Raw genomic sequence first — 55,624 nt, forward strand, 5'->3', positions numbered from 1 at the left:
CCTCGTGGGTGGAGAACGAGGGGCAGCCCAACGAGCAGGTGCGCTACATGGAGTACCCGGTGCTGACCGGGCTCTTCCAGTGGGTCAACGCCAAGCTCACCGCGGGCTGGACGGCGTTGGCGGACAACGGTTGGCTGCCGAAGACGATGCCCGTGGTCGTCTACTTCAACTTCACCGCGCTGTGGCTCGCACTGGCCTGGCTGGTCACGATCTGGGCGACCGTGCTGCTCGCGGGCAGGAGACCGTGGGACGCCGCGATCGCCGCGCTGTCGCTGCTCGTCGTGGTGCACGCGTTCACCAACTTCGACACGCTCGCGACGGCGTTCGCCGCTGTCGGCATGCTCGCGTGGGCGCGCAAGAAACCTGTGCTGGCGGGTGCGCTGATCGGGCTCGGCGCGGCGGCGAAGCTCTACCCGCTGTTCATACTCGGGCCGTTGCTCGTGCTGTGCTTGCGCAGCGGGAAGATGGGCGCGTGGCTGCGCATGACCGGCGCGACCGTGGCCGCGTGGAGCGCGGTGAACGTGCCGATCATGTTGCTGTACCCCAAGGGCTGGTGGGAGTTCTTCCGGCTCAACTCCGAGCGCGGTGTCGACCCCGACACGATCTACAACGCGTTGCAGTACTTCACCGGCTGGCTCGGCTTCGACGGTCCGCTGCTGCACGGCGAGGCGCCGGTCATCCTGAACACCTTCACCGGAGTGGTGTTCGCGGTGTGCTGCCTGGGGATCGGGTGGATGGCGCTGTCCGCCCCGGCCCGGCCGCGCGTGGCGCAGTTGATGTTCCTCGTGGTCGCGGCGTTCCTGCTGACCAACAAGGTGTGGAGCCCGCAGTACTCGCTGTGGCTCGTGCCGCTCGCCGTGCTCGCGCTGCCCAGGTGGCGGCTGCTGCTCGCGTGGATGGCCGTGGACGCGCTGGTCTGGGTGCCGCGCATGTACTTCTACCTCGGCGTGTCCAACAAGGGCCTGCCAGCGGACTGGTTCCTCGGCACCGTGCTCGTGCGCGACGCCCTGGTGGTGCTGCTGTGCGTGCTGGTGGTCCGGGACATCTACCGGCCGGAGCGCGACAAGGTCCGCTACGCGGGGCAGGACGATCCGACCGGCGGGGTGCTCGACCACGCCGAAGACCGATTCGTGTTGCGGCGCAAGCGAAAGCCCGCTCCGGTCGAGGAGGGCCTTCTCGTCGGGACACCTGCTGGAACCCCTGTCGATCCCGGTGCTGCCCCGACAGACAGGGGCCCCGCGCGCGAACAGGATTGACGCACTGTCCACCCCCAACAGGGAGCTGTGCGTGCGGAAGAAGTCCGCGCCGACCTGGGTGCTGACCGCGGCGCACTGCGTCGAGTCGTTCGGCGAGCGCCTACCGCTCGACCGCGCGACCGCTCGGGTCGGCTCCGCCCGCAACGACGGCGGCGAGGTCGTCGGCCTGAAGCGAGTGCTCCAGCACCCGGACTACGGCCGTCCCGGCCCGAACGAGCGCACCGGCATCGCACTGGTCGAGCGGGCTGAACCCGTTGCCGTGCAGCCGATTCCGATCGCATCGAGCACTCCGCCGATCGGCGCGCCCGCCCGCTCCATCGGATGGGGCAGGACGTGCGCGAAGGACACCGAGGTGAACTGCGTCAACCCGTCGAGGGAGTTGAAGCAGCTCGACACCTCGGTGGCTTCGCCGAAGGAGTGCGCGCGCATCACCGCCGACCCGCACGAGCTGCGCATCCGGTCGCAGGAGCCCGGCGGGACGACGTGCTTCGGCGACTCCGGCAGCCCGCAGATCGCGAAGATCGACGGCCGCTGGAGGCTGCTCGGCCCGCTCAGCCGCTCCGGTTCGGTCTCCGGCAGCACCGACTGCGAGGACCCGGGCGCGAGCTACGCCGACCTCAGCGCACACCGCGCCTGGATCTCCCAGCACACGGGTTAGAGCAGGGCGAGGTCGACGGCGGCGGCCATGGCCTTGAAGCCCGCGTCGCCGGGGTGCAGGCGGTCGCCGGAGTCGTACTCCGCGCGGATCTTCTGCGGGTCCTGCGGATCGCGGACGGCCTTGTCGAAGTCGATGACACCGTCGAAGACCGTGCCGGAGCGGATGAGTTCGTTGACCTTGGCGCGGGTCGCCTCCAGCGTCTCGGTGTAGCTCCGCCAGCCCTTGAACGGCGTGAGCGTGCCGCCGAGCACCCGGATGCCGCGCGCGTGCGCCTGCTGCACGACCTGGCGCATCCCGGCGACGATCTGGGCGGCGTCGGTCTGGTTCGGGGTCTGCTGGATGTCGTTGATCCCCTCCAACATGATCACCGTGCGCACCCCGGTGCTGGTGAGGACGTCGCGGTCCAGGCGGGCCAGCGCGTTCACCCCGGCACTGGGGTTGCCGCCGTCGAGCAGGACGCGGTTCGCGCTGATACCGGAGTTCAGCACGCCGAGCTGCAACGGCTTCGGCCTGGCGAGCAGGCGGTCGGCGAGGAAGTCCGGCCAGCGGCTGTTCGTGCTCGCGGTCCCGCCGACCCCGTCGGTGATCGAGTCGCCCAGCGCCACGACCGCTCCGCGCACCTGCGGGGCGAGCACGTCGACCCCGGCGACGTAGTGCCACACCGAGGTCTTCTCGGTGAACGAAGCGCCTGACTCCTCGGCGGCCTTGTCGCCCGCGCGCGTGAAGAACGACGTCTGGAGCGCGGCCGGGTGGTAGGTCACCGGCCCCGACGGGCTCGGCGTGAACGTGGTGATCAGCAGGTCTCCGTCCGCGGGCACCGCCAGCCGCACGGGATCGCTGACGACCTCCGCGCCCGGCGGGACGGTGATCGTCTTCGAGCCGCCGAAGGTCAGCTCGCGCATCGTGCCCGCGACCGCCTTCGGGCCCTTCCCGCTCTCCGCCACCGCCACCGTCGCGGTCAGCGGTAACGGCGCCTTGCCGAAGGCGTTGGACAGCCGCACCCGCGCCGCGTCACCGCCGACGCTGGTGTGCACGACGTTGCGGATCGAGTGGTTCGGATAGCCGTTCGGCGTGTTGTCCACGCCCGCCGCCGGAGCCGTCTGCCACGTGCCCACCCATCCGCCGAGCGCGCTCTTCACCGGCACGGCGGCGTCGACGGGCGCTTCCCCCGCCGTGGAGGACACCGTCGTGCACAGCACCAGCGCGGCGACCGCGGCGGCGGCCACCCCCACCCGTTGACCCTTGATCGACATGCGGACCGTCCTTTGCGCTCGTGCGGCGGAGGAAACCCACCTTCGCCGATCAGGGGTACTCGCACCAGGTCATGTCCGATTTGCTGTCCCCCCGGCTTGCGCCAGTGGCAAACGCCAGCCGCGTGTTTGGTGTTGTGCTTGTCTGGGGCGGTAAAATCGGGAGAACGTTCGAGCGCGATGCGGACAATGAGCAGAGGGAGGTCGGCTTGCGTCCCGACGAGATCTCTGTGGAACTTGCAGGCCCGCACGGTCGTATCGATCCTCGTGCTGTTGGCGAGGCCATCCTCGCGCTCGACAAGATGGTTCGCGGCGTGACCGGAGACCAGCCGGCGTCGACCGCGATCAGCCACCTGGCGATCGGGAGCGCTGTCGCCAGCATCCAGACGGACCAGCGACGCGTCGACGCTCTGCGTGAAGGGCTCGCCACCATTGCCACTGCCGCCGAGATTCCGTCGGGCTGGTCCGTCGACTCGGTCGCGGCCCTCCTCGATCTCCACCGGACCGGCAAGCGCGGTGGGGTCGAAGCCGTTGGACTGCGCATTGCCGGTGCGCTGTCCGACATCGACGACATCGTTGCGGCAAACGCCAAGCGGAGCATCGGCTCCACCCGCACTTCGCTGGGATCTGTTCGAGGTGAGCTGTACCGCTACAACGGCCGCCAGCGCACTGCGGCGCTGAGCCAGGCAGGGACTTTGAAGATTGTTGCCGTCTATTTCTCTATAGGTCTCGCGAGCAAGGTGAGAAGCGCGCTCGATGGTGAAGTTGAAATCTGGGGCGAAGTAACTCGAAATGTTTATGACGAGATCGAGTCGATTGTGCTCGAGGGTCTTGAGGTGACCGCGACGCCGAAGGCACAGGTCGCGCTGGATGACGTGGTGGGTTTGTTCGGGGCGGAGTGGACCGATGGTCTGGACTCCGTTGAATGGGTGAGGCGGCAGCGTGATTGCTAGGTCGCAGCTCCCCCTCGCGGTGGTCGACAGCTGCGTGATCGTAGAGATGCTCGTGTCGCTCGACCAGCATCGTCGAGAGTCCTCGGTTCACACCCTTCGCGCGCATGACAAGCGGTACCGCGTGGTGCTGCCCGCTCTCGTGCTCGCAGAGGTGACCGGTTCTGGCGCCGTGCGTGGTGACGATGGCGGACAGCTAGCGAGAAGTGAGCGCATCGCGCTGGCGCATGAATGGGTGCGCAGCAGTGATTTCCTCATCGCGGACATCACCGAACGGGTCGCGAAGCGGGCTGCTGGACTGGCGACCCAGTTCAACCTCAAAGGCGCCGACGCGTGCGTGCTGGCGGTCGCGGCAATGTGGAAGTGCTCAACGCTCTTCACCTGGGATCACGGTCTTCTCAAGGTCGGCGGGAGCTTGGACGGGCTGACAGTCCGCGAGCCCTACGTCCAAGGCCAGGTGTCGCTCTTCGGTGATTCCGGGGTCGGCTGAGGGGCTCGGGTAACCCCGATGGGTGCCGATGCGGATCTCCGCAGGTGAACGGCGCCGATCCGGGTTAGCTTCCGCAGGTCCCCCACCCGCTGGACCTGGACCTCGGATGCGCATTCGCCCCTTGTTGCTCGCGGTGCTCCTCGCCGCGGCCTCGGCGTGCCCGACGGCGCTCGCGGCGCCGGTGCCGAGCTACAACGGCACGCACTCCGGCCCGGCGACGCTGTTCGACCAGCGGACCCAACCCCCGCACTTCGGCTACGACCCGGGCCTGGCGGTGAGCCCGGCGGAGCTGGCGCAGAGCGCTCCGGACGCGGCGGCGACCTTCACGACGACGGTGGCGGCGGACCGGGGGGCGACCTTCTACGACGGAGCGCCGGAGTCGACGGCGGTGGGGTTCCTGCGGGTCCTCGAAGGCGAGGCGGTGGACCACCGCACCCCGCTCGCGACGCCGGACCACGACGGGGACCCGGTGGTGTTCACCCGCTACGTCAACGGCGCGAGCAGCGAGTTCTGCGCGAACAACCAGTTCAACCGCAACGGCAGGTTCGTCTTCGAGGAGGGGGCGCACTGCGCGGACCCGCTGGACGGGCCGGGCCAGGAGGAGCCTGCGGAGGACATCGCGACGCTGCGCTTCACGGTGCAGATCAGGCAGGACAACACGTACTCGGCGCGGGTGGACGCGGTGGACGGCGCGGGGCAGGTGGTCGAGGACTACGAGCCGCAGGGCCAGCTGCCGTACACCTTCACCGGAGTCCTACCGGGCGAGCCCACGACGAAGTACGTGCCGTTCGTCCGGCTGAGGCCGGGAGCGCTCACCGGCGGGCCGTGGAAGTACCAGGTCACGGGCTCGGACCTGAGCACGACGAGGCCGATGCCGACCGCGCGGATCGGGCAGGTGAACTGCGCGGACGGGCCGACGACGAGCGTGGAGATCGGCAACGCGACGGGCACGGCGACGGCGCGCTACCGGGTGCTGGTGGACGGCCAGGTGGTGCGCGCGGGGCTGCTGGGGCCGGGCGGAGCGGAGCGCGTGCCGGTGCCGTTGACGGACGGCACGATGGGCCTGGTGCAGGTCAAGCACGGCAACGACCGCACGGTGGCCGAAACGCGGCTGCGCGTGCACTGCGAGGTGGAGTTCGCGCCGACGACGGCCCTGAGCACCACCACGACGCCCCCACCGGCGGTGCACGCGGTGGCGAAGCCGCCGGACACGCGCGCGGAGCTACCGGGCCAGGCGCCGTGGGTCTCGGTGGCGATGCTGGCCTTCCTGGCCGTGATCGCGCTGGTGGTGCTGCACCTGTGGCACCGCACCAGGAGATCGGTCAGCTCGGCAGCGGCGCGTTCTCACCGATGTTGAGCAGCGTCTTCGTCAACGGTTTCGCCGACTCCAGGTAGCAGACCGCGGTGGTGTGGCCGAGCGGCCAGTCCTTGACCTCGGGCAGCCGCCACGTCAGCGTGAGGTCCTTCCGCCCGTTCGGCGCGGCGAGGTACTGGTTCGCCATGGCCTTGCAGTGCGGCTCCGACGCGGCGTTCATCTGCTCCGGGCTCGGCGCGGGGTCGGTCGCCTTGCCCAGCGACAGCACCCACGGCACGGCCTCGCCGAGGTGGGCCTGGTCGCAGGGCGCGAGCTTGAGCTGGTTGTCGCGCGAGGGCGAACCGGCGGTGCACACCTGGAACTTGTAGAAGTTCGCGCCAGCCATGGCCGCGCGCACGGAGCCGGTGCGGCTGACGGGCTTGTCGTCGGGGCCGAGCTCGACGGCGGCGCAGGTCAGCCAGCGCTCGCCCTTGGCCCAGCCGTCCTTGGTCGGCCACACCGGCCACGACTGGAGCCTGCTGGCGTCGAGCTGGTCGCCGACGTAGGCCAGCGCGTGCGCGCGGCACTTCGGCATCGCGACGGCCAGCAGCGCGGCCTCGTCCGGGTACTCCTTGGGCATGGTCGCCGGGAACCGCTCCGGCTGGGTGACCTCCAGCTCGTGCTGCTGAGCGCAGTCGACCACCACGAACCGCTTGCCGTCGATGCACTGCGAGGCCAGCGCCGTGCCCGTTCCCGCGGCGCTGGTCGTGGCCTGCGGGCGCGCCTCGCCTGGCTGGCTGGGCTGCTGCGTCACGGGCAGCGGTTCCGGGCTCACGGCCGCCGTGCAGCCGGTGAGCAGGGCGAACGCGGAGAGCGCGAGGACCGCGGTCCCGCTGCGCCGGTGCCTGAGCATGACCCTCCCCAAGGTGTTCTCCCTGCCAGAACGGTACCGGGGGCCGCACGGCGGTGTCCCGTGGTGTGAGCGGAGGTCACGCTTGGGGCCAGAAGAGTGACGTGACGAACCGTCGCGTCCTAACATCCGCCGATATCGCCACACCGCCGTGACCTGTAGGAGACCCGATGGCGTCAGGACGACCGTCCGGCGCGGACAGGACGAGGCCGACGGGACTGCGCTGGAACGCGTGGAACCTGCTGCTGCTCGTCCCGCTCGCCATGCTGTTCACCCCCATGCTCAACCTCGATGAGCCCCGCGTGCTCGGGTTGCCGTTCTTCTACTGGTCGCAGTTCGCCTTCGTGCCGATCGGCGTGGTCTGCGTCGGCCTGGTCTACGTCATGACCAAGGACGAGCCGGTCGCCACCGACAAGCCCGACCACCTCTCGGTCGACGACCTCGACGAGGGGGGCAAGGCATGAGCCTGGACAACGTGCAGTGGACCGAGCTGATCGTCTTCACCGTGCTGTTCCTGGTGGTCAGCGTGATGGGCTTCGTGGCGTCCCGGTGGAAGGCCGGTGACACGCTTGAGCACCTGGACGAGTGGGGTCTCGGCGGTCGCAAGTTCGGCTCGTGGATCACCTGGTTCCTGGTCGGCGGCGACCTCTACACCGCCTACACCTTCGTCGCCGTGCCGGCGCTGATCTTCGGCGCCGGGGCGATGGGCTTCTTCGCGCTGCCCTACACGGTGATCCTCTACCCGATCGTCTTCCTGCCGCTGCTGCGCATGTGGTCGGTCTCCCGGGTGCACGGCTACGTCACGCCGGCGGACTTCGTGAAGGGCCGCTACGGCTCCCGCCCGCTCGCGCTGATCATCGCGATCACCGGGATCGTCGCGACCATGCCCTACATCGCGTTGCAGTTGGTCGGCCTGGAAGCCGTGCTGCGGACGATGGGCCTCAACGGCAGCGGCTTCATGGGACACCTGCCGCTGTTCGTCGGCTTCCTGATCCTGGCGGTCTACACCTACCAGGCGGGCCTGCGCGCGCCCGCGCTGATCGCCTTCGTCAAGGACACGCTGATCTACATCGTCATCCTGGTCGCGGTGATCTACCTGCCCGCCAAGCTCGGCGGCTGGTCCACGATCTTCGACAAGTCGGCCGAGCTGCTGTCGGCGCCCGGCGCCAACGGCGCGCCCAAGGGCTCGACGCTGCTGACGCCGAACAACCAGCTCCAGTACGCGACGCTGGCGCTGGGCTCCGCGCTGGCGCTGTTCCTCTACCCGCACTCGCTGACCGGCATCCTGGCGTCCAAGGGCCGCAACGTGATCAAGCGGAACATGGTCGCGCTGCCCGCGTACTCGCTGCTGCTCGGCCTGCTCGCGCTGCTGGGCTACGTCGCGCTCGTCTCCGGCGCGAAGCCGATCACCAACGCGGCCACCGGGCGCCCGGACACCAACACGATCGTCCCGGTGCTCTTCGACCAGCAGTTCTCCGGCTGGTTCGCGGGAATCGCCTTCGCCGCCATCGGCATCGGCGCGCTGGTGCCCGCCGCGATCATGTCGATCGCCGCGGCGAACCTGTGGACCCGCAACATCTACAAGGAGTACGTGCGCAAGGACGCCACCCCGAAGCAGGAGGCCAAGCAGGCCAAGCTCGCCTCGCTCGTGGTGAAGTTCGGCGCGGTGCTGTTCATCGTGTTCGTCGACCCGCAGTTCTCGATCGACCTCCAGCTCATCGGCGGCGTGATCATCCTGCAGACGCTGCCGACCGTGGCGATCGCGCTCTACACCCGCTGGTTCCACATCTGGGGCCTGGTCACCGGCTGGATCGCCGGTATGGGCTACGGGTTCTGGTTGCTCTACCAGATCCCCAACCCGGCGGCGGGCAAGGCGCACTTCGGCGGTTCCGCGCTGACGCTGGACAAGCTCACGCTCTTCGGCTGGTCGCCGTTCGAGGGCTCCAAGGTGCAGATCTACGTCGGCTTCGTCGCGCTGGTGGTGAACCTGGTGGTTGCCGTGCTGGTCACGTTCCTGGCCAGGCAGCTGCGCAAGCCCAACGGCGTCGACGAGACCTCCCCGGCGGACTACCACGCCGACGAGGGCGACCCGAGCCTCAAGGCGGTCGCGTCGCACTAGAGAAGCACTTCCGCAGAAGGGGCGTCCTCGCAGGAGGGCGCCCCTTCTTCATGCCCGCAACCCACCTTCGGCCAGCGACCTCTCGACCTTCGACAGGCGCGCCCCGCTCACGCTGATCCGTAGAAATGCGCAGGTCAGAACATTGGATCGCGGGGAGGGAAACACAGGTGCGAAGCATGGCCATCCTGCTCGGCGCGGTGATCGTCGCCGGGAGCGCGTTACCAGCGCAGGCGGCGCCGGAGCCGTTGCGCGAGTTCCACCAGCAGCAGCCGGAGTGGAAGCCGTGCGCGTTCCACGCGGCGGCGGAGTGCGCGGACATCGCGGTGCCGATGGACTACGCCCGGCCCGGCGCGGAGCGGATCTCGATCGCGCTCAGCCGGATCAGGGCGAGCGACCCGGCGCGGCGGCGCGGCGTGCTGCTGAGCAATCCGGGCGGACCGGGAGGCGAGGGCCTGGAACTGCCGAAGGCGTTCGCGGGGACGCCGCTCGCCAAGGCCTACGACCTGATCGGCTTCGACCCGCGCGGCGTCGGCCGGTCGACGGAGCTGTCCTGCGAGGACACCGTGCCCGACCCGAAGGTGCGCTCGCGTCCCACCGATGCCGAGATGACCGTGCTCGTCGACCATGCGAGGGCCGTGGAAGCCGCGTGCGCCAAGGCAGGTGGCGAGCTGCGCAAGCACGTCAACACCGCGAACACCGCGCGGGACATGGACGTGATCCGTGCCGTGCTGGGCGAGAAGAAGATCAACTATCTAGGGTTCTCCTACGGCACCTACCTCGGCGCGGTCTACGGCTCGCTGTTCCCGGCAGCGGTGGACCGCAGCGTGCTGGACTCCGCCGTGCACCCGGACTGGGTCTGGCGCGACCAGTTCAAGCAGCAGGCGATCGCCACCAAGCAAAGCGTGCAGGCATGGGCTGAGTGGGTCGGCGAGCGGAACGAGTCCTTCGGGCTCGGTCGCTCCGCCGCCGAGGTGATCGCGGTTGTGGAGCGGATCTCGGCGCGGCTGGCGGTGAAGCCGATCGACGGCATGACCCAGACCTTCTTCGACCGCATCCTCGCCGCGCTGAGGTTCCGAGGGGGCTGGCAGGAGTTCGCGGAGATCATTAAGGGGATCTCGGAAGCCGTTGAGCAGCCCGCGCGCTCAGCGGACGCCGTCCGCGCACTGCGACTGCTGCACGCGGCCGGGATCACGCCGACCCGGCAGGGGGTCTTCGACGCCGTCCTGTGCGAGGCCGACTGGCCCACCGACGTCAGCACCTACCTCGACGACATGCGCACCTTCCGCGAGAAGTACCCGTACGGCGGCGGGATCGTTGCGGCGGCGCCGTTTCCGTGCACGTTCCGCTCCTTCACGCCGAAGGAACAGCCGGTTCGCTTGCAGCGCAAGGGATATCAGGCCGGACTGGTGGTGCAGGCCGAGGCCGACGCGCAGACCCACTACGACGGCGGCCCCGCGCTCGCCGAGCGGCTGTCGCACCACCTCGTCTCCGTCGCCGACGAGGGCGAGCACGGGCTCTACCTGTTCAACCCCTGCGTCACCCGGCACGTCGACCGCTACCTGCTCGACGGGGTCCTGCCGCCGTCGCGGTCGGTCTGCGCCGGTCAGCCGAGGCCTGAGGTCCCGGAGGACGGCGCGGGCGTCAACACCCGGTTCGCGCCGACGAAGTCACTGGAAGCCGCGGCGCGCAAGCTGATCGCTGAGGGCAAGGTCGGCCACAAGCCGTTCTAGCGGCCTCAGCGCGCGACGGCGGTGTGGAGGTGGACCACACCGCCGTCCAAGCCGTTGAAGGCCACTTCGCTCCACCCGGAGGTGCCGATCCACCCGGCGAGCGCGGGCGGGGACGGCCACGCCTGGATCGACTCGGCGAGGTAGACGTAGGCCTCCGGGTTGGAGCTGATCCGCTTGCCCATCAACGGAACCGCGTGCCGGAGGTAGGTGCGCCACAGCGCGCGGGGCAAGGCGGCGGGCGGCATGCTGAACTCGCACACGACGAGCCGACCGCCCGGCTTGGTCACCCGGCGCATCTCGCGCAGCGCGACGCGCGGGTCGGCGATGTTGCGCAACCCGAAGGAGATCGTCACCGCGTCGAAGGAGCCGTCGGCGAAGGGCAGCGCCATCGCGTCGGCCGCGACCCGGCTGAGGTCGGGGTGCCTGCGCCCGGCGACGTCGAGCATGCCGAGGGAGAAGTCCGAGGCGATCACGGTCCCACCGGCGCGGGCGAGGATCGCGCTGGAGGTCGCGGTGCCCGCGGCCACGTCCAGGATCGTGGTGCCGGGCTTCGCGTGTGCCGCCGCGGCCATCCGGCGGCCCCACGCGTCCATCCGCCCCCACCACAGGCGGTTCCGGGTGCGGTCGTAGCCCGCGGCCACCTCGTCGAACATCGCGGAGACCTGAGCCGTCTCCTTGTTCAGGTCAGCTCTCACCATGCCGGGATCGTATTCACCGCGCGGGCAGGACGACCAGCGCGATGTCACCGCCGTGCGGCGACTTGCAGTTGACCAGCACCTGCTGCTCGGTCGCGCTGGCGAAGCGGGGCGCGCAGCTGAGCGGGGCGTCGGCCCCACGCGGTGCGAGAGTGCGAACATCCAGTGCTCGCAACGATTTCTGCCCGTCCAGGTAGACGACACCCGGAGCGCCACCGAGGACGTTCCCGGCAATCCGGACGTCCTCCCGCGTCATCGTCCCGCTGCGGAAGTCGAGCACGGCGGTATCGGGAACGGCCACCCTGGAACGGCTGCCATCCCTGTCCTGCAAGGGAGTCAGGTTGGTGAAGGGAGCGAAGGAGGCCCGATCTCCGACGGTGCCGTCCCGGCGGAGCCAGATCAGCCCGTGATTCTGCTCGCCCTTGGCCGCCGTTTCCCCGGAGTCCGAAGTGTGCAGCAGCAGGCCGCCGTCCAGTGCGACGACGTCGAGCAGTGCGCACGTGGTCTTGCAGCGGCGATCGTCCTGCCGCACGGGGAACTTGGCCATCGCCGTTTCCCGGAGCCCGTCGAGGCGGATCACGTGGACGGTCGCGTCGGTGCAGTTGTTGCGCACGAAGTAGTTCTCCGCGCCGCCGACGCCGCTGACCCAGTGGTCGCCGCAGTTCGGGTTGGCCCCGCGCAGCACCTCCCGCCAGGCGCGCGTGCGGATGTCCAGCACGAACACCACGTCGTCGCGCATCCCCGGACGGCTGGCGTTGAGCAGCGCGACCTGGCCGATCCGGATCGGCGGCCGGGAGTCACCCGCGTCCCGCACGAGGTGGAACGTGCTGTCCGGCTGGAGCTCCGCCAGGTCCATGCGGTGCCGCAGCTCGCCGGTCATCAGGTCGAAGAACAGGCCGGCGCGGCGAATCCTGGCGAACAGCACGCCCTCGCCGGGATCGACCACGACCTGGGTGAGGTGGTACTTCTCGCTCAGGGCGAACTGCCACAGCACCTTGCCGCTCGCCGCCTCGGCGACGAACAGACCCTGGTCGGGCTGAGTGCTCTGGGCGCTGTCGCGCAACTCCACGACGACGCCGCGCCCCGGCACCAGGACCCCGTTGCCGTAGAGGCCGGGGCGCATCGTGCGAATCCACTCCGCCGTCTGCCCGGTGGCCGGTTTCGCGGCCGTGGTCGTGTGGTTGATCCGGCTCTCGTCCGTGCCGCGCATCAGCAACGCCGACCAGCCCCAGCCCAGCAGCAGTGCGGCGGCCAGCGCCGCGAAGGGCACGACCACCGGAACCGGGCGCGCCCGCACGAGCAGGACGATCGGCGCGATCAGCAGCAGCCAGCCCGCGAGCTGCAACGGCTCCTGCCTGCCGGTGCCCAGCAGCAGCGCGGTGAGGTCCGAGGGCACGTGCGGGACCAGAACGGTGTAGCCGGAGATCAGCAGCGCGGTCCCGAAGACCCCGGCGGCTGCCTTCGGGAACACCCACACGAGCCCCGTCGCCAGCAGCGCCAAACCGATCGTCAGCCAGCGAACGACCTCGTTGCCCGTCCAACTCGCGCTGAACAGCACGACGGCGCTGACCCCGGTCGCGCTGATCCCGACGGCGCTGACGAGTGCCCGTGTCCTGGTGTCCCCCACAACCCCGGGAGACTAGCCAAAGCGGAGCACCGGCACCCGCCATCCGGCCCAGCGTTTCCGGTTTCTGCTTGCATCTCAAGCAAACCCGGCTCAGCCTGCGGCTTCGTCGTGACGTGACAGGATGCGAAGGTGGACCACGACACCCTGAAGACGACCGTCCAGACCCTGTGGGACGGCCCCATCCTGTCCAGCCTCTCCGAGCTGGTGTCCATCCCCGCCGTCTCGCCGTCCTTCGACGCGGACTGGCAGCGCAACGGGCACTTGGACGCCGCCATCGAGCACGTCCGAGCGTGGGCTGAGGAGCGCGAGCTGCCCGGTGCGCGGGTCGACGTGGTCCAGCTCGACGGCCGCACCCCGGTCCTGCTCATCGACGTCCCGGCCACCCCGGGCGCCGAGGAGGTCGGCACCGCCCTGCTCTACGGGCACCTGGACAAGCAGCCGCCGGTGGGTGGTTGGTCGGAGGGCCTCGGCCCGTGGACCCCGGTCGTGCGCGACGGCAAGCTCTACGGCCGCGGCTCGGCCGACGACTGCTACTCCGCCTACGCGGCGCTCGGCGCGGTGCTCTCGGTTCGCGAAGCCGGTGGCGCGCACGGCCGGTGCGTCGTGCTGCTGGAGACCGGTGAGGAGTCCGGCAGCCCCGACCTGCCCGCCTACCTCGAACACCTGCGGCCCCGCCTCGGCGAGGTCTCCCTGGTGGTGTGCCTGGACTCCGGCGGCGCCGACTACGAGCGGCTGTGGCTGACCACCTCGCTGCGCGGCATGGTCGCCGTGGAGGTGCGCGTGCAGGTGCTGGACAGCGGTCAGCACTCCGGCATCGCCAGCGGTGTGGTGCCCAGCTCCTTCCGCGTGCTGCGCGCGCTGCTCGACCGCGTCGAGGACCCCGAGACCGGCCGGGTGCGGCTGCCCGAGCTGCACGTGGACATCCCCGAGGTGCGGGTGAAGGAGGCCACCGCCGCCGTTGCCGGGCTCCCCGGCATGGTCGTCGGCAGCTTCCCGTTCACGCCGGGCGTGCGCGCGGTCTCCGGTGACGAGCTGGAGCTGGAGCTCAACCGCACCTGGCGGCCGACGCTGTCGGTCATCGGCGCGGACGGCCTGCCCACCCCGGCCGACGCGGGCAACGTGCTGCGCCCGTCGACCTCGCTGATGCTGAGCTTCCGGCTGCCGCCGACCGCGGACTCCGAGGCCGCGCTCGCCGCGGTGCGCCGCGTGCTGACCACCGAGGTGCCCTACGACGCGCAGGTCGAGCTCAGCCGTGTCGAGCACGCCGACGGCTGGAACGCGCCGGACCTGGCGCCGTGGCTGAGCGAGGCACTGGACCGCGCGGGCTCCGAGGTGTTCGGCCAGCCGTGGGGCGCGCTGGGCATGGGCGGCTCCATCCCGTTCATGGGCCTGCTCCAGGAGGCCTACCCGCACGCCCAGTTCGTGATCACCGGCGCGCTCGGTCCGGACAGCAACGCGCACGTCCCGGACGAGTCGCTGCGACTGGATTTCGCGGCCAAGGTGACCATGGCGATCGGCCATTTGCTGGATGGTCACGGAAAGCGCTGAATCAAACACGGACCGTAGTTCGAATGCTCGTATAGTCATGCAGCCGTAATAAGCGAAACGGTGCGCCTGCCCCGGACGGATGGCAGGATTCCCAGATCTCGATCGATCTCCATCACGAGGAGTTACACCGTGGCCAGACGAACAGGGCTCAAGGCCCTCGCGCTGCTTCCGGCACTGGCGGTCGTTGTTGCCGGGTGCGGGTCCGGGCCGCAGCCGGGCGAGGCCAAGGGTGTCCCGCTCGTCGAGGCGGGCAAGCTCAAGACCTGCACGCACCTGCCGTACGAGCCGTTCCAGTTCACCAGGGAAGGCCAGATCGTCGGCTTCGACGTCGACCTGGTGAACCTGGTCGCCGAGGACCTCGGGGTCAAGCAGGACATCATCGACGGTCCGTTCGAGACGATCGAGTCCGGCGAGGACCTCAACGCCAAGAAGTGCGACCTCGCCGCAGCGGGAATGACCATCAAGGAATCCCGCAAGCAGAACTTCGACTTCTCCGCCCCGTACTTCAAGGCGACCCAGGCGCTGCTGGTCAAGAAGACCTCCGGCCTGAACAGCCTTGAGCAGCTCAAGGGCAAGAAGCTCGGCGCGCAGTCGGCGACCACGGGTCTTGACTACGCCAACAAGAACGCCAAGCCGGCCGGCGCCGAGGTCGTCGTCTACGAGGACCTGGGTCTGCTGCTGGAGGCCGTGAAGAGCGGCCAGGTGGACGCGGGCATCAACGACAACGGCGTGCTGCTGGACTACGCCAAGAAGAACTCCGACCTCGACGTCACCAAGGAGTTCGACACCAACGAGGACTACGGGATCGGCGTCCGCAAGGGCAACGACAAGCTCCGCGCCAAGATCGACGAGATCATCGCGAGCTCCAAGACCAACGGGAAGTACGACGCGCTCTACGAGAAGTGGTTCGGCAAGAAGCCTGCCAACAAGTAAGCGTCCCCTCGGGGCCGGTGCCGGGAGGTGGCACCGGCCCCGACGACTTTTCCCAACAGGAGTTACGCATGGCAGGCAAGGCCGGCCTGAGCAAGCGCCAGCGCGCCAAGATCTTCCGCATCTCGCAGTACGTCCTGTTGCTCGCCGTCGTCGTGTTCATCGCGGTGACCGCGGACTGGGCGCAGATCAAGCGGGCGTTCTTCGACTTCGACGTCGCGGCGGACCAGTTCCCCGAAGTCATCACCATCGCGCTCAAGAACACCCTCGTCTACACGGTCCTCGGGTTCGCCTTCGGCCTGACGCTCGGCCTGGTCCTCGCGCTGATGCGGCTGTCGTCGGTCGCGCCGTACCGATGGCTGTCCACCATCTACATCGAGTTCTTCCGCGGTCTGCCCGCGCTGCTGGTGTTCATCGCCATCGGCACCGGCATCCCGCTGGCCTTCCCCGGCACGTTCCTCAGCCGCGAGGTCGCGATCATGCTGGCGCTCGGCCTCGTCGGCGCCGCCTACATGGCCGAGACGATCCGCGCGGGCATCCAGGCGGTGCCCAAGGGGCAGGTCGAGGCGGCCCGCTCGCTGGGCATGTCCCAGGGCCGCGCGATGATCACCATCGTGATCCCGCAGGCGTTCCGGATCATCCTGCCGCCGCTGACCAACGAGCTGATCCTGCTCACCAAGGACTCCTCGCTGGCCTACCTGCTCGGCAGCACGCTCGCGCAGCAGGAGTTGGCCCAGTTCGGCCGTCAGGCGCTGACCTCGTTCAAGAGCCTCACACCGGTCCTGGTGGTCGGTCTCTGCTACCTGATCATCACGATCCCGCTGTCGCTGCTCTCCCGCAGGCTGGAGAACAAGTACGGCGACGGCGGTATGACGACCCGAGGGGTGGGCTGACATGACCGAGCCGATCATCGAGATCACCGGCCTGCGCAAGGCGTTCGGCCCGCTCGAAGTGCTTAAGGGCATCGACCTCAGCGTCAAGCGCGGCGAGGTCGTCTGCATCATCGGGCCGTCCGGCTCCGGCAAGTCCACGATGCTGCGCTGCGTGAACCTGCTGGAGGAGCCCACCGGCGGCAAGGTCGTCGTCGACGGCGTCGAGCTGACCGACGAGGACTGCGACATCGACAAGGCGCGCACCCGCGTCGGCATGGTGTTCCAGGGCTTCAACCTGTTCGCGCACCTGAGCGTGCTGGACAACCTGACCATCGCCCAGCGCAAGGTCCTCGGCCGCCCCAAGGGCGACGCGGAGATGGTGGCGCGGGAGAACCTGGCCAAGGTGGGCCTGAGCGAGAAGGCCGACTCCATGCCCGGCCAGCTCTCCGGCGGTCAGCAGCAGCGGGTGGCCATCGCCCGCGCGCTGTCGATGAACCCGGAGGTGATGCTCTTCGACGAGCCCACCTCCGCGCTGGACCCCGAGCTGGTCGGCGACGTGCTCGGCGTGATGCGCCAACTGGCTGACGAAGGCATGACAATGCTTGTCGTCACCCACGAGATGCAGTTCGCCCGCGAGGTCGCTGATCGCGTGCTGTTCATGGACGGCGGCTACGTGGTGGAGGAGGGCAAGGCCGAGCAGGTCATCGGCGCGCCCCGCGAGGAGCGCACCCGCTCCTTCCTCGCCCGCGTGCTCGACCCGGTGCACAGCGCGGGGGCCTGAGTTGGGCGTCGAGCTGGAGCTGCACTCGGCCCGGCCCGCGAGCAGCAACTGGAAGAAGTCCAGGACAACCCTGGTCATGGGCTCCTACGAACACGGGGAGCGGCTGGCCGAGGTGTTGTCCTGGCTTCCCTGGGACGGCACGGTGCGGCTGGGCCTTGTCGACGCCTCCGGCAACACGGTGTTCAACGAGCAGGAGGCCGAGGTCGCGCTGAAGGAGGTCCCCGACCTGCTCCAGCGCTGCTCGGCCCCTGAGCAGATCGCGGCCGTGCAGGACCTGGAACAGCTGCTGCGGGCGTGTTCCCGCACGCCGGGAAGCTACCTCTGGTTCATGGGGGACTAGGTCGGTTCGCGCTACTCTGCGGCCGCATCAGGAACTCACCCCGGAGCACGTTGACTTTCCCGGGGCCATGGACTCTCATCGGTGTGATCCACGTCTCAAGATCGTTCGAGGGCTGGAGGGCGCTTGTCCGTGCACAGGGCCGTTGCCGCTCTCGCCGTCTCGGCGCTGCTGCTGCCGCTCGCGGCGTGCGGTGGCGCTGACGAGGAACACACGCTCAAGGTCGTCTACCAGCGCTACGGCGAGGACGTCCGGGTCGAGGCGCACATGAAGCGCACCAAGGAGGCCTTGGAGCGCACGCACCCCGACATCGAGGTCGAGCTGATCCCGGTGGTGGCGCCGGAGAACGAGTACCTGACCAAGGTGCAGCTGATGCAGCGCTCCCCCGCCACCGCGCCGGACGTGCTCTACGAGGACAGCTTCAACATCAACGCCGACGTGGACGCGGGCTACCTGGCCCCGCTGGACGAGTTCCTGGCGGGCTGGCCGGACTGGCAGGAGTTCATCCAGGTGGCCCGGGAGAGCACGCGCGCCGTCGACGGCAAGACCTACGGCGTTCCGATGGCCACCGACACCAGGGGGCTGTGGTTCAACCGGCAGGTCTTCGCCCGCGCCGGGCTGCCGGAGAACTGGCAGCCGAGGACCTGGGCGGACATCCTCGACGCCGCGCGCGCGATCAAGGAGAAGGTGCCCGGCGTCATCCCGTTCTCCCTGCCCGCCGGGCGCGCCCAGGGCGAGGCCGCGGCCATGCAGAGCCTCAGCATGCTGCTCTACGGCACCAGGACCGCCACCCTCTACGACGAGGCCCAGCAGAAGTGGGTCGCGCCGAGCAAGGGCATGGCCGAGGCGCTCGGCTTCGTCAAGGAGGTCTTCTCCGGCGGCCTCGGCCCGAGCCCGGCCCAGGTCGCCGACCCGCGCTTCGGTGACGGCGGCATCGAGGAGCTGACCAAGCAGGGCAAGGTCGGCATCCGGCTCGACGGCAGCTGGCTGCCCGCGCACTGGAGCCCCGGCGGCAAGGCCGAGTGGGCGGAGTGGGCGCGCACCATGGTCCCCGCCGCCATGCCGACGCAGGCGGGCCAGGCACCCGGGCGGGTCAGCCTCTCCGGCGGCTGGACCCTCGCCGTCGGCGCCCGCAGCAAGAAGAAGGACGCCGCGTTCCGGTTCATCACCACCGCGCTCGACCGCGACGGCGCGTTCGCCTTCGCCGCCGGAGCCGGGCAGCTCCCCGTGCGCAGGGACATCGCCAGGGAGGACCCCCGCCTCGCCGAGCGCAACCCCTCGGTGGCCTTCTGGACGGGCTTGATCGACATCACCCACTACCGGCCGACGCTGACGATCTACCCGAGGGTGTCGCAGGAGCTCCAGATCGCCATGGACCAGGTGGTCAACGGCGCCGACCCCGACGACACCGCCACCGCGTGGTCCGCCAAGGTCACCCGAATCGTCGGCCCCGCCAACACCCGCGCAGGCTGAGTCCTCGTGGCTGCCGGGTTTGCTGGTCTTCAAGTGCCACAAACCCCGGGCGCCACCCGGGCGGGCTAATCGGCGCAATTCCCCGATAACCGCCCATACCTCTGGCGGTGTCCCCGTCCCGCCGCCTACTTGACCATGGAAGAGGTGGCGGGTGATCGGGGTGTGGGGCGGGTTGTGCCGTTGGTGCCCGCGGTGGCGCTGCTGGGGGTCTTCCTCATCGGCCCGGTGCTGTGGACGGTCTACCTCTCCTTCACCAACACCGCGCTCAGCGGCTCGGCCGCGCGGGCGCCGAGCTTCACGGGGCTGGACAACTTCGCCCGCCTCATCGAGGACCCGGCGCTGCTGAACGCGGTGTGGCTGACGGTGGTCTTCACGATCGGCTCGGCGGTGATCGGCCAGAACTGCCTCGGCATGCTGCTGGCGGTCCTGCTCGCGGGCCGGTCGAAGCTGCTGCGCTCGGCGGTCGGCGGCGTGGTGGTGCTGGCGTGGGTGCTGCCGGAGCTGGTGGCGGCCTTCGCGGTCTACGCCTTCCTCAACGCGGACGGAACGCTCAACGCGCTGCTGGCCTGGCTGGGCCTGCCGGGGCAGAACTGGCTCTACACGGCGCCGATGGCGGCGGTGGTGCTGGCGAACGTGTGGCGGGGCACGGCGTTCTCGATGCTGAGCTACCAGGCGGCCATGTCGGACGTGCCGAGCGATCTCCTGGAAGCCGCGCAGATGGACGGAGCCGGGCCGCTGCGCCGGTTCTGGCACGTCACACTGCCGACGATCAGGCGCACGGTGGTGACCACGCTGCTGTTGATCACGTTGCAGACGATCGGTGTGTTCGCGTTGATCTACGTGCTCACGGCGGGCGGCCCCGGCGAGGCGAGCCAGACGTTGCCGCTGCTCATGTACGAGCAGGCGTTCGTGTTCCGCGAGATCGGCTACGGCACGGCGACCGCGTTGGTGTTGCTGCTGGTGGGCGGCCTGTTCGCGGCGGTGTACGCGAGGACGCTGAGGGAGGAGCTGCGGTGATCTCCACTCCGCGCCGACGCGTGGCGACCGGCTTCGTGCACCTGGTGCTCGGCGCGATCGCGCTGGTGTTCGCGGCGCCGTTGCTGTGGCTGCTGACGGCGGCGGTCGACGAGAAGGCCGGACTGCGCACGGAGCTGCCGGAGCAGCCCGGACCCGCCAACCTCCTCGCGGTGCTGGACTGGGAGGTCGGCCTGCTGCCGATGCTCAACGGCCTGGCGCTCGCGGGCGGAGCGGCGTTGATCTCCGTGGTGTTCGCGGCGCTCGCCGCCTACCCGCTCTCGCGCTACCAGCTGCGGTTCAAGCGGCCGTTCCTCTACCTCGTGCTGTTCGCGACGGGCCTGCCGATGACGGCGGTGATGGTGCCGGTCTACAGCATGTTCGTGCAGCTGGAGCTGATCGACAGCACCTTCGGCACGATGCTCTTCCTCGCCGCCACCTCGCTGCCCTACGCGATCTGGATGACGAAGGGCTTCATGGACAACGTCCCGCTCACCCTCGAAGAGGCGGCGTGGATGGACGGGGCCTCTGGCATGCAGTCGCTGCGCCACGTGGTGCTGCCGCTGATGCTGCCGGGCCTGTCGGTGGTCGGCGTGTTCACGTTCATCTCCGCGTGGGGCAACTTCTTCGTCCCGTTCACGCTGCTGCTCGACCCGGAGAAGCAGCCTGCGGCGGTCGGCGTCTTCGCGTTCTTCGGCCGCGCGGGCCTGGAGTCCTACGGCCCGCTCGCCGCGTACTCGCTGCTGTACACCGCGCCCGTGCTGGGGTTGTACTTGATCGTCTCGCGCAGGCTGGGCGGGGCGTTCACCCTTGCCGGAGCGGTGAAGTGAAAGGGGTCCGATCGTGCCGAAGGTGCTCTCCGCCGAGTCGACCGAGCTGTTCACCGGACCGGCCGACGCGCCGCTCCAGGTCGTCCGGGTAACCCTTGACGGACCAGCGACCGTGCGCGTCACCGGCGCGGGCCTCGACACCCCTGAGCCGGTCAGCGGCGACGGCGTCGTCGAGGTCTCAGTGTCCACTTCGGACAGTCCGGGGACGGTCGTGCCCGCGCGGGTGATCACCGACCACGGCGCCGAGTTCGCCTTCGACCTCACCGTCGCCGAACCGGGCTGGACCATGCACATGGTCAGCCACTTCCACTACGACCCGGTGTGGTGGAACACCCAGGCCGCCTACACGACGGCGTGGGACGCGCTGGACTTCCCGGGATCGCCGCGATCGGCCTACCAGCTCGCGGGTTTCGACCTGGTGCGCGCGCACCTGGCACTGGCGCTGCGCGAACCGGAGTACAAGTTCGTGCTCGCCGAGGTCGACTACCTCAAGCCGTACTGGGACGCCTTCCCCGCCGACCGCGACGTGCTGCGCAGGCTGATCGCCGAGGGCCGCGTCGAGGTCATGGGCGGCACCTACAACGAGCCCAACACCAACCTGTGCAGCCCGGAGTCGGCGATCCGCAACTTCGTGCACGGCATCGGTTTCCAGCGCGACGTGCTCGGCGCGGACCCGCAAACCGCCTGGCAGCTCGACGTCTTCGGGCACGACCCCGCGTTTCCCGGCATGGCGGCCGACGCGGGGCTCTCCTCCAGCTCGTGGGCGCGCGGACCCTTCCACCAGTGGGGGCCCATGGAGGTGCGCGACGGCGTCCAGGGCGATCCGACCCGCATGCAGTTCCCCAGCGAGTTCGAGTGGATCTCCCCATCCGGTCGCGGTCTGCTGACCAGCTACATGGCCGACCACTACAGCTCCGGGTGGCGGATGGACGCCGCGCCCACGCTGGAGGAGGCGGCGAAGTCCGCGCTGACGTTGTTCCAGGGCCTGAAGAAGGTCGCCACCACGCGCAACGTGCTGCTGCCTGTCGGCACCGACTACACGCCGCCGAACAAGTGGGTCACGCGCATCCACCGCGACTGGAACTCCCGCTACACCTGGCCGAAGTTCGTGTGCGCGCTGCCGAAGGAGTTCTTCGCGGCGGTCCGCGCCGAGCTGGCCGAACGGGGTGAGGAGCCGACGCCGCAGAGCCGGGACATGAACCCGATCTACACCGGCAAGGACGTCTCCTACATCGACACCAAGCAGGCGCAGCGCGAGGCGGAGGACCTGCTGCTCGAAGCCGAGCGCTACGCGGTGTTCGCCTCGCTGCTGACCGGTGCGCGCTACCCGGACGCGGCCTTCGCGAAGGCGTGGGTGCAGCTGGCATACGGTGCTCATCACGACGGGATCACCGGCTCGGAGTCCGACCAGGTCTACCTCGACCTGCTGTGGGGCTGGCGCGAAGCGCGGGAACTGGCGCTCTCCGCGCGGAACTCCGCGTTGCGCGTGCTGACCGACCGCGTGGACTTTTCTCAGGCTGTGGGTCGCGGCGTGGTGGTGTGGAACTCGATTGCCGCGCCACGAACGGATCTCGTCACCGTGCACCTCGAAGACCCTGTGCACAACCGCGTCTCCGTTGTGGATGATGACGGAACCGAGCTGCCCGCGCTTGTGGATCATGAAGGCCACTCGGTCACCTTCCTCGCCCGCGACGTGCCCTCTTTTGGCTGGCGGGCATACACAATCCGACTGTCCACTGTGGATAAGTCCACTGTGGATGAACCTGTGGATTCTGTGGACAGCTCGACGTGGCTGCCTGTGGACGGGTACGAGATCGCCAACGCGCACCACCGGATCGCGGTCGACCCGGGTCGCGGCGGCGGAGTGGTCAGCCTCGTCGAGCTGCCGCACGGACGGGAGCTGATCGCGACCGGACGCGTCGGCAACGAGCTCGCGCTCTACGAGGAGTACGACCGGCATCCGCGCTTCGGCGAAGGCCCGTGGCACCTGCTGCCCAAGGGACCTGTGCGCGTCTCCGGCGACAACAACGCGGCGGTGCAGGCGTTCCAGTCGCCGCTCGGCCAGCGCCTGGTCGTGCGCGGCCAGCTCGGCACCGTCGGCTACACGCAGACGATCACCTTGTGGCGCGGCGTTTCCCGCGTCGACTGCTCCACCAAGGTCGAGGAGTTCACCGGCTCCGACCAGCTGCTGAGGCTGCGCTGGCCGTGCCCGGTGCCCGGCGCGCTCCCGGTGAGCGAGGTCGGGGATGCCGTGGTGGGCAGGGGTTTCGGCCTCCCGGACGTCGACTCCGCCGAGCACCCGTGGACGCTGGACAACCCCGCCTACACCTGGTTCGGGCTCTCCGCGACGGCTCGCGTGTCGGTCGGCGACAGCGTGCGCGCGATCGGGGTCGCCGAGCTGATCGCGCCCTCGCGCGCGGAGGCGGCTCCGCTGGCGCGCGAACTCACGGTCGCCCTGGCCCAGGCCGGAGTCACCGCGACGTGCAGCACCGCGGACGGCCCGCGCTACGGACACCTCGAGGTCGACTCGAACCTGCCGGACGTGCGGTTCGCGCTCGGCGGCCCCGACCGCAACTCCTTCACCGCCAAGGTCCTCGCCGAAGCCGACCCGTCCTACCGCGAGGAGGTGGAGCGCCAGCTGGGCGCGGCCGGCAGGGCCATGGTGTGGGTCCCGGCGGAGCGACCGCTTGCCGAGGTCTGGGTGCCGAGCGCCGATCTCCGCGCTGCGCGGGCACTTCCGGTCCTGATCATCGCGGGTGCTGATCTTGACGCCGCGATCGAGTCCATTGTGGACGATCTAGTTGATCACGAGATCGAGGTTCGGCAGGACGCGCCATCCGGGATCGGCGAGTTCGAGTCGCGCACGGTCGCGCTGCTCAACCGGGGCGTTCCCGGCTTCGCGGTGGACTCGGCGGGAACGCTGCACGCGTCGCTGCTGCGCTCGTGCACCGGCTGGCCCTCGGGCGTCTGGATCGACCCGCCGCGCCGCGCCACTCCGGACGGCAGCGGTTTCCAGCTCCAGCACTGGACGCACGTCTTCGACTACGCCGTGGTCAGCTCGGAGGGCGACTGGCGCAAGGGAATCCCGCAGCGCAGCGCGGAGTTCTCGCGCCCGCTCGTCGCCGTGCTCTCCCCGGAGGACGGCGTCGGCGGACTGCCCGGTTCCGGCTCGCTGCTGAAGGTCGAGCCCGCTGGCGGGGTCAGCCTGGCCGCGCTGAAGGCGCTGGGCAACCCGCTCGCCAGGGGCTCGGCGCACCCGGCCGATCCGGCGGAGGGCATCGCGGTGCGGCTGGTGGAGACCTCGGGACTGATGACCGAGGCGCGGGTGTCCTCCACGCTGCTGAGCTTCCTCGACCCGGCGACGGCGGACCTGCTGGAGCAGCGCGGGGACTCGCTCGCGGACACCTCGCTCACCCTGGCGCCGTTCGAGATCGCCACGCTCGTCGCCCGCCCCGAGCTGACCCGTTGGTCCACAATGGACGGTGCGCCGCTCGGGCCGGAGCGCGAGGTCGCGCAGCCGCTCTACACGCGCTACTGGATGCACAACCGGGGCCCGGCGCCGATGGGCGGACTGCCGGTCGCCGTGCACCTCGACCCGGTCACCGGGCTGGTCCAGCCGGGCGGCGACATCACGCTCACGCTGACCGTGGCCAGCGACTGCACCGACGCGCAACTGCACGGCGTCGTCCGGTTCGTGGTGCCGGACGGGTGGACCTGCGTGCCGCCGCAGCTGCCGTTCGGCCTCGCCCCCGGCGGGCACTGGCAGACGGAGGTGCAGGTCAAGGCGCCGAAGGGGGCGGTGGAGCTGCCGCACCCGATCCGCGCGCAGCTGGAGCTCACCGGCGAGGCGCTCCCACCGAGTTGGCTCCAGGTGGTCGAGGATGTGGCGATGCTGTCGACCGTGTCGGAGCCCGCGCAACCACTGCGGCTGGCCGGAGCGCCCAGTGCGGTCCGGGTGGCGCGAGGCGGGCGGGAGCGGCTCAGCGTCGACGTGGTCGGTGCGACCTCAGCCCCGGTCTCCGTCGAGGCGCAGCTGCTCACCCCGTGGGGCACCTGGGACGCGACGCCGGACTGGTGGCAGGTCCGCGAGGTCGTCGGCCGCGCCGAGTTCGGCTTCGACATCGCGCCGCCGCCCTGGGCAGAGCCCGGCGACTACTGGGCGCTGGTGAAGATCGCCGGTGCCGGGCGCATCCTCTACTCCGAGGCCGTCGCGCTGGTGGTGACCGCATGACCCCCATCGCCTGGGTCGGCGACCAGCCGGTCCTGCTCTCCGAGGTCGACAGCGCCGAGGCCGAGCTGCGCTCCGGTCGCGCGGCGACGACGCTGCCCGCGCAGGGCAGCAGCGAGGCCCGGCAGCTGCGCCGGTGGCTCGTGCAGCGCCTCACCGCGGAACGCATCGTCGGTCTGGTGCGCCCGCGCGAGGAAGCGACCCCGCCGGAGCTGGCGAAGATCGCCGCAGACCGTGCCGCCATGCTCGAACTCGGCAGCGTCGCCGCGTCCCTGCTGACCCGCAGTCCGCAGGCGCGCGCGGTGTTCAACGAGGTCACCGAGGAGATCACGGTGACCGAGTGCGAGGCGAGGCGCTACTTCGAGGCCAACTTCGAGCTGTTCTCCGCACCGGAGCGCCGCGTCGTCCGGCACCGCGTGCTGACCAGCCCGGAGCTGGCCGACCTCTCCGACAGTCCACTGAGGACGGTCGTGCGCGGTCAGCTCGCCGGGCCGGTCGAGCAGGCGCTGTTCGCCGCGCCGGAGCGCTCGGTGGTCGGCCCGGTCCGCGACCCCCTCGGCTGGCACACGCTGTTCGTCGAGCGCGCCTACCCGGAGAGCCGGGGCACCTTCGCCGAGGCGCGCGAGCAGATCACCGCCCGCCTGCTCGCCGCCGCCCGCCGCAGGGCCTTCGGCGACTGGCTGGACGCGCGCCGCGCCGAACTCGTCCGCCTGGAACCCGGCTACGAGCACCCCGGCGACCCCCGCCAACCCGACAACACCCACCGGCACTGACACCCGCTTCCCGTAGCGTTTCCCGGGTGACGGACGTGGTGCTCGCGCTGGACGTCGGTGGCACGAAGGTCGCCGCCGCGCTCGTCGACGGCCGGGGCGCCGTGCTCCGCGAGGCCAGGCGGCCCACCGCGGCCGGTGGCTGGGCGGCGGCGCGCGAGGCGATCGAGGACGTGCTGCACGGCGCTGACGTGCGCGGAGTCGGCATCGCCTGCGCCGGGCCGATCGACACCGTCGCCGGAACCGTCAGCCCGATCAACATCGCGGACTGGCAGGACTTCCCGCTCGTCCGCGAGGTCGCCGAGCTCGTGCCCGGCGTCCCCGTGCGGCTGGCCGGGGACGGCGTCTGCATGGCGCTCGGCGAACACCGCTTCGGCGCTGGCCGAAGCAGCGATCACCTGCTCGGCATCGTGGTGTCCACCGGTGTCGGCGGCGGGCTGGTGTTCGACGGCAGCCCCTTCGGCGGGCGCACGGGCAACGCGGGCCACATCGGCCACGTCGTCATCGAGCCCGGCGGAGCGCCCTGCACCTGCGGCGGTCGCGGCTGCGCCGAAACCGTTGCTGCTGGGCCACATCTCGTGCGCTGGGCGCGGGAGCGCGGCTGGACCGGCTCCGACGCGGGCGAGCTCGCGGAGTCCGCGCGCGCCGGGGACGAGGTCGCCAGCGCGGCCTTCGAGCGCGGCGGGCACGCGGTCGGACTCGCCATCGCCGCGACGGCGGCCGTGTGCGACCTGGACCTGGTGGTCATCGGCGGCGGCGTCGCCGAGGCGGGTGAGCTGCTGCTCGACCCCGTGCGCCGCACGCTTTCCACTCACGCCGGACTGTCCTTTTTGGACAAACTACGCGTCGAACGGGCCGAGCTCGGTGCCCGGGCGGGCCTCGTCGGAGCCGCAGCGCTCGTCGGCTAGGCAGTCCTGTCCGGGTGCCAGGCCCTGCCGAGCACCAGGTTGCCGAAGCCCATCCAGGACAGGTTCATCAGCCGTCGCGCCATGGCCTTCGGGCTCTCCTCGGGATGCTCCAGCCACCACTCGGCCAGCGCCTCCCCCGCCCCGGTGAGCGCGGCGGCCAGCGGCTCGGTCTGCCCCTCGGCGAAGGCCCCGACGCCCTCCTTGCCCGCGGCGCGGTCCAGCAGCGCGGAGATCATCGCGATGGCCCTGCGCCTGCCCTCGGCCAGCTCGGCGGCGAACGGGGCGCCCTGCGTGCCCGCCTGGCGGTGCAGCACCTGCCAGGAGTCGCGGTTCTCCCCGACGAAGGTGAAGAACGCCAGCACCCCGCGCCAGAGCTGCTCCTCGGGGTCGAGGTGCACGTCGACGACGCCGCCGATGGCCTCCATCATCCTGGTCGCCTCGCGCTGGATGCACGCGGCGAACAGCTCCTCCTTGGAGCCGAGGTAGGCGTAGATCATCGGCTTGGAGATGCCCGCGACGTCGGAGACCTCGTCCATCGACGCGGCGTGGTAGCCGCGCTCGGAGAAGACCCGTACGGCGGCGTCGAGGATCTGCCGCTCGCGCACGGCGCGCGGCAGCCGCTTGGCGCGCGGCGGAGGGGTCTCCCCCGCCACGTCCTTCTTGGTCATGCACCCACCTCAACGGGGTCTCGGGACGCTCTTGCGACTGAACCTACTCAAAAGTAGTCTTACTCATCAGTAGGTAAGCCTGGAGGTGCGCTGTGCCGAACACCGACCCGATCGCCGCCCTCGCCGAGGTCGACCCCAAGAAGATCAGCGACGACGAGTTCGTCGCACTGCTCTCCGCGGCATCCGACCTCGCGGACAGCGGAGCCGAGGTCGATCTCAGCGCGCTGGAGCCGCAGAAGTTCGCTCGCCTGGTCTCCCGCGCCTCCAAGGGTCAGATCGAAGCCGTCATGGTTCGTCCGGAACTGCGGGTCAAGGTACTGGATGAGGTCTTCCGGAGGATGGGAGCGCACTTCAGGGCCGACCGCGCCGGCTCGGCGTCGGCCGTCGTGCACTGGCGGATCACCCGTCCGGAACCGGACACCTACGACCGCTACGAGATGGTGGTCGACTCCGGCGAGTGCACCGTTAACAAGGACAACACCGGCGAGCCCCGGGTCTCGGTGACCGTGACGCCGCTGGACTTCCTCAAGCTGGTGACCGGGAACGGCTCCGCCCCGGTGCTGTTCATGACCGGCAAGCTCAAGATCAAGGGCGACCTCGGGTTCGCCGCCGGGCTGATGAACCTCTTCGACGTCCCCAAAGCCTGATCCCCGAAAAATAGGGAGAGCACACGTGACCTTCTCGCTCGAACTGTCCGAGGAGCAGACCGAGCTCAGGGACTGGGTGCACGGCTTCGCCAAGGACGTCGTGCGCCCCGCCGCCTCGGAGTGGGACGAACGCGAGGAAACGCCGTGGCCGGTCATCCAGGAGGCAGCCAAGATCGGCCTCTACGGCTTCGAGTCGCTGGCGACCTGCTACGCCGACCCCACCGGGCTGTCGCTGCCGATCGTCAACGAGGAGCTGTTCTGGGGCGATGGCGGCATCGCCATGGCGATCATGGGGACCGGCCTCGCGGTCGCGGGCATCTTCGCCTCCGGCAGCCCCGAGCAGCTCGCCGAGTGGGTGCCGCAGTGCTACGGCGACGCGGACGACCCCAAGGTCGCGGCGTTCTGCTCCTCCGAGCCCGAGGCCGGCTCCGACGTCTCGGCCATGCGCACCCGCGCGGTCTACGACGAGGCCAAGGACGAGTGGGTGCTCAACGGGCAGAAGGCGTGGGCCACCAATGGCGGCATCGCGGGCGTGCACGTGGTCACCGCGGTGGTCGACCCCGAGCTGAAGGCGCGCGGCCAGGCCGGGTTCATCGTCCCGCCGGGCACACCGGGCCTCGTCGGCGGCAAGAAGATCAAGAAGCACGGCCTGCGCGCATCGCACACCGCCGACGTCTACCTGGACGACGTGCGCGTGCCGGGCTCGTGCCTGTTGGGCGGCAAGGAAAAGCTCGACGCGCGGCTGGCCCGCGCCCGCGAGGGCAGGAAGGCGGAGGGCCAGGCCGCCATGGCCACCTTCGAGGTCACCCGCCCCACCGTCGGCGCCATGGCCGTCGGCATCGCGCGCGCCGCCTACGAGTACTCGCTGGAGTACGCCAAGCAGCGCGTCACCTTCGGCAGGCCGATCATCGAGAACCAGTCCATCGCCTTCACCCTCGCCGACATGAAGATGGAGATCGACGCGGCGCGGCTGCTGGTGTGGCGGGCGTCGTGGATGGGCCGGACCGGCCAGAAGTTCACCAGCGCCGAGGGATCGATGTCCAAGCTCAAGGCGGGCGAGGTCGCGGTCTGGGCCACCGAGCGGGCCATCCAGATCCTCGGCGGCAACGGCTACACGCGCGAGCACCCGGTCGAGCGGATGCACCGCGATTCCAAGATCTACACCATCTTCGAGGGCACCTCGGAGATCCAGCGCCTGGTCATGGCGCGGGCGATCTCCGGGATGCACATCCGGTGATGGTGCCTGCCGGCCGCCAAACCGCGCTGGCGGCCAGCAGAGCGGGTGGTGGACCCCGGGTCCCCCAGGTCGGGGGTCCACCACCCGTTCGCTCCGACTAGCGCAGCTTCGCGGCGACGAGCCCGCCGAGCGCGCCCTGGCCGTCCTTGTTCAGGTGCAGCACGGCTTCCTGGCCCTCCTGGCCCGGGGCGAGCGCGTCGAAGCCGCGGTAGTAGGTCGCGGCCGAGTCGCACTGCGAGTGCCCGGCGAACTCCTTGGTCGGGCGGACCGAGTCGGCGAGCGGGCTGACGAAGGTGGAGCCGGTCAGCTTGGCGGCGGCGCGCAGCGTCAGGTCGATACCGGTGACGAGCTTGCTGCCCTCGGCGCGCTCCTCCTTGGCGAAGATGGAGGCGTCGCAGATCGGGTCGGCTGCGGCGGCGCCGTTCTCGCCGTTGGTGAGCTGGCGGCCGTAGCCGACCACGACGACCTTGGCCTTGGGGCTCTTGGCCTTGATCTCACCGATGAGCTTGACCAGGTTCTTGCCCATCGCGGGCAGCTTCTCCAGCACCGGGCCCGCGGCGTTGGAGCAGTCGCCCTGCATGCACAGGCCGCCGAACTCGACGTAGCCGATGTCGTTGGCGCCCACGGTGAGCAGCACGACGTTGGTGTCCGGCTTCAGCACGTTCAGCTGCGACGGCTCGTTCTTGAACGTGGTGCGCATGTCGTCGATGCCGGCGCCGCTGCACGCGACGCTGGTGTACTCCACCTTGCGGCCGGCCTCGCGCAGCTTCGCGACGGCGACCTCGGAGTAGGAGTTGGAGCTGCGCCAGCAGGTTCCGTGCGTGCCGCGGTGGTAGACACCGGCGCCGGTGCCGGAGGCGGTGGAGTCGCCGAGCGCCACCACGTTCAGCGGTCCTGCTGCGGGGGCGGCGGCGGCGGCGGTGCTGAGGCCACCCGCGGTCATCGCGGCGGCCAGAGCGGCAACTGAAAGCAGACGCTTCTTCACGTTTCTCCTTGTGTGGCAACAGTTGTGGTCCGTATGAGGAACACTCCGGCTGAGCCCGAAAGGTTGTCCTCGGTTAGCGCAGCTGTGCGAGGACGAGCGCGCTGAGCGCGGCCTGACCGTCCTTGTTCAGGTGCAGCACGGCTTCCTGGCCCTCCTGGTAGGGCTCCAGGGCGTCGAAGCCGCGGTAGAAGGTCGCGGCGGAGTCGCACTGCGAGTGCCCGGCGAACTCCTCGCGCAGCTCGACCGAGTCGGCGAACGGACTGACGAAGGCGACGCCGGCCTTCTCCGCGGTCGAGCGCAGTGCGAGGTCCAGCGCGAGGGTGATCTTGTTGCCCTCGGTGCGCTCCTCGGCGGCGAACACCGTCGAGTCGCAGATCGGGTCGGCCGCGGCGGCTCCGTTGGCCCCGTTGGTGAGCTGGCGCCCGTAGCCGGTGGCGACGATCTTCGCCTTGGGGCTCTTGGCCTTGATCTCGCCGAAGAGCTTGGCCAGGTTCTCGCTCATGGCCGGGATCTGGTCGATGACGCTGCCCGCGGCCTTGGAGCAGTCGCCCTGCATGCACAGGCCGCCGAACTCGACGTAGCCGATGTCGTTGGCGCCCAACGTGAGCAGCACGACGTCGGTGTCCGGCTTGAGCGCGTCCAACTGAGCTGGCTGACCCTTGAACGGCCTGCGCACGTCGTTGATGCCCGCGCCGCTGCACGTGGCGTTGCGCAGTTCCGCCTGGCGGCCGCTCTCGCGCAGCTTCACCAGCGCGAGCTCGGAGTAGGAGTTCGTGCTGCGCCAGCACGTGCCGTGCGTGCCGCGGTAGTAGTAACCGGCTCCGGTGCCGGAAGCGGTGGAGTCACCGATCACCACCATGTTCAGCGGTGCGTTCGGAGTGGCGGAGGCGGTGGTGCCGAGGCCGCCCGCGGTGATCGCGGCGGCCATGACGGCGGCAGCCGTCAGCGTGCGGTTCTTCAAGTCTGCTCCGTTGTCGAGAGCACGTCAGCCGCGCTCAACCTTGTGACACGGCATCACATAATGCGGGTGAAACGGCGCGATCGCTTGATGAAAAGCTGATCCGAGCGCCATCTCCGACAAATGATAACCCGAACTCGGGAGCGGTGACGCTGAGGTTTCATTTCAGGGTGAAGCATCACCGGTAAGGGGCTCACCAGTTTGGGTAGGTGCAGACTGTTCGGTGTGGTGCGAACGGTAAGGGCACTTCCAGTCCGGTTCCGTCAAACGCCCGGAAAAGTGCCGTGCGGGCTGCTCGTACTCATAGCGAGCGAAACTCGGATTCACCGATCCGTTGTTCGTCACTTCCCGTGCCCGAATGCGTCCCTGGAGTGACAGGAACTTCTCGCCCAAAGCCATGAACTGCTCGTTCGCGGTGATCGCGAGCGCGGGCAGGCACAAGCGGCGGGTGGCGCGCGAGGAACCCGGGTGCATGCCCGCGACGAAGAACGCGTGCCCCCCGACGTGGAAGCCGAAGTTGGACTGCTCGGGATCGGAGGACGCGCCGTGCTGAACGCCGTGTTCCCGGCTGTCGAGGTCGTGGACGAGCTGGAGGTGCCGCCAGAGCACGCGTTCGAACTCGTGCTCGTCCATCCGTTCCGGCTCGTCGAAGGTGGCCACGAACGTGAAGAAGCTCGTGCCGGAGACCTTTTCGGTGAGTTCGCGGGTGTGCTCCAGCAGGTCCGCGTGGTGCAGCCGGGCCGATTCCGGCTCACCGATGGCCGGGTAATGCCGATGCGTGAGCGAACCGCGCTTGAGCGCCGCGCGGGCGCCGAGACAGCTGAACTCCGTGCTGTGCAGGAACCGCTCCAGCTCGGCGCGGACCTCGGCTCGGCGATCGGGCATGAGCCGAGTCAAACACCGTCGTGCCGGGGCGGCGCGCAAGTCTGGACCAATGACCAGACCCGCGAGGGGAACGGGGTTCCGTGACCACCCCCATGGGCCACGGAACCCCGCCCCGGACTACGCGGCGACCGGCGCGGCCCGCCAGTACTCGCCGTAGGCCGCCGCCTCCCTGGCGAGCCAGTCGTCGAAGTCCCGCCACTGGCGCTTGCGCGGCAGGTGCATCAACCGCGACCGCCGGACGTCGATCACCAGCGGCCGACCGCCCGGCAGGATCGCGGGCATCTCCAACTGCATCAGCCGCAGCACCGAGCAGGCCGCGGCCTCGGTCAGCGGCTCGTCCTTGAACCACAGGTAGGTCGCGTACCGGTGCTTGCCGTCGACCAGCCCGAGGTGCGGTCGCACGCGCACCCGGACGTCGTCGAAGACGCACTCACCGATGCCGACCTCGGTCAGTTCGGGCTTCCAGTCCTGCACGAGGCTGCACCAGCCCTCGGCGTTCTCCTCGTAGCTGCGGAGCTTCTTCGGGTGGGCGTTGTCGATGGCGGTGATCAGCTCGGAGAGGTCGTCCCCGGAGCGGCGGCCCGCCTGGATGGCGTCGAGCAGGTCGATGTTGTACCTGATCGCCCAGACGTTGGTGTTCTCGTGCATGTGCCGGTGCCTGCGCACCCGCTGCGCCTTCTCGGGTCCTGGCGCGTTGTTGTAGTCGATCCAGAGCGAAGTGGGGATGTGCTGCTGCACCCCGTACCTCCTTGACCAGCGGAGACCCAACACCGATGAGACTACGGAGGGGGTCTGACAATTCCGGGGGCAAAAGCCCAGGTCAGCTATGGCGGCCCTAAAATTTTCGGCATGACTTTCCTGCGCTCGGTCCTGCTGTTCGCGCTCGCCGCGCTGACCGAGATCGGCGGCGCCTGGCTGGTCTGGCAGGGCGTGCGCGAGCACCGCGGCTGGCTGTGGATCGGCGGCGGCGTGCTGGCGCTCGGCGTCTACGGGTTCGTCGCGACGCTCCAGCCCGACGCGAACTTCGGCCGGGTCCTCGCGGCCTACGGCGGCGTGTTCGTGGCCGGGTCGCTGGCGTGGGGCATGGTCGTGGACGGCTTCCGCCCGGACCGCTGGGACGTCATCGGCGCGCTCATCTGCCTCGCCGGGGTCGCGGTGATCATGTACGGCCCGCGCTGACCTGACCTGGGAAAGCGAAGCGCCCCCGCCGGAGTCGACGAGGGCGCTTCGAAGAACAGCCGAGATACGGCCGATCAGTACGTGATCGCCACCGACGGGTCGGCCATCAGCGCGCCGACGTCGGCGAGGAACTGCGAACCCTGCTGGCCGTCCACCACGCGGTGGTCGAAGCTCAGCGCGAGCTGGCAGACCTTGCGCGGCACGACCTGGCCGTCCACCACCCACGGCATGTCGCGGATGGCGCCGAAGGCCAGGATCGCGGACTCGCCGGGGTTGATGATCGGAGTTCCGGTGTCGATGCCGAAGACGCCGATGTTGGTGATGGTGAACGTCCCGTTGGCCATGTCCGCGGGCGAGGTCTTGCCGTTGCGCGCGGTCGTGGTCAGCTCTTCCAGGGCCACGCACAGCTCGCGCAGCGACATCGAGTCGGCGTCGCGGACCTTGGGCACCACGAGCCCGCGCGGGGTCGCCGCCGCGATGCCCAGGTGCACGTAGTCCTTGAAGACGATCTCGTTGCTCGCCGCGTCCCAGGTCGCGTTCACGTCCGGGGTGCGCCGGGCCGCGAGGCAGACCGCCTTGGCCGCGAAGGCCAGCGGGGTCAGCTTCACGTCGCGGAACTCCGGAGTGCCCTTCAGCCGCGCCCGCAGCTCCATCATCGGCGTGACGTCGATGGTCAGGAACTCGGTGACGTGCGGGGCGGTGAACGCGCTGTCCACCATCGCCTGCGCGGTGGCCTTGCGGACGCCCTTGATCGGCACCCGCCGCTCCCGCGTCCCGGCGTCGTAGCTCGCCGGAGCCGCGGCGGCAGCGGCGACCGGGGTCGGGGCCGATGCGGCGAGCGAGACGTCCTCGCGGGTGATCACGCCGTCCGGACCGGAGCCGGTGAGCCCGCGCAGGTCGACGCCGAGGTCCTTGGCCAGCTTGCGCACGGGCGGCTTGGCCAGCGGGACGAGGCCGGTGACCTGCTGTTCGACCACCACAGGAGTGATCGGCTCAGGCGAGATCGGGGCGACGACGGGTGCTGCCGCGACCGCGACCGGCTCGGGAGCCGGAGCCGCGGCACCCTTGCGCGGGCGGCGCTTGGCCGCCGTCGAACGCGGGCCGTAACCGACCAGCGTGGCGATCCGGCCGCCCGGCATCTCCTCGCCGATCTTGCCGGAACCGTTGACCGCGTCGGCCTGGGCGCGCGCGGCGGCGTTGGCCGCGACCGCGTCCGCCGGGCAGGCCCCACCGGGCTGCTCGACGACCGGGGCCGGGGCAGGAGCCGCAGCGCCGTTCGGGTCGATGTCGATGGTGATGATCGGGGTGCCGACGTCGAGGGTCTGCCCCGCGTCGGCCAGCAGCTCGGTCACCACGCCCGCGTACGGGCACGGCAGCTCCACGGCGGCCTTGGCGGTCTCGATCTCGACGATGATCTGGTTGACCGTGACCTCGTCACCCGGCTTGACGTGCCAGTTCAGGATCTCGGCCTCGGTGAGGCCTTCCCCGACGTCGGGCAGGGGGAAGTGCTTGTACTGCGGCATAGCGGACTTCCTCCCGGGTTCAGTAGGTCAGGGCCTGGTCGACGGCGTGCAGCACCCGGTCGAGGTCGGGGAGGAACTCCTCCTCCAACTTGCTCGGCGGGTACGGGGTGTCGAAGCCGGTGACCCGGAGAACCGGGGCTTCCAGGGAGTAGAAGCACTCCTTCTGCACCTGGGCGATGACCTCGGAGGAGATCGAGGACTCGCTGGGGGCCTCGGTCACCATCACCACGCGGCCGGTGCGGCGCGCGGAGTCGAACACCGGGCCCAGGTCCAGCGGCGAGAGCGTGCGCAGGTCGATGACCTCCAGGTCCAGCCCGTCCTCCGCCGCTGCGGCAGCGGCCGCCATGCAGGTCTTGACCGAGGGACCGTAGGTGACCAGCGTGGCCGTGCTCCCCGTGCGCAGCACGCGCGAGGCGAACAGCGGCTCCGGCGTGAGCGAGGTGTCCAGCTCCGCCTTCTCGTAGTAGCGCGCCTTCGGCTCGAAGAACAGCACCGGGTCGTCGCAGTCGATGGCCTGCTGGATCATCCAGTAGGCGTCCACCGCGTTGGAGCAGCTGACCACGCGCAGACCGGCGGTGTGCGCGAAGTAGGACTCCGGGGACTCCGAGTGGTGCTCGACCGCGCCGATGCCGCCGCCGAAGGGCACCCGCACCACGATCGGCACCTTCACCCGGCCCTGCGTGCGGTAGTGCAGCTTCGCCAGCTGGCTGACGATCTGGTCGAAGCCGGGGAAGATGAAGCCGTCGAACTGGATCTCGGCGACCGGGCGGAAACCGCGGATGGCCAGGCCGATCGCGGCGCCGATGATGCCGGACTCCGACAGCGGGGTGTCCAGCACGCGCTGCTCGCCGAAGTCCTTCTGCAGGCCGTCGGTGATCCGGAAGACGCCGCCGAGCTTGCCGACGTCCTCACCCATCACGATGACCTTCGGGTCGCGCTCCATGGCGGCGCGCAGCCCCATGTTCAGCGCCTTGCCCAGGGTCGTCGTCTTCGGCGGCTGTGCGGTGGCACCGGGTGCGTTGTTCATCGTCGGCGCGGCCATCAGTGCCCACCTCCAGCGGTGGTGTCGGCGAATCCGGACAGGTAGGCCTGGTACTCCTCGCGCTGGGAGCGCAGGGTCGCCGGCTCCTCCGCGTAGACGTTGCTGAAGATCCGGTCCGGGCTCGGGTCCGGCAGGTTCATCGTGTACTCGCGCAGCCGCGCGGCCATCTCGTCGGCCTCGGCCTGCACGCCGTCGAAGAAGTCCTGGTCGGCCAGTTGCTGCTTGACCAGGTAGACGCGGACCCGCTCGATCGGGTCCTTCAGCTTCCAGGCCTCCAGCTCGTCGGAGTGCCGGTAGCGGGTGGCGTCGTCGGAGGTGGTGTGCGAGTCCATCCGGTAGGTGAAGGCCTCGATCAGCACCGGGCCGTTGCCGTGCCGGGCCTCGCTGAGCGCCCACCTGGTGACCGCGAGGGTGGCCAGGACGTCGTTGCCGTCGACCCGGATGCCGCGGAAGCCGTAGCCCAGCGCGCGCTGGTAGAGCGGAACGCGGGTCTGGCGCTCCAGCGGCTCGGAGATGGCCCACTGGTTGTTCTGGCAGTAGAAGACGAGCGGGGCGTCGTAGACCGCGCCCCAGACCATCGCCTCGTGCACGTCGCCCTGGCTGGTCGCGCCGTCACCGAAGAAGGTGATCGTGGCTTCCCCGTCGTCGTCGCCGACCTTGCCCTCGAACTTCTGGCCCATGGCGTAGCCGGCCGCGTTCAGGCACTGGTTGCCGATGACGATCGTGTACGGGTGGAACCGCTTCTCCTGCGGGTCCCACGACCCGTGGTCGGTGCCCCGCCACATGCCCATGATCTCGGTCGGGTCGATGCCCCTGCACCAGGCGACGCCGTGCTCGCGGTAGCTCGGGAAGGCCATGTCCGTCGGCCGCAGGGCCCTGCCCGCGCCGATCTGGGCCGCCTCCTGGCCGAGCAGCGGCACCCAGATGCCGAGCTGGCCCTGGCGCTGCAGCGCGTTGCCCTCGCGGTCCGCCCTGCGCACGAGGACCATGTCGCGGTAGAGCCCGCGGATCTCCTCGGCCGTGATGTCGATGTCGAACTCGGGGTGGTGCACGCGCTCACCTTCTGGGGTGAGCAACTGCACGAGATCGGCTCCACCTTCGGTGGTCGCGCGCAATCCAGCGATGACCTGCTCCGCGGTCGGTCGGGCTGCGGTCGCAGCGGGGGCTACCTCGCTGGACGCGTCCGGCGGTGTGGCCGGAGGCTGCGTCCAGAAGTCCGGCGACGACATGCGTCTTCTCCTCGTGGTTGACGCCGCACCTCCCGCTTGTGGCGGTACGGCACGACTACGCCGTCGGGGTGCGAACGCCCACCGGATCGGGTGGGTGTCGCCCCGTCGACGATGACGGATCGCATTGCCGCCATCCTGACACGGCAAAGGCATGATCCGTGAGCCCTGCCACATGTGGCTTACGTATCAGCTTGTCCACTGTTTTCAACACCATGCGGGGCCGGAGCTCGGCCCCAGCCTCGCACGCCCGTGTGCACGGCCGATGGGATACCCGAGCTTACTGACGAGTAACCGACTCGTTGGTTGTTTGCGCACTGCGCACGCATTCGATTGACAAATTACTTAACGTGCTCTGTCCAGCACCGGCGGTAGATCGAGAGCATGTCCTCCCCCTAATTGACATTGAGGAGGACCGGCGTGCGAAAGCCGATCCGGCGCTTATTGACGATCTTCGCCGCACTGGCGGTCACACTGCCCCCGGTGCTGACCGCGCCCGCGTCGGCGGCGCCCGCCGCGTCCGTCGTCTCCGAGAAGCGCGTCGACTCGCGCACGCTCGACATCAGCGTGAGCTCCCCCGCGATCGGCCAGAACGGCAACGTCCGGCTACTGCTGCCGGACGGCTGGGACGCCAGGCGGCCCGGCCAGAGCTGGCCGGTGCTGCTCCTGCTCGGCGGCTGCTGCTGGAGCGACGGCGACGGGCACGAGAGCTGGGTGCAGAAGACCGACATCGAGGACTACGCCGAGCTGCGCAAGGTCATCGTGGTGACCCCGATCGGCGGCAAGGCCGGGTACTTCAGCAACTGGAAGCAGACAGGCGGTCCCCGGTGGGAGGACTTCCACCTGGACGAGGTCCTGCCGCTGGTGGAGAAGAAGTACGGCGGCGGCAAGAAGCGCGCGATCGCCGGGCTGTCTATGGGCGGCTTCGGCGCGCTGTCCTACGCGGGGCGCAGGCCCGGCATGTTCGCCGCCGCGGCCTCCTACAGCGGCACCGTGGACACGCAGCTGTTCATGCTCGGCCCGGCGTCGGTGCAGGCCGTCCTGCTCGGCGCGGGCCTCGACCCCAACGGCCTGTGGGGCGATCCGGTCAAGGACTCCAAGACCTGGGCGGAGCACAACCCCGCCGAGCTGACCGACAACCTCAGGAAGATCCCCGTCTACCTCTCCGCGGGCAACGGCGACGCGGGCCCGCTCGACGCGCCGGACACCGGCTTCGACGTGCGGGAGAAGACGATCGAGGGGATGTCGCAGCTGGTCGCGACCAAGCTCGCGCTCTCCGGCGGCAAGGTGCAGACCAACTTCTACGGCAAGGGCACCCACGCCTGGCCCTACTACGGCCGCGAACTGAAGAACTCCCTGCCGCTGCTCCTGGGCGCACTCGGCGTCTGAGCAGCCGGGCTGAGGGCAAAAAAATGTGGCCCCCGAGGGGGCCACCCTGTTGGCCGTGACCAACGTCGATGGGCAATAGGATAGCCGCCCTCAGCCCGGCAAGCATGGTCGCGAGTTCCGGTGAATCACCACCGTCGTCACTGGCGAACCGGATGCGGCTCGGCGCCAGGGACATCTGTGCTGATCTCCACCGGTAGCGACCTCAACGCTTGTTGCCCGACGCGGTGAGCGCTGCTCCTGGGCGCACTCGGCGTCTGACCAGCCGGGCGCTCGCTCAGCGGAGGCGGTTGAGCCAGCCGAGGAGGGTGCCGGCGTCGCGGCGGAAGGCGGCGGGGTGGTCGTCCGGGACGAACTCCAGCAGGGCGTAGCGGTCCACCCCGTCGTCGTCGAGCTCCGGCAGCACGGCTTCCCACAGGTCCGCCCGCTCGCCGAGCGGGAGGCGGTTCTCGCCCCAGCCGGCTCCCCACGAGAACACGTGCACGGTGGGCAGTCGCGGCAGCAGCGCGCGAACCTCGTCGACGGCCTCCTTGGTGTCCTGGGCGCCGCGCGGCTGCCAGTACGAGGTCACGTTGGGCATGTCGATCTCGGCGAGCAGCCGCTGGGTGGACTCCAGGGTGTCGGTGAGGGTGTTGCGGTGGAACTCCAGCGCGACCTCGACGCCCTCGGCGGCGGCGGCGTGGGCGCATAGGCGCAGCGCGGAGACGACCTCGGCGCGCTTGCCGGGCGTGATCTGCCGCGAGCCCCACGTCCCCGCCCAGACCCGAATCCTCGGGGCGCCGAGCGCGACGGCGGTGCGCAGCGCTCTGTCCACTTCGGACGGATCGGAGGCGCCCGCGCGGTAGTACGAGCCGTAGCCGGCGACGGAGATGCCCGCGCTCGCGCACTGGGCGCGCACCAGCTCGGCGGTCTCCACGTCGCCGGAGGGGACGTGCACGTCGCCGCCCCACTCCACGGCGGACAGCCCCGCCTCGGTGACCAGCTCGACGACCCTCGGCACGTCGAGGTGCCGGAAGGTGACCGACACCAGGCCGGGAACGATCACTGGTCCTCCTCTCGCAGCGGCCGCCGCTGGGACCTTAGCGGCGTCTCGATCATGCGCAGCCGCAGGAGCGGCGGTGCATCAGCCTCGCGGGCAGCCGGACGGTGCGCGCCCGGCGCCCCGGATCGGCGATCCTGGCGAGCAGCATCCGCACTGCCGTACGCCCGATCTCGGTGATCGGTTGCGCCATCGTGGTCAGCGGCGGGTCCACCAGCTCGGCCCACTCGACCTCGTCGTAGCCGACGACGGCGAGCTCCTCGCCGACCCGCACGCCCAGCTCCCTGGCCGCTCGCAGGACTCCTACCAGCATGTTGTTGTTCGCGGCGACCACGGCGGTCGGCGGCTGCGGCAGGGCGAGCAGCTCGCGCAGCGCCTCGGCGGCGGGCAGCACCCGGGACTCTCCGGAGACCATCAGCGCGTCGTCGGCGGGCAGGCTCGCGCGGTGCAGGCCGAGCAGGTAGCCCTTCCTCCGCTCGGCGCTCGTGGTCAGCCCGGCGGCCCCGCTGACCAACCCGATCCGGCGATGTCCACGTTCGGCCAGATGGGTGACGAGCGCGGCGGTGGAGCCGACGTTCTCCGGACCGACCTGATCGAACTGCCCGTCCGCGGGCAGCCGGTCCACGAGCACCGTCGGCACGCCGAGCTGGCGCAGCTCCGGCAGCACCGCGGCGCTCGCCCGGTGCGACGGTGTCAGCAGCAGTCCGTCCACCCGCCGGGAGCGCAGCGCGCGCACCGCGGCGTGTTCGGCTTCGGCCTCGTCGTGGGTGTCGATCAGCAGCGGGGTGAAGCCGGCCGCGCTCGCCTCGCCCTCGATGGCCTGCATCAGCTCGGCGAAGTACGGGTTGGCGACCAGCGAGATCGCCACGCCCAGCGTCCTGGTGCCACCGGTGACCAGCGACCTGGCGATGGCGTTGCCGGTGTAGCCCGTGCGCGCGACGGCGTCGAGCACCCGCTTCCTGGTCGCCTCGGCCACCGTCCTGGTCCCGTTGACCACGTGGGAGACCGTGGTGATCGAGACCCCGGCCAGCCGCGCGACGTCCCGCATCGTGACCACAGCCCCAGGGTGCGCCCGTGCCAAGCGTTTGCGCAAACGCTTGGCACCCGGGCCCGCGCGGGATTAGCGTCCCGCCACCAACCCGCCCAACCGGGAGGCACCCATGGGACGACGAGGTCCCCTAGGCAGAGGCGCCGCCGTGCTCGCGGCCGCCGCACTCGCACTCGTGGCCACCGCGTGCACCAGCCAGAAGGCCGGGGACACCGGGCGGGGCAACGACGACGGCAAGACCAAGGTCGGCCTGGTCACCAAGACCGACAGCAACCCGTTCTTCGTGGCGCTGCGCGAGGCGGCGAGCGCCCAGGCCAAGAAGGACAGCGCCGAGCTGGTCGCGCTCGCGGGCAAGTTCGACGGCGACAACGAGGGCCAGGTGGCCGCGCTGGAGAACCTGGTCCAGCAGGGCGTCGACGCCATCCTGATCACGCCGAGCAACTCCACCGGCATCCTCGGCGCGATCAAGAAGGCCAGGGAGAAGGGCATCCTGGTGATCGCCCTGGACACCGAGACCGAGCCCAAGGACGCCGTCGACGCCACCTTCGCCACGGACAACCTCGAAGCGGGCAAGTCGCAGGGCGCCTACGTGAAGGCCGCGCTCGCGGGCAAGGAGCCGAAGCTGCTGATGCTCGACGGCTCGCCGGGCGGCACCGTCGACGAGATGCGCCACCGCGGCTTCCTCGCGGGCATCGGCATCGCGGAGGGTGACGCGAAGATCCTGGGCAAGGAGTCGACCAACGGCGACCAGAACAAGGCCCAGCAGGCGATGGAGAACCTGCTCCAGCGCGCGGCCGAGGTGAACGCGGTCTACACGATCAACGAGCCCGCCGCGCGGGGCGGCTACGCGGCGCTGGCGGCCAGGGGCAGGGCGGCGCAGGTGCTGGTCGGCTCGATCGACGGCGGTTGCCAGGGCGTGCAGGACGTGAAGGACGGCAAGTACGCCGTCACCGTCATGCAGTTCCCGAAGAAGATGGCCGAACAGGGCGTGCAAGCCGCGGTCGAGTTCACCAAGTCCGGCAAGAAGCCCGGCGGCTTCGTCAACACCGGCTCCGTGGTGATCACCGACAAGCCGGTCGCGGGCATCGACTCCAAGGACACCGCCTGGGGTCTGCAGAACTGCTGGGGCTGATCCTGTTGCGCGCCAAGACTTCGGAGTTCATCCTCCGCACACCGGCGATCGGCCCGGCCATCGCGCTGGTGGCCGCCGTGCTGGTGTTCTCCTTGACCACCAACACCTTCCTCAACAGCGACAACCTCTCGCTGATCGTGCAGCAGTCGCTGGTGGTCGGCACGCTCGCGCTCGGTCAGACGCTGGTGATCCTGACCGGCGGCATCGACCTGGCCAACGCGGCGACGGCCGTGCTGGGCACCCTGCTGATGGCGAAACTGGTCGTCGGCGGGGTCTCCGGCACCGTCGCGCTGGTCACCGGGATCGCCGCCGCGGTCGCCATCGGCGCGCTGATCGGCGGCATCGTCACGGGCGCGAGCCTGCCGCCGTTCATCGTCACGCTCGGCATGCTGACCATCGTCACGGCGGTCAGCCGGATCTACGCCGAGGGCCGCAGCTACCCGGTCACCGACGACGTGCTCGGCCTGCTCGGCACCCGGCAGTACCTCTTCGGCCACGTCGAGGTCACCCTCGGCATGGGCCTGGCGGTGCTGATGTTCGGCGGAGCCTGGTACTCGCTGACGAAGACCGCGTGGGGCAAGCACGTCTACGCCGTCGGCAACGACCCCGAAGCCGCGCGGCTGTCGGGCATCAACGTCCGGCGCACCGTGCTCAGCGTCTACGTGGTCGCCGGGCTGGTCTACGGGATCGCGGCCTGGCAGGCGCTCGGCCGCGTGCCCAACGCCGACCCGAACGCCTTCCAGATGGGCAACCTCGACTCGATCACCGCGGTGGTGCTCGGCGGAACCAGCCTCTTCGGCGGGCGCGGCAGCGTGCTCGGCACGCTCGTGGGCGCGCTGATCGTGGCGGTCCTGCGCTCGGGGCTGACCCAGGCCGGGATCGACAGCCTCTACCAGGACGTGGCCACCGGCGTGCTGGTGATCGTCGCCGTCGCGGTCGACCGGTTCTCCAGGAGGAAGCAGCGATGAGCGAGCAGGTGCCGGTGCTGCGGGCCCGGGGGCTGGTGAAGCGCTACGGCAAGGTGACCGCGATCGACGGCGCCGACTTCGACCTGCTGCCCGGTGAGGTCCTGGCGGTGGTCGGCGACAACGGTGCGGGGAAGTCGAGCCTGATCAAGGCGCTCTCCGGTGCGGTCGTCCCCGACGAGGGCGAGATCAGCGTGGACGGCGAGCCGGTGCGCTTCTCCGGGCCGCTGGACGCGCGCAGGCACGGGATCGAGACCGTCTACCAGGACCTCGCGCTCGCGCCCGCCCAGGACATCGCGACCAACGTGTTCCTCGGCCGGGAACGCCGCAGGCCGGGGCCGCTCGGCGCGGTGCTCCGGCTGCTCGACTCGAAGGGCATGCGCGAGGAGGCGGCCAGGATTCTCGGCGAGCTGGACATCAAGATCAAGTCGATGGCGCAGACCGTGGAGACCCTGTCCGGCGGTCAGCGCCAGGGCATCGCGGTGGCCCGCGCAGCGGCCTTCGGCAGCCGCGTGGTGATCATGGACGAGCCCACCGCCGCGCTCGGCGTCGCGGAGTCGGCCAAGGTGATCGACCTGATCCGGCGCATCCGCGACCGCGGCCTGCCGGTGGTGCTGATCAGCCACAACATGCCGCACGTCTTCGAGATCGCCGATCGCGTGCACGTGCACCGGCTCGGCAAGCGCGTCGGCGTGGTCTCCCCGCGCGAACGCACGATGAACGAGGTCGTCGGGCTGATCACCGGTGCGCTGAAGCTCTCCGAGGACGGCACTGAGCTGGTCGAGGTCTACCGGTGACCGCTTTCGCGGACCTGCTGGCACGGGCGGCGAAGCTGGTGGAGCCGGGTGGTCGGCGCCTGCTCGGCATCACCGGCGCCCCGGGGGCGGGCAAGTCGACGTTGGCGGAACGGCTCGCCACCGAGCTGGGCGAGCGGGCCGTTCTCGTTGGCATGGACGGTTTCCACCTGGCCCAGCGCGAGCTGGAGCGGCTCGGCAGGGCGGAGCGCAAGGGCGCGCCGGACACCTTCGACGCGCACGGCTACCTCGACCTGCTGGTTCGGCTGAAGCGGGCGGAGCCCGGGGTGACGGTGTACGCCCCGGAGTTCCGCCGCGAGATCGAGGAGCCGGTGGCCTGCGCGGTCCCGGTGGCCCCCGAGGTGCCGCTGGTGATCACCGAGGGGAACTACCTGCTGCTCGCCGACCAGCCGTGGTCGCGGCTGCGCGAGGTGCTGGACGAGGTGTGGTTCCTGGCTCCGGACGAAGACGTCCGGCTCAGCAGGCTCGTCGCACGGCACGAACGTTATGGCCGAACCCGTGAAGAAGCGGAAGAACGGGCTTTGGGTTCGGATCAGTCGAACGCGGTCCGGGTAGCTGAAACAATGTCGCGTGCAGACCTTTGCGTTCACTCAGTTATCTAGAAAAGATTGCTCGTCATTGCTGACTGGTGACGCTGACCTGCGTGTCCGCGCCCGCTGGGGGCAGGGCCAGTGCGCCGAGCGCGGCGATGGCCATGACGACGAGGAAGGCGGTCCTCAGTTGAGAGCGCATGGGCTTCTTCTTCCTGTTAGCCCTTCCTGATTGTTCCGAAAAAAGATGACAGCTTCCTCCGGTGGCCGTCAAGAATTCCTGATCTACCCTTGATGAAGCTGCTTTTTTCATCTTTTCGCCGCGATTCGATGGAACGCGGCGCCGTTCGGTTCCGTCGGAGGCGCATGCCGCACGACCTGCGCGTCCCGCTGCCACCGCTGTTCGCAAGGCGCTTCCGCAGCGGCATGGTGATCATGGGTGCCACGCTGCTCGTCACGACACCGCTGATGTACGCGTTCCTTCGCTTCGTCGGCTCGATCCTGTCGCAGCGACCCGACCCGATCACGGCGGTCGTCATCGCGGTTCCGCCGCTGTTCGTGCTCGCGCTGGCCGTGACGATGCTGCTGGCGCGCAGGTGCCTCGACGGCGACCGCCTCGTCGTCGCCCGCGCCCGCACGATCCGCAACGCCCTGGTCGTCTGCCTCGGCGGGGTCGTGGTCGGCGCCGCGCTCATCGCCATCGTGCCGGGGCCGACGAACCCGCTGACCTACTTCGAACCGGTCGTGTACCTGTTCATGGGCGTGCTCGGGTTCTCGGTCGGGCACATGTTCGTGCGGCCCTCGCGCACCACGCTGCTCAAGTTCAGCGACGGGTCACTGACGGTCCGGTGAGGACGCGGACTCGTCGATGGGGCGCTTCATGTCCTGGCGGAAGCGGATCGCGCCGTAGACCGTCCCGGTCAGCACCACCACGAGGAACGCCACGATCGCCACGACCTTCAGCCACGGGTGCCGGTCCAGCAGGCCCGCCGCGTAGTAGCCGAAGAGGATCAGCAGCGGCGCCCAGGTGATCGAGCCGATCACCGAGGACCAGAAGAAGCGGCCCCGGTCCATCCGCGCGGCGCCCGCGATCATCGGCGCGAGCGTGCGCACCCACGGCAGCCAGCGGGCCGCCACGATCGCCCAGAACCCGTAGCGGTCGAGGAAGTTCCGCGCCCGGTCCAGGTTCTCCCTGTTCAGGACCTTGCCGCCCTCGCGGGCCAGCACGCGGGTCCCGGTGCGCACGCCGATCCGGTAGCCCACGTCGTTGCCCCAGATCGCGACCAGCGTCGTCGCGATGGCCAGCCCCCACGCGTTGCCGGGCAGCCCCTGCTGCGCGAGCAGGACCCCGGCGGTGAACAGCAGCGAGTCGCCGGGTAGGAAAAGCCCGATGACAAGCGCGCACTCGGCGAAGATGAAGCTCACGACCACGGCCCAGATCAGGACCGGGCCGCCGGTCCCCAGCGGGTCCCAGGCCAGGAGGGTCTGCGTCGCCGTCACCTCGTCGACCCTACGTGGACCCGCGAGCGGTCATCGGTGAATTCCTGGTTGACCGGGCGGGAGCACTCCGTGAGCAGTTCGTTGAGCCTGACCGTCCTCGGCGCGGGAACGCCCTACCCGCGCCCGGACAACGCCTGCTCGGGGTACCTGCTGCGGACCGAGGAGAACGCCGTGTGGGTCGACGCGGGCCCCGGCTCGCTGGCCAACCTCCAGCGGCACGTCTCCCCCGATCAGCTGACCGCGATCTGGATCTCGCACCTGCACGCCGACCACTTCGCCGACCTCGCCTCCGCCTACTACGCGCTGGCCTTCTCCGAGCTGCGCCCGCAGCGCCGCATCCCGGTCTACGGCCCCATCGGCTGGGGTGGGCGGCTCGAAGCGTTCCTGACGAACTCGCAGGTCGCCGCGATGAGCGCGGTCTTCGACGAGCACGAGCTGCACGACGGCCACCAGATCGACCTCGGTGACCTCCGCCTGACCAGCCGCGCCGTGCACCACGGCATCCCCGCGTTCGGGCTGCGCGCCGAGCACAACGGCAGGGTGCTGGCCTACTCCGGCGACACCGGCCCGTGCGCCGCGCTGGACGAGCTGGCCACGGGCGCCGACGTGCTGCTCTGCGAGGCCGACTCCGACGACCCGACCGAGGTCCACTGCACTCCGGAGGACGCCGGTGCGGCCGCGCGCCGTGGCGGGGCGAAGCGCTTGCTGATCACCCACGTCGGCCCCGCGATGACGCCGGAGGCAGCCGCCGAGCGCGCCGCGAAGGTCTTCGGCGGGCGCACGGCCGCGGTGTCGGACAACGATCTTTACGAACTGCGCTGAAGAGCCCTCGCCGAGCCGGGGCGCCTCGGTCTACGGTCGGTGCGTGGACACCGCCGCCCTCATCGACCAGCTCAAAGCCGCCGTCGGAGCAGACGGGGTGCTCACCGATCCGGACGTCACCACTGGCTACAGCCGCGACATGATGCCGCTGGCCCCCGTCGGCTCTCCGCTGGCCGTGGTGCTGCCCTCGGACACCGAGCAGGTGCGCCAGGTGGTCATGGCCTGCGCCGCCGCCGGGACGCCGATCGTGCCGCGCGGCGCGGGCAGCGGGCTCTCCGGAGCGGCCAATGCGATCGACGGCTGCGTGGTGCTGGTGACCACCAGGATGAACAAGATCGTCGAGATCGACGCGGAGAACCGGCTCGCCGTCGTCGAGCCCGGCGTGATCAACCTCGATCTCCGCCAGGCCGTGGAGAAGCACGGGCTGTTCTACCCGCCGGACCCGTCGAGCTACGACTGGTGCACGCTCGGCGGCAACCTCGCCACCAACGCGGGCGGCCTGTGCTGCGTGAAGTACGGCGTCACCACGGATTCCGTGCTGGGCCTGGAAGTCGTGCTCGCCAACGGCGACGTGCTGCGGACCGGGCGGCGCACGGTCAAGGGCGTCGCGGGCTACGACCTGACCAAGCTCTTCGTCGGCAGCGAGGGCACGCTCGGCGTGATCACCCAAGCCACCCTCGCGCTGCGCCCGCTGCCTCAGGCGCCCGGCACCATGGTCGCCTCGTTCTCCTCGACGGCCGCGGCCGGTGCGGCGGTGAGCCGGATCGTCCGCGAGGGCCTGGTCCCGTCGCTGATGGAGATCATGGACGCGGCCTCGATCAAGGCCGTCGAGCAGCACCTCAACACCGAGGTCGGCGCGGGCGCGGGCAGTGCCGCGCTGCTGATCTGCCAGTCCGACTCCGGCGGTGAGGCCGCGCTGCGCGAGCTGGCCGCGATCGAGCAGATCTGCACCGACTCCGGCGCCGACCTGGCGTACTCCACGACCGACCTCGAAGAGGGCCGGATGCTGCTGACCGCGCGGCGTGCGGTGCTCAACGCGCTGGAGGTCTACGGCTCCTGGCTGACCGACGACGTGTGCGTGCCCAGGACCCGCATCGGCGAGCTGATCAGCGGTTGCGAGGAGATCAGCGCGCGCTGCGGGCTGATGATCGCCGTCGTCGGCCACGCGGGCGACGGCAACATGCACCCGACGATCGTCTACGACGCGTCCTCGCCGGAGCAGTTCGCCAAGGCGCAGCAGGCCTTCGACGAGATCCTGGAGGTGGGCCTGCGCCTCGGCGGGACCGTCACCGGCGAGCACGGCGTCGGCAAGATCAAGCGCGAGTGGCTGGCCAAGGAGATCGGCCCGGTCGGCATCGAGGCGCACCGGGCGATCAAGAGGGCGCTCGACCCCGGGTCGGTGTTCAACCCGGGGTCGATGTTCGCCTGAGGTCCTCAGTCGGTCAGAGGTGCAGGGCGGGGTCGGTGACCAGCTCGGTGAGCTGTGCGGTGGTCAGCGCGATCTCCTTGCGGTTCGGCCCCTGGTGCTCGTCGAAGATCGGGTCGTAGTCGTAGGCCGAGGCCCACACCACGCTGCCGTCGAGGCGGTAGTGCAGCGCGCTCTCGATGTGCCGGGGTTCCTTGCCGGTCTCGATCCTGCTCACCGCGTTCAGCACCAGCGAGCCGTCCGCGAGCTTGGTCGCCGAGCAGGAGGCGGCGTTGTCGGCGCACCACTGGCGCGGCGACGGGGTGAAGTGGCCGGGCGCCTCGACCTGGTACGCCGTGGCGGTGCGGCCGATCTTGTCCTGGTAGATCGCCCACGTGGTCAGGTAGTCCTGGCCGTCCTCGATGACGCCCTCCCACTCCCCGCTCCACGGCGTGAACCGCAGGTCCTTGGCCTCGGTGACGACCTTCGGGAAGGACTGCGCCAGGCGCTCGCTCATCGCGGCGCCGAACTCACGCAGCTTCTCGGCGGAGTGCTTGGGCGGGACGACCCCGGCGGGCGGCCACGGGATGTCGGGCACCTCGCCGAAGCGGGTTGCTGGTGCGGGAACGTGGGGCGCGCGACCCGCGTCCACGCCGATCCGGGGCGCGGTCGAGTCGGCGGGAGCTGCGGAGGCGGGCGGGGTGAGCAGGGAGACCGCCGCGAGTGCGCCAAGCGCGCTGACCGCGAGACGGTGCCTCATCCTGGGCTTCATCTTGGTGATCACGCCCTACCTACGGGCGCGATCACCAAGGGGTTGCACGCTCAGTCGCGGTAGGTCTCGAAGACCTGAGTCTGGTCGGCGGACTCGCGGGCCGCGGCCTTCTTCTCCTTGCGCGCCTTGATCACCTCGATGATGATCGGCAGGATCGAGATGAACACGATGGCCAGCAGCACGGCCGTGAGGTTGTTCTTCACGAACGCGACCCCGCCGAGCGAGTAGCCGAGCACCGTGATGCCCGCGCCCCAGGCGATACCGCCGACGATCGAGTACGTGAAGTACTTCTTCGGCTCCATCCGGCCGACCCCGGCCAGCGCGGTGATGAACGTGCGCACCACCGGGACGAACCGGGAGAGCACGATCGCCCGCGCGCCGTACTTCTCGAAGAACTCGTGCGTCTTGTCGACGTAGTCCTTCTTGAAGATCTTGGAGTTCGGCTTGTCGAAGAGCGCCGGACCGGCCTTCCAGCCGATCGCGTAGCCGACGACGTTGCCGAGGATGCCCGCCAGCGTGATCAACAGGCAGACCAGCCAGATCGGCGTGTCGATCGCGCCGCTGGCCACGAACAGGCCCGCGACGAACAGCAGCGAGTCACCGGGCAGGAAGAATGCGAACAGACCGCATTCGGCGAAGACGATGAGGCAGATCCCCACGAGGGCGAAGTGACCCATCGACGTGATGATGTACTCGGGGTCGAGCCACTTGATGCCGAAGAGCGCCATCTCGGTCGTGGTGCTTGCGAGAGCGGGCAAAACGGTCGTCACGAGCGACCACGATACAGATTCGGGTCACAGCACGGACACGAGCCCGGCGACGGTCCCGACCGCCAGCCCGAGCAGCACCGCCAGCAGCAGCAGCGTCCGCGCCCGCAGCGGGGCCCGCTCGCCGTCCGTCCGCACGGTCGGCGGATCGGGGTCGACGCGCTCGGTCGGCCCGGTGCCCATGATCGCGCGCAGGGCGGCCTCGGTCGGCACACCGCTCGACCCGCTCGCCGGGGTGGAGGCGGCCTGTGCCCGCAGCGCTTCGGCTAGCAAGCGCTCCGGATCGTCTCCCTGGCCCATCCCTCCAAGGTAGCGGGGTCAGACCGCCGCCGTGTCCACCCACCCGCCGCGGTGCAGCACCGAACGCAGGCGCAGGTCGCCGTCCAGCACCACCAGGTCGGCGGCCAGCCCGGGGCGCAGCGCCCCGGTCTCCTCGGACAGCCCGAGCAGGCTCGCGGGGCGGGTGGAGCAGGCGAAGGCGGCGTCGGACACGCTCAGCCCGGCGTTGACCACGGCGTTGCGGAAGGCGGCGTCCATGGTCAGCGTGCTGCCCGCGAGCGAGCCCCCGGCCAGCGTCGGCACGCCATCGCGCACGGTCACCTGGAGTCCGCCCAGGTCGTAGACGCCGTCGCCGATGCCCGACGCGGAGATGGAGTCGGTGATCAAGACAGTCCGCCCAGCGCCCGCGTGCCGCGCGGCCAGCCGCACCGCGGTCGGGTGCAGGTGCACGAGGTCGCAGATCAGCTCGACGGTGACCCGCTCGTCGTCCAGCAGCGCGCCGATCGGTCCCGGCTCGCGGTGGTGCAACGGGCGCATGCCGTTGAACAGGTGCGTCGCCACCGTGGCTCCGGCGTCCACAGCAGGCCTGACCTGCGCTTCCGTGGCGTCGGTGTGCCCGATCGCCGCGATCACGCCGTTGTCGGCGAGCAGCCGCACCGCCTCGACCGCGCCGTCCAGCTCGGGCGCGAGCGTGATCATCCGGACCGCGCCGTCCCCGGCTTCGAGCAGCGTCCGCACCGAGTCGCGGTCCGGCGCGCGCAGCAACGCGGGGTCGTGCGCTCCGCAGCGCGCGGCGGAGAGGAACGGTCCCTCCAGGTGCACGCCCGCGACCAGGCCGTCCCTGGTGGCCTCGGCGAGCGCGGCGACCTGTTTGGCCAGCTCGGGGATCTCGCCGGTGACCAGGCTGGCCAGCATGGTGGTCGTGCCGTGCTTGCGGTGCGCGGCCACGGCGTGCGCGATCCGGTCGCCGTCGAGGGTGGAGAAGGACTCGCCGCCGCCCCCGTGGCAGTGGATGTCGACGAAGCCCGGGACGATCCAGCGGCCGCTGACGTCCACCACGTCCTCGCCCGGCAGCTCCGGCCCGGTCCCGGCGCCGAGCGCGGCGATCCGCTCGCCCTGCACGCGCAGCCACCCGGGGTCGAGCACCCCGTCCGGTGTGACGACCCTGCCTCCCACGAGCTTCATCGGCCCTCCCGCGCTTCGATGGCCATCAGCGCCGCCCCGAGGCACCCGGCCTGGTCGCCCAGCGCGGCCCGTCGCAGTTCGGGCCGCCGCTGGATGGTGATCAGCTCGTCCAGCCGCGCCCCGAGCGGCCCGGTCAGCAGCTCCCCGGCCAGGGCCAGCCCACCGCCGAGCACGACGGCCTGCGGGGCGAACAGCGTCGCGAGCTGGGTGATCGCCCTGGCCAGCGCGTCGACCGCCTCGCCCCAGACCAGCTTGGCGTCGGCGTCGCCGGCCCGCAGCGCGGTGGCCACGTCGACCGCTCCGCCGACCGCGCGCCCGCTGCGCTCGGTGTAGCGGCGGGCGACGGCCGAGGAGGAGGCGATGAGTTCGAGGCAGCCGCGCTGCCCGCACGCGCAGTCCGGCCCGTCGGCGATCACCAGGTGGCCGATCTCCCCGGCGTAGCCGCCGCCGGAGTGCGGCCGCCCACCGATGATCAGCGCGCCCGCGATGCCGGTGCCGATCGGCAGCACGACCAGGTCGTCGAAGCCCTGACCGGCGCCGAGCCGCGCTTCGGCGAGCCCGCCCGCGCGCACGTCGTGGCCGAAGGCCAGCGGCCCGGGGATCGCGGCGGCGAGCGCTTCGCCGAAGGGGTAGTCCCGCCAGCCGAGGTTCGCCGAGAACACCCCGATCCGCCGCTCGTCGTCGACGATGCCGGGCACCACGACGCCGACCGCTTCCGGGTTCTCGCCCTCGCTGAGCACGGCGACGATGTCGGCGACCTCCGCGACCACGGCCTCAGCCGTCGCGGTCCCGTCGGCGAGCTTCGGCGTGGCCCGGCGCAGCTGCCGGAGCACGGACGGCACCGGGCCGCGCGTCAGGGCTGCCTTGATCTCGGTACCGCCGACGTCGACCGCGACGACCGCATGGGAGCTGGACACCCTGGCATCCTGCGGTACCGGGCGGTGCTTGGTCTAGACCTTTCCCAGCGACCTCAGGTCTTGATGATCTTCTGGAGCGCGTCGAGGGCCCTGCTCGCGGTGGACTTCACCGTGCCGCGCGAGATGCCGGTGGACTCGGCGATCTCCGCCTCGGACATCCCACCGTAGTAACGCAGCACCAGCACCTCTCGCTGGCGCGGCGGCAGCTGGCCGAGCGCGGCGACCACGGCCTGGTGCTCGGCGGTGAGCATGGCCAGCGACTCCGCCGACCTGGCGTTGATCATGTGCGGCGGCTGGTACTCGCGGGCGGTCTTGCGGCGGCGCAGCACGGAGCGGCTGCCGTTGACCACGGCGGTGCGCAGGTAGCCGACGGCCGCGGCGCCGTCGCGCAGGCCGGACCAGTTGCGGTAGAGCCCGGTGAACGCCTCCTGGACCACGTCCTCCGCGGTCGCGGCGTCGTCGACGAGCAGGACGGCGAGGCGGACCAGGCGCATCCGGTGCTGGCGGTAGAGGTCCTCCAGCGTGAGGGTGCTCCCGCCGGGGCGGTCATCGGGGTCGAGCGCCCTGATGTGGCCGAGTGTCCGCTCAACCGTCTGCTCGACGGTGACCGGCCTCGGACCGGATTGTTGACCCAGGCCCCGCGCGTCGTCCCCTACCACGCGACGACCGTACCGAGGTTGGTCACCTCCGTGGCAACCAGCTTGGGAGAAGTCCCAGAAAACGTGACCTTCCACAGTCAATCGATCACGGAGCGCAGTGGTCTAGCGTTCGGCGGGAGATCATCCGAGGTAGGAGGGCCGTCATGGCGCGCTTCGTCGTGCAGTGGGAGTACAGCGCGGACAAGGACACGCGGTACGCCGCCCGCCCCGAGCACCGGGCGCACCTCGGTGCGCTCGCCGAGCGCGGGACCGTGCTCGCCGCCGGGCCGCTGGCCGACGACACCGGCGGCATCGTGGTCTTCGACACCGCGGACGCCGATGAGCTCAACGGCCACCTCGCCGCTGATCCGTACACCAAGGCGGGCGTGATCGTGAAGACCACCGTGACCGAGTGGAACCCGGCCCTCGGCGCCTGGCTCTCCTAGCTCCAGCACGTTCATGCCAGCGCCTCCCTGAGCGCGGTCCGCATCCGGTGCAGCCGTGCGCCGACCGCGCCCTCGGAGCTGTGCAGGATCGTCGCGATCTCCCGGTGCCGGAAGTGCTCGTGCACCTTGAGGTGCCAGACCAGCTGGTCGGTGCTCGGCAGCCGGGAGAACGCGCGCCGCACCCTGCTGAGCGCTTCGCCCGCCGTCACCACCTCGGCCGGATCGCACGCGTTCGACAGGGATTCCCGTCGTGCCCGCGATTCCCATGGGACTTCCGCCCATTTCTTCTTCGCCCGCAGCAGGGCGTAGCACTCGCGCCGCACAATCGTCGCGAGCCAGTGGCCCACGGCATCGGGATCGCTGAGCTGGTGGCGTTTTCGCCAGGCCCGCAGATATGCGGTCTGCACGGCGTCCTCGGCGTCGTACCGGTCCCCGGTGATGGCCCTCGCGATCGCCAGCGCGCCCGGCCGGAAGCGGATCATGCTCGCCGTGAAGTTCACGTCAAAGGTGTCGTCCGACATCTGCCACCGTCCCCACATCGGGGTGTTCCGCCCCGTGTTCCCCTGTTTTCACACGAGGGAGACGCTATTTTCCGGCGGGGGGCGAACCAATGGGCTCAAGTGCCCATTGCGCTGGTGGGAGGCTCGACGTAGCCTGACGCCCCCTCGTGGGGAGGTGGGGATGCGCGACGATCAGATCGCTTTCCTGATCGAGGCTGGCGCCGTGCTCGGCGGCTCCGCCGGCTCCTCGGAGAAGGCGCAGGAAATTCTCGCGGGCCTGCGCAAGGTCGTTCCCTTCGCGGCGTCCAGCCTCTCGACTTTCCATGGTTTCGACGTCGACCACAAGTCGCTCGTCAACATCGACTACCCGGCGCACGTGCTGGATCACCTCGATTCGTGGTTCGTGCGCAACGATCCCGCGTACGAGCACATGCGGAAGGTGAACAACCGGCCGCTGCGCTGGCGGGACACGCCTTTTCCGTACCGGGAGACGTTTTCCGCGCAGGAGGTGTTCCTGCCGGCCGGGTTCACCGAGGGCGTCACCGTTTGCCTCTACAACCGGCTCGGCGTCTACACCGGCAACCTGCACATCTCCACCGACGACGCCCGCCACCCGGCCGACTCCGACGTCGCGGTGCTGGTCGCCATGCAGTCCATGCTCGGTGGGCTGGTCGACCGCACGCGCTCCTTCCCGCCGCCGGTGTGGGAGGTCGACGACGCGGTGAACACCGTCTGCTTCTACCCCGGCCCGGTGATCGAGGGCGTGCCCGGCAGGCCGATCGGCCCGCACCTCGCCGAGGGATCGCCGCTGGTCAGGATGCTGCTGGCGCGCTACGCGAGGCAGCAGCTGCCGCAGCGGTTCTGGTGGCACTCCGGCGGCGGTGTGCTGCACGCGATCACCACGACGCGGTGGGATGACCGCGTGCTCGTGCTGGAGGAGGCCGCCGAACCGCCTTTCGGGCTGAGCGTGCGCGAGCTGGAGGTGCTGACCCTGCTCGTCGACGGCCGCACCAACGTCCAGGTCGCCACCGCGCTGCTGATCTCGCCGAAGACCGTCGCCAAGCACGTCGAGCGCGTGCTGCACAAGATGGACGTGCGCAGTCGCACCGAGGCCGCCGTCCGCGCGCAACGCGCCGGGCTGGTCCTGCTCAGCGAGTGAGAGCTAGTCCTCCGGCGGCCAGCGCTTGATGAAGGCGAGCACCATCTTCCCCTGGTCGGTCAGCTCGCGGCCCTTGCCCTTGCACGGCTCGCATGCGGGGTGGGTGTTGGCGGTGATGTAGGCCCTGGTGATCACCGAGTCGCCCTCGCGCAGCTGGAGGTACTCGACGTAGTTGAGCACCTCGTCGTCACCGCGGTCGGCCGCGTACTGCTTCAGCTCGTCCCACTCGTCGGCGATCTCGTTGATCTTCGCGGCGACCGGGGGCGCCAGCAGGAACCGCTCGGCGCGCCTGCGCTTGCGGAAGGCCTCCTCGCCGATGTGCTCGATCCCCGGCTCGGTGTTCTTCCCGCTGCCCTCGCAGACCGGGCACGGAACGTCCAACACCAGCTCCACCGCAGTGCCTCCCCGATGTGACTGCTCGTGCCCGAGAGGCTACTGAGGGTCGGCTTCCCGTGGTGCCCGGCGCACCCGTTGGTGTGCCGGAATCTGCCGGAAACCCTGGCGTTGACATCGGCGTCAAGGTCTAGCGTCGCCGAGCGGGAGGCGGACAGATGCGCATCGGAGAACTCGCCGACAAGGTCGGCACCAGCACCAGGTCCCTGCGCTACTACGAGAGCCAGGGCCTGCTCGGTGCCAGGCGCAGCGCCAACGGCTACCGCGACTACGACGAGCTGGACCTGCGGGTCGCCCGCGAGATCCGCTCGCTGCTGGACATCGGCTTCGCGCTGGAGGAGACCCGGCCGTTCGTCGCGTGCCTGCGCGCGGGCAACTCCGCGGGCGACGCGTGCCCGGACGCGGTCGCGGTCTACCGCCGCAAGATCGAGGAGATCGACGACTGCGTCGAGCGCCTGCACGCCGTCCGCTCCCACCTGGAGGGCCAGCTCGAACGGGCCAAGGAGCACAAGGAGAAGACATGTCCGCGCCTGCGCAGGAACACCTGACCGCCGTCACCGACGCGAGCTTCGATGAGGTCGTGCTCGGCAGCGACCTGCCCGTGGTGGTCGACTTCTGGGCCACCTGGTGCCCGCCGTGCCGGATGATCGCGCCGGTGCTCGCCGAGATCGCCGCCGAGCACGCCGGCAAGGTGCGCGTGGTCAAGCTCAACTACGACGAGAACCCCGTGGTCGGCGCCCGATACGCGGTCATGTCGCTGCCCACCCTGCTGGTCTTCGAGGGCGGCGAACTCGTCCGCGGGGTCGTCGGCGCCAAGCCCAAGACGAGGCTGCTCAAGGAGCTGGGCATCACCGACTGAAAGGTGAACAAGAACCAACGAACGGCCCTGCCAGCACGCCGAGATCA

General features: G+C 70.2%; 57 protein-coding genes. 34 read left to right on the forward strand and 23 right to left on the reverse strand.

What is annotated here, in order from left to right; all coding sequences use genetic code 11:
- On the forward strand, positions 1–1,256 hold a 1,256-nt coding region (locus CCN37_RS14545; RefSeq protein ID WP_143261604.1), incomplete at its 5' end, for a glycosyltransferase family 87 protein.
- Between the two features lie 31 nt (positions 1,257–1,287).
- Positions 1,288–1,914: a trypsin-like serine protease gene (locus CCN37_RS14550; protein WP_168200671.1), complete on the forward strand. Its 627-nt coding sequence runs from the start codon at positions 1,288–1,290 to the stop codon at positions 1,912–1,914.
- Here CCN37_RS14550 and CCN37_RS14555 read toward each other — a convergent pair.
- A complete protein-coding gene (locus CCN37_RS14555; protein WP_086821303.1) occupies positions 1,911–3,167 on the reverse strand; it encodes an SGNH/GDSL hydrolase family protein in 1,257 nt (418 codons plus the stop codon). The genes CCN37_RS14550 and CCN37_RS14555 overlap by 4 nt on opposite strands.
- A 71-nt stretch (positions 3,168–3,238) precedes the next feature.
- On the opposite strand from CCN37_RS14555, the gene CCN37_RS14560 reads away from it, so the two are divergent.
- The 3 genes from CCN37_RS14560 (at position 3,239) to CCN37_RS14570 (ending at position 5,961) form a co-directional block, all read left to right on the forward strand.
- Complete coding sequence (locus tag CCN37_RS14560) at positions 3,239–4,117, forward strand: hypothetical protein (protein WP_143261605.1); 879 nt, start codon at positions 3,239–3,241, stop codon at positions 4,115–4,117.
- Between the two features lie 19 nt (positions 4,118–4,136).
- Complete coding sequence (locus CCN37_RS14565) at positions 4,137–4,604, forward strand: PIN domain-containing protein (RefSeq protein ID WP_256388045.1); 468 nt, start codon at positions 4,137–4,139, stop codon at positions 4,602–4,604.
- A gap of 106 nt (positions 4,605–4,710) precedes the next feature.
- Entirely contained in the window at positions 4,711–5,961 is a 1,251-nt protein-coding gene (locus CCN37_RS14570) for a hypothetical protein (RefSeq protein WP_086821306.1), read from the forward strand.
- Here the strand turns inward: CCN37_RS14570 and CCN37_RS14575 are convergent.
- A complete protein-coding gene (locus tag CCN37_RS14575) occupies positions 5,927–6,811 on the reverse strand; it encodes a septum formation family protein (RefSeq protein ID WP_168200672.1) in 885 nt (294 codons plus the stop codon). The two genes, CCN37_RS14570 and CCN37_RS14575, sit on opposite strands and share 35 nt — an antisense overlap.
- Positions 6,812–6,978: 167 nt before the next feature.
- On the opposite strand from CCN37_RS14575, the gene CCN37_RS14580 reads away from it, so the two are divergent.
- From CCN37_RS14580 to CCN37_RS14590, 3 genes are all read left to right on the forward strand, one after another.
- Positions 6,979–7,272 carry a DUF3311 domain-containing protein gene (locus CCN37_RS14580; protein ID WP_086821308.1) on the forward strand — a complete coding sequence of 98 codons (294 nt, stop codon included), beginning with the start codon at positions 6,979–6,981 and terminating at the stop codon, positions 7,270–7,272.
- Positions 7,269–8,927: a monocarboxylate uptake permease MctP gene (mctP, locus tag CCN37_RS14585; protein ID WP_210408022.1), complete on the forward strand. Its 1,659-nt coding sequence runs from the start codon at positions 7,269–7,271 to the stop codon at positions 8,925–8,927. The genes CCN37_RS14580 and mctP overlap by 4 nt, the downstream gene beginning before the upstream one ends.
- Positions 8,928–9,103: 176 nt before the next feature.
- Entirely contained in the window at positions 9,104–10,657 is a 1,554-nt protein-coding gene (locus tag CCN37_RS14590; protein ID WP_086821309.1) for an alpha/beta fold hydrolase, read from the forward strand.
- 5 nt (positions 10,658–10,662) lie between these two features.
- On the opposite strand, the gene CCN37_RS14595 is transcribed toward CCN37_RS14590, so the two are convergent.
- Both CCN37_RS14595 and CCN37_RS14600 read right to left on the reverse strand, forming a co-directional pair.
- Positions 10,663–11,355 carry a class I SAM-dependent methyltransferase gene (locus CCN37_RS14595; RefSeq protein WP_086821310.1) on the reverse strand — a complete coding sequence of 231 codons (693 nt, stop codon included), beginning with the start codon at positions 11,353–11,355 and terminating at the stop codon, positions 10,663–10,665.
- 13 nt (positions 11,356–11,368) lie between these two features.
- Entirely contained in the window at positions 11,369–12,979 is a 1,611-nt protein-coding gene (locus CCN37_RS14600; protein WP_086821311.1) for a hypothetical protein, read from the reverse strand.
- A 129-nt stretch (positions 12,980–13,108) separates the two neighbouring features.
- Here CCN37_RS14600 and CCN37_RS14605 point away from each other — a divergent pair, with 129 nt between their 5' ends.
- The 11 genes from CCN37_RS14605 to CCN37_RS14655 all read left to right on the forward strand — a co-directional run bounded on the left by CCN37_RS14605 (position 13,109) and on the right by CCN37_RS14655 (position 26,670).
- Positions 13,109–14,527 carry a M20/M25/M40 family metallo-hydrolase gene (locus tag CCN37_RS14605; protein WP_086821312.1) on the forward strand — a complete coding sequence of 473 codons (1,419 nt, stop codon included), beginning with the start codon at positions 13,109–13,111 and terminating at the stop codon, positions 14,525–14,527.
- Between the two features lie 129 nt (positions 14,528–14,656).
- A complete protein-coding gene (locus tag CCN37_RS14610; protein WP_210408023.1) occupies positions 14,657–15,460 on the forward strand; it encodes a transporter substrate-binding domain-containing protein in 804 nt (267 codons plus the stop codon).
- A 68-nt stretch (positions 15,461–15,528) separates the two neighbouring features.
- Positions 15,529–16,350, forward strand: coding sequence for an amino acid ABC transporter permease (locus CCN37_RS14615; RefSeq protein WP_086821313.1), 822 nt, complete (start codon positions 15,529–15,531; stop codon positions 16,348–16,350).
- A gap of 1 nt (position 16,351) precedes the next feature.
- A complete protein-coding gene (locus CCN37_RS14620) occupies positions 16,352–17,110 on the forward strand; it encodes an amino acid ABC transporter ATP-binding protein (RefSeq protein WP_086821314.1) in 759 nt (252 codons plus the stop codon).
- Between the two features lies 1 nt (position 17,111).
- On the forward strand, positions 17,112–17,450 hold the full coding sequence (locus CCN37_RS14625) for a hypothetical protein (protein ID WP_086821315.1): 339 nt from the start codon (positions 17,112–17,114) through the stop codon (positions 17,448–17,450).
- Between the two features lie 129 nt (positions 17,451–17,579).
- On the forward strand, positions 17,580–18,920 hold the full coding sequence (locus CCN37_RS14630) for an extracellular solute-binding protein (RefSeq protein WP_246843057.1): 1,341 nt from the start codon (positions 17,580–17,582) through the stop codon (positions 18,918–18,920).
- Positions 18,921–19,064: 144 nt separating this feature from the next.
- Entirely contained in the window at positions 19,065–19,937 is an 873-nt protein-coding gene (locus CCN37_RS14635) for a carbohydrate ABC transporter permease (protein ID WP_246843048.1), read from the forward strand.
- Positions 19,934–20,764, forward strand: a complete 831-nt coding sequence (locus CCN37_RS14640) for a carbohydrate ABC transporter permease (RefSeq protein ID WP_210408024.1) — start codon at positions 19,934–19,936, stop codon at positions 20,762–20,764. Before CCN37_RS14635 ends, CCN37_RS14640 begins: the two co-directional genes overlap by 4 nt.
- Before the next feature lie 13 nt (positions 20,765–20,777).
- Entirely contained in the window at positions 20,778–24,995 is a 4,218-nt protein-coding gene (locus CCN37_RS14645) for an NEW3 domain-containing protein (RefSeq protein ID WP_086821317.1), read from the forward strand.
- On the forward strand, positions 24,992–25,765 hold the full coding sequence (locus CCN37_RS40865) for a peptidylprolyl isomerase (protein ID WP_210408025.1): 774 nt from the start codon (positions 24,992–24,994) through the stop codon (positions 25,763–25,765). Before CCN37_RS14645 ends, CCN37_RS40865 begins: the two co-directional genes overlap by 4 nt.
- Before the next feature lie 26 nt (positions 25,766–25,791).
- Positions 25,792–26,670: an ROK family protein gene (locus tag CCN37_RS14655; protein WP_086821318.1), complete on the forward strand. Its 879-nt coding sequence runs from the start codon at positions 25,792–25,794 to the stop codon at positions 26,668–26,670.
- Here CCN37_RS14655 and CCN37_RS14660 read toward each other — a convergent pair.
- A complete protein-coding gene (locus CCN37_RS14660) occupies positions 26,667–27,338 on the reverse strand; it encodes a TetR/AcrR family transcriptional regulator (protein ID WP_086821319.1) in 672 nt (223 codons plus the stop codon). The two genes, CCN37_RS14655 and CCN37_RS14660, sit on opposite strands and share 4 nt — an antisense overlap.
- A 92-nt stretch (positions 27,339–27,430) precedes the next feature.
- Between CCN37_RS14660 and CCN37_RS14665 the strand changes: the two genes are divergently transcribed.
- Together CCN37_RS14665 and CCN37_RS42170 are read left to right on the forward strand one after the other, a co-directional pair.
- Positions 27,431–27,985, forward strand: coding sequence for an SCP2 sterol-binding domain-containing protein (locus tag CCN37_RS14665; protein WP_086821320.1), 555 nt, complete (start codon positions 27,431–27,433; stop codon positions 27,983–27,985).
- Between the two features lie 25 nt (positions 27,986–28,010).
- The gene (locus CCN37_RS42170) at positions 28,011–29,222 is read left to right on the forward strand and encodes an acyl-CoA dehydrogenase family protein (RefSeq protein WP_086821321.1); all 1,212 of its coding nucleotides are present in this window, start codon (positions 28,011–28,013) and stop codon (positions 29,220–29,222) included.
- Between the two features lie 97 nt (positions 29,223–29,319).
- On the opposite strand, the gene CCN37_RS14675 is transcribed toward CCN37_RS42170, so the two are convergent.
- The 4 genes from CCN37_RS14675 to CCN37_RS14690 form a co-directional block, all read right to left on the reverse strand.
- The gene (locus CCN37_RS14675; RefSeq protein ID WP_086821322.1) at positions 29,320–30,207 is read right to left on the reverse strand and encodes an SGNH/GDSL hydrolase family protein; all 888 of its coding nucleotides are present in this window, start codon (positions 30,205–30,207) and stop codon (positions 29,320–29,322) included.
- A gap of 73 nt (positions 30,208–30,280) precedes the next feature.
- On the reverse strand, positions 30,281–31,168 hold the full coding sequence (locus CCN37_RS14680) for an SGNH/GDSL hydrolase family protein (RefSeq protein WP_086821323.1): 888 nt from the start codon (positions 31,166–31,168) through the stop codon (positions 30,281–30,283).
- A 162-nt stretch (positions 31,169–31,330) separates the two neighbouring features.
- Entirely contained in the window at positions 31,331–32,050 is a 720-nt protein-coding gene (gene gntA, locus CCN37_RS14685) for a guanitoxin biosynthesis heme-dependent pre-guanitoxin N-hydroxylase GntA (protein ID WP_086821324.1), read from the reverse strand.
- Between the two features lie 117 nt (positions 32,051–32,167).
- Positions 32,168–32,788, reverse strand: a complete 621-nt coding sequence (locus CCN37_RS14690; protein WP_086821325.1) for a hypothetical protein — start codon at positions 32,786–32,788, stop codon at positions 32,168–32,170.
- Between the two features lie 111 nt (positions 32,789–32,899).
- Here CCN37_RS14690 and CCN37_RS14695 point away from each other — a divergent pair, with 111 nt between their 5' ends.
- Positions 32,900–33,229, forward strand: a complete 330-nt coding sequence (locus tag CCN37_RS14695) for a YnfA family protein (protein ID WP_086821326.1) — start codon at positions 32,900–32,902, stop codon at positions 33,227–33,229.
- Positions 33,230–33,303: 74 nt separating this feature from the next.
- On the opposite strand, the gene CCN37_RS14700 is transcribed toward CCN37_RS14695, so the two are convergent.
- From CCN37_RS14700 to pdhA, 3 genes are read right to left on the reverse strand one after another with little or no spacing between them, the layout of a single operon-like run.
- Positions 33,304–34,752, reverse strand: coding sequence for a dihydrolipoamide acetyltransferase family protein (locus CCN37_RS14700; protein WP_086821327.1), 1,449 nt, complete (start codon positions 34,750–34,752; stop codon positions 33,304–33,306).
- Between the two features lie 19 nt (positions 34,753–34,771).
- Positions 34,772–35,794: an alpha-ketoacid dehydrogenase subunit beta gene (locus tag CCN37_RS14705; RefSeq protein ID WP_086821328.1), complete on the reverse strand. Its 1,023-nt coding sequence runs from the start codon at positions 35,792–35,794 to the stop codon at positions 34,772–34,774.
- A complete protein-coding gene (gene pdhA, locus CCN37_RS14710; protein WP_086821329.1) occupies positions 35,794–37,023 on the reverse strand; it encodes a pyruvate dehydrogenase (acetyl-transferring) E1 component subunit alpha in 1,230 nt (409 codons plus the stop codon). Before pdhA ends, CCN37_RS14705 begins: the two co-directional genes overlap by 1 nt.
- 417 nt (positions 37,024–37,440) lie before the next feature.
- Between pdhA and CCN37_RS14715 the strand changes: the two genes are divergently transcribed.
- Positions 37,441–38,409, forward strand: coding sequence for an alpha/beta hydrolase family protein (locus tag CCN37_RS14715; RefSeq protein ID WP_168200673.1), 969 nt, complete (start codon positions 37,441–37,443; stop codon positions 38,407–38,409).
- Positions 38,410–38,683: 274 nt separating this feature from the next.
- Here CCN37_RS14715 and CCN37_RS14720 read toward each other — a convergent pair whose 3' ends face one another.
- Positions 38,684–39,451 (reverse strand): sugar phosphate isomerase/epimerase, encoded by a 768-nt coding sequence (locus tag CCN37_RS14720; protein ID WP_086821331.1) that lies wholly within the window; start codon positions 39,449–39,451, stop codon positions 38,684–38,686.
- Positions 39,452–39,500: 49 nt separating this feature from the next.
- A complete protein-coding gene (locus CCN37_RS14725) occupies positions 39,501–40,493 on the reverse strand; it encodes a LacI family DNA-binding transcriptional regulator (protein WP_086821332.1) in 993 nt (330 codons plus the stop codon).
- A gap of 112 nt (positions 40,494–40,605) precedes the next feature.
- Between CCN37_RS14725 and CCN37_RS14730 the strand changes: the two genes are divergently transcribed.
- From CCN37_RS14730 to CCN37_RS14750, 5 genes are all read left to right on the forward strand, one after another.
- A complete protein-coding gene (locus CCN37_RS14730) occupies positions 40,606–41,625 on the forward strand; it encodes a substrate-binding domain-containing protein (RefSeq protein WP_086821333.1) in 1,020 nt (339 codons plus the stop codon).
- 5 nt (positions 41,626–41,630) lie between these two features.
- The gene (locus CCN37_RS14735; protein WP_246843049.1) at positions 41,631–42,593 is read left to right on the forward strand and encodes an ABC transporter permease; all 963 of its coding nucleotides are present in this window, start codon (positions 41,631–41,633) and stop codon (positions 42,591–42,593) included.
- On the forward strand, positions 42,590–43,387 hold the full coding sequence (locus CCN37_RS14740; RefSeq protein WP_086821334.1) for an ATP-binding cassette domain-containing protein: 798 nt from the start codon (positions 42,590–42,592) through the stop codon (positions 43,385–43,387). Before CCN37_RS14735 ends, CCN37_RS14740 begins: the two co-directional genes overlap by 4 nt.
- Entirely contained in the window at positions 43,384–44,007 is a 624-nt protein-coding gene (locus CCN37_RS14745) for a nucleoside/nucleotide kinase family protein (protein ID WP_086821335.1), read from the forward strand. The genes CCN37_RS14740 and CCN37_RS14745 overlap by 4 nt, the downstream gene beginning before the upstream one ends.
- A gap of 294 nt (positions 44,008–44,301) precedes the next feature.
- Positions 44,302–44,787 (forward strand): hypothetical protein, encoded by a 486-nt coding sequence (locus CCN37_RS14750; protein ID WP_086821336.1) that lies wholly within the window; start codon positions 44,302–44,304, stop codon positions 44,785–44,787.
- Here the strand turns inward: CCN37_RS14750 and CCN37_RS14755 are convergent.
- Positions 44,770–45,435, reverse strand: a complete 666-nt coding sequence (locus CCN37_RS14755) for a DedA family protein (protein WP_246843050.1) — start codon at positions 45,433–45,435, stop codon at positions 44,770–44,772. The genes CCN37_RS14750 and CCN37_RS14755 overlap by 18 nt on opposite strands.
- Before the next feature lie 69 nt (positions 45,436–45,504).
- Here CCN37_RS14755 and CCN37_RS14760 point away from each other — a divergent pair, with 69 nt between their 5' ends.
- Both CCN37_RS14760 and CCN37_RS14765 read left to right on the forward strand, forming a co-directional pair.
- Complete coding sequence (locus tag CCN37_RS14760; RefSeq protein WP_210408026.1) at positions 45,505–46,257, forward strand: MBL fold metallo-hydrolase; 753 nt, start codon at positions 45,505–45,507, stop codon at positions 46,255–46,257.
- A 43-nt stretch (positions 46,258–46,300) separates the two neighbouring features.
- A complete protein-coding gene (locus tag CCN37_RS14765) occupies positions 46,301–47,686 on the forward strand; it encodes an FAD-binding oxidoreductase (RefSeq protein WP_086821337.1) in 1,386 nt (461 codons plus the stop codon).
- Between the two features lie 13 nt (positions 47,687–47,699).
- Here CCN37_RS14765 and CCN37_RS14770 read toward each other — a convergent pair whose 3' ends face one another.
- From CCN37_RS14770 to CCN37_RS14795, 6 genes are all read right to left on the reverse strand, one after another.
- Positions 47,700–48,446, reverse strand: coding sequence for a hypothetical protein (locus CCN37_RS14770; protein WP_086821338.1), 747 nt, complete (start codon positions 48,444–48,446; stop codon positions 47,700–47,702).
- Positions 48,447–48,484: 38 nt separating this feature from the next.
- A complete protein-coding gene (locus tag CCN37_RS14775; protein WP_210408031.1) occupies positions 48,485–49,162 on the reverse strand; it encodes a VTT domain-containing protein in 678 nt (225 codons plus the stop codon).
- 66 nt (positions 49,163–49,228) lie between these two features.
- Positions 49,229–49,501 carry a hypothetical protein gene (locus CCN37_RS14780; protein WP_086821339.1) on the reverse strand — a complete coding sequence of 91 codons (273 nt, stop codon included), beginning with the start codon at positions 49,499–49,501 and terminating at the stop codon, positions 49,229–49,231.
- A gap of 18 nt (positions 49,502–49,519) precedes the next feature.
- Positions 49,520–50,665 carry an N-acetylglucosamine-6-phosphate deacetylase gene (nagA, locus tag CCN37_RS14785; RefSeq protein ID WP_086821340.1) on the reverse strand — a complete coding sequence of 382 codons (1,146 nt, stop codon included), beginning with the start codon at positions 50,663–50,665 and terminating at the stop codon, positions 49,520–49,522.
- A complete protein-coding gene (locus tag CCN37_RS14790) occupies positions 50,662–51,582 on the reverse strand; it encodes an ROK family protein (protein ID WP_086821341.1) in 921 nt (306 codons plus the stop codon). The genes nagA and CCN37_RS14790 overlap by 4 nt, the downstream gene beginning before the upstream one ends.
- Before the next feature lie 53 nt (positions 51,583–51,635).
- Positions 51,636–52,241, reverse strand: a complete 606-nt coding sequence (locus CCN37_RS14795; RefSeq protein WP_086821342.1) for a SigE family RNA polymerase sigma factor — start codon at positions 52,239–52,241, stop codon at positions 51,636–51,638.
- Between the two features lie 143 nt (positions 52,242–52,384).
- Between CCN37_RS14795 and CCN37_RS14800 the strand changes: the two genes are divergently transcribed.
- Positions 52,385–52,666, forward strand: a complete 282-nt coding sequence (locus CCN37_RS14800; protein WP_086821343.1) for a YciI family protein — start codon at positions 52,385–52,387, stop codon at positions 52,664–52,666.
- A gap of 11 nt (positions 52,667–52,677) precedes the next feature.
- Here CCN37_RS14800 and CCN37_RS14805 read toward each other — a convergent pair whose 3' ends face one another.
- On the reverse strand, positions 52,678–53,187 hold the full coding sequence (locus CCN37_RS14805; RefSeq protein WP_168200674.1) for an RNA polymerase sigma factor: 510 nt from the start codon (positions 53,185–53,187) through the stop codon (positions 52,678–52,680).
- Between the two features lie 160 nt (positions 53,188–53,347).
- Between CCN37_RS14805 and CCN37_RS14810 the strand changes: the two genes are divergently transcribed.
- Entirely contained in the window at positions 53,348–54,325 is a 978-nt protein-coding gene (locus tag CCN37_RS14810; RefSeq protein WP_168200675.1) for a response regulator transcription factor, read from the forward strand.
- A 3-nt stretch (positions 54,326–54,328) separates the two neighbouring features.
- Here the strand turns inward: CCN37_RS14810 and CCN37_RS14815 are convergent, their stop codons facing one another.
- Positions 54,329–54,718 carry a hypothetical protein gene (locus tag CCN37_RS14815; protein WP_086821345.1) on the reverse strand — a complete coding sequence of 130 codons (390 nt, stop codon included), beginning with the start codon at positions 54,716–54,718 and terminating at the stop codon, positions 54,329–54,331.
- A gap of 158 nt (positions 54,719–54,876) precedes the next feature.
- On the opposite strand from CCN37_RS14815, the gene CCN37_RS14820 reads away from it, so the two are divergent.
- Positions 54,877–55,266 (forward strand): MerR family transcriptional regulator, encoded by a 390-nt coding sequence (locus tag CCN37_RS14820; protein ID WP_086821346.1) that lies wholly within the window; start codon positions 54,877–54,879, stop codon positions 55,264–55,266.
- Complete coding sequence (trxA, locus tag CCN37_RS14825; protein ID WP_086821347.1) at positions 55,239–55,577, forward strand: thioredoxin; 339 nt, start codon at positions 55,239–55,241, stop codon at positions 55,575–55,577. Before CCN37_RS14820 ends, trxA begins: the two co-directional genes overlap by 28 nt.
- Positions 55,578–55,624 lie beyond the last annotated feature (47 nt).

The sequence above is a fragment of the Allokutzneria sp. NRRL B-24872 genome (genome assembly GCF_002155965.1).
Taxonomy (GTDB): Bacteria; Actinomycetota; Actinomycetes; order Mycobacteriales; family Pseudonocardiaceae; genus Allokutzneria.

Bases quoted from the DNA above. Each gene is read 5' to 3' on its own strand.
- mctP (WP_210408022.1), top strand. From the start codon at position 7,269: ATGAGCCTGGACAACGTGCAGTGGACCGAGCTGATCGTCTTCACCGTG.
- CCN37_RS14590 (WP_086821309.1), top strand. From the start codon at position 9,104: ATGGCCATCCTGCTCGGCGCGGTGATCGTCGCCGGGAGCGCGTTACCA.
- CCN37_RS14695 (WP_086821326.1), top strand. From the start codon at position 32,900: ATGACTTTCCTGCGCTCGGTCCTGCTGTTCGCGCTCGCCGCGCTGACC.
- CCN37_RS14580 (WP_086821308.1), top strand. From the start codon at position 6,979: ATGGCGTCAGGACGACCGTCCGGCGCGGACAGGACGAGGCCGACGGGA.
- CCN37_RS14780 (WP_086821339.1), bottom strand. From the start codon at position 49,501: ATGGGCCAGGGAGACGATCCGGAGCGCTTGCTAGCCGAAGCGCTGCGG.
- CCN37_RS14560 (WP_143261605.1), top strand. From the start codon at position 3,239: ATGTCCGATTTGCTGTCCCCCCGGCTTGCGCCAGTGGCAAACGCCAGC.
- CCN37_RS14740 (WP_086821334.1), top strand. From the start codon at position 42,590: ATGAGCGAGCAGGTGCCGGTGCTGCGGGCCCGGGGGCTGGTGAAGCGC.
- CCN37_RS14810 (WP_168200675.1), top strand. From the start codon at position 53,348: ATGCGCGACGATCAGATCGCTTTCCTGATCGAGGCTGGCGCCGTGCTC.
- CCN37_RS14750 (WP_086821336.1), top strand. From the start codon at position 44,302: ATGCCGCACGACCTGCGCGTCCCGCTGCCACCGCTGTTCGCAAGGCGC.
- CCN37_RS14660 (WP_086821319.1), bottom strand. From the start codon at position 27,338: ATGACCAAGAAGGACGTGGCGGGGGAGACCCCTCCGCCGCGCGCCAAG.
- CCN37_RS14615 (WP_086821313.1), top strand. From the start codon at position 15,529: ATGGCAGGCAAGGCCGGCCTGAGCAAGCGCCAGCGCGCCAAGATCTTC.
- CCN37_RS14730 (WP_086821333.1), top strand. From the start codon at position 40,606: ATGGGACGACGAGGTCCCCTAGGCAGAGGCGCCGCCGTGCTCGCGGCC.
- CCN37_RS14820 (WP_086821346.1), top strand. From the start codon at position 54,877: ATGCGCATCGGAGAACTCGCCGACAAGGTCGGCACCAGCACCAGGTCC.
- pdhA (WP_086821329.1), bottom strand. From the start codon at position 37,023: ATGTCGTCGCCGGACTTCTGGACGCAGCCTCCGGCCACACCGCCGGAC.
- CCN37_RS14725 (WP_086821332.1), bottom strand. From the start codon at position 40,493: ATGCGGGACGTCGCGCGGCTGGCCGGGGTCTCGATCACCACGGTCTCC.
- CCN37_RS14570 (WP_086821306.1), top strand. From the start codon at position 4,711: ATGCGCATTCGCCCCTTGTTGCTCGCGGTGCTCCTCGCCGCGGCCTCG.
- CCN37_RS14575 (WP_168200672.1), bottom strand. From the start codon at position 6,811: ATGCTCAGGCACCGGCGCAGCGGGACCGCGGTCCTCGCGCTCTCCGCG.
- CCN37_RS14705 (WP_086821328.1), bottom strand. From the start codon at position 35,794: ATGGCCGCGCCGACGATGAACAACGCACCCGGTGCCACCGCACAGCCG.
- CCN37_RS14620 (WP_086821314.1), top strand. From the start codon at position 16,352: ATGACCGAGCCGATCATCGAGATCACCGGCCTGCGCAAGGCGTTCGGC.
- CCN37_RS14805 (WP_168200674.1), bottom strand. From the start codon at position 53,187: ATGTCGGACGACACCTTTGACGTGAACTTCACGGCGAGCATGATCCGC.
- CCN37_RS40865 (WP_210408025.1), top strand. From the start codon at position 24,992: ATGACCCCCATCGCCTGGGTCGGCGACCAGCCGGTCCTGCTCTCCGAG.
- CCN37_RS14700 (WP_086821327.1), bottom strand. From the start codon at position 34,752: ATGCCGCAGTACAAGCACTTCCCCCTGCCCGACGTCGGGGAAGGCCTC.
- nagA (WP_086821340.1), bottom strand. From the start codon at position 50,665: ATGAAGCTCGTGGGAGGCAGGGTCGTCACACCGGACGGGGTGCTCGAC.
- CCN37_RS14595 (WP_086821310.1), bottom strand. From the start codon at position 11,355: ATGGTGAGAGCTGACCTGAACAAGGAGACGGCTCAGGTCTCCGCGATG.
- CCN37_RS14555 (WP_086821303.1), bottom strand. From the start codon at position 3,167: ATGTCGATCAAGGGTCAACGGGTGGGGGTGGCCGCCGCCGCGGTCGCC.
- trxA (WP_086821347.1), top strand. From the start codon at position 55,239: ATGTCCGCGCCTGCGCAGGAACACCTGACCGCCGTCACCGACGCGAGC.
- CCN37_RS14775 (WP_210408031.1), bottom strand. From the start codon at position 49,162: ATGGCGCTCTTCGGCATCAAGTGGCTCGACCCCGAGTACATCATCACG.
- CCN37_RS14800 (WP_086821343.1), top strand. From the start codon at position 52,385: ATGGCGCGCTTCGTCGTGCAGTGGGAGTACAGCGCGGACAAGGACACG.
- gntA (WP_086821324.1), bottom strand. From the start codon at position 32,050: ATGCCCGATCGCCGAGCCGAGGTCCGCGCCGAGCTGGAGCGGTTCCTG.